The 57671-nt window shown below is 68.6% G+C and carries 47 protein-coding genes (2 of these 47 running past the window's edge); 35 read left to right on the top strand and 12 right to left on the bottom strand.

Going from position 1 to position 57671, the window contains the following annotated elements:
* The 6 genes from SB816_RS07600 to SB816_RS07625 all read left to right on the top strand — a co-directional run.
* Positions 1 to 341, top strand: the end of a protein-coding gene (locus SB816_RS07600; protein ID WP_054503050.1) for a GNVR domain-containing protein. 1921 nt of this gene lie to the left of the window's left edge; only the last 341 of its 2262 coding nucleotides appear in the window; its start codon lies off the left edge, out of view; its stop codon occupies positions 339 to 341.
* A gap of 18 nt (positions 342 to 359) precedes the next feature.
* Positions 360 to 1763, top strand: coding sequence for a phosphomannomutase/phosphoglucomutase (locus SB816_RS07605; protein ID WP_410546730.1), 1404 nt, complete (start codon positions 360 to 362; stop codon positions 1761 to 1763).
* A 13-nt stretch (positions 1764 to 1776) separates the two neighbouring features.
* Entirely contained in the window at positions 1777 to 3450 is a 1674-nt protein-coding gene (pgi, locus tag SB816_RS07610; protein WP_410546731.1) for a glucose-6-phosphate isomerase, read from the top strand.
* Positions 3451 to 3463: 13 nt separating this feature from the next.
* Entirely contained in the window at positions 3464 to 4516 is a 1053-nt protein-coding gene (gene galE / locus SB816_RS07615; protein ID WP_054503294.1) for a UDP-glucose 4-epimerase GalE, read from the top strand.
* 181 nt (positions 4517 to 4697) lie between these two features.
* The gene (epsC, locus tag SB816_RS07620; protein WP_054445629.1) at positions 4698 to 5645 is read left to right on the top strand and encodes a serine O-acetyltransferase EpsC; all 948 of its coding nucleotides are present in this window, start codon (positions 4698 to 4700) and stop codon (positions 5643 to 5645) included.
* 91 nt (positions 5646 to 5736) lie between these two features.
* Complete coding sequence (locus SB816_RS07625) at positions 5737 to 6564, top strand: NAD-dependent protein deacetylase (protein WP_054503047.1); 828 nt, start codon at positions 5737 to 5739, stop codon at positions 6562 to 6564.
* A gap of 192 nt (positions 6565 to 6756) precedes the next feature.
* Here SB816_RS07625 and SB816_RS07630 read toward each other — a convergent pair whose 3' ends face one another.
* From SB816_RS07630 to gabT, 3 genes are all read right to left on the bottom strand, one after another.
* Positions 6757 to 7611 carry an inositol monophosphatase family protein gene (locus tag SB816_RS07630; RefSeq protein ID WP_054503046.1) on the bottom strand — a complete coding sequence of 285 codons (855 nt, stop codon included), beginning with the start codon at positions 7609 to 7611 and terminating at the stop codon, positions 6757 to 6759.
* A gap of 194 nt (positions 7612 to 7805) precedes the next feature.
* Positions 7806 to 9278, bottom strand: coding sequence for an NAD-dependent succinate-semialdehyde dehydrogenase (locus tag SB816_RS07635; RefSeq protein ID WP_054503045.1), 1473 nt, complete (start codon positions 9276 to 9278; stop codon positions 7806 to 7808).
* 147 nt (positions 9279 to 9425) lie between these two features.
* Entirely contained in the window at positions 9426 to 10688 is a 1263-nt protein-coding gene (gene gabT / locus SB816_RS07640; protein WP_054503044.1) for a 4-aminobutyrate--2-oxoglutarate transaminase, read from the bottom strand.
* Between the two features lie 95 nt (positions 10689 to 10783).
* Between gabT and SB816_RS07645 the strand changes: the two genes are divergently transcribed.
* Complete coding sequence (locus SB816_RS07645) at positions 10784 to 12313, top strand: PLP-dependent aminotransferase family protein (RefSeq protein WP_410546732.1); 1530 nt, start codon at positions 10784 to 10786, stop codon at positions 12311 to 12313.
* Between the two features lie 97 nt (positions 12314 to 12410).
* Here SB816_RS07645 and SB816_RS07650 read toward each other — a convergent pair whose 3' ends face one another.
* The gene (locus tag SB816_RS07650) at positions 12411 to 13322 is read right to left on the bottom strand and encodes a DUF72 domain-containing protein (RefSeq protein ID WP_410546733.1); all 912 of its coding nucleotides are present in this window, start codon (positions 13320 to 13322) and stop codon (positions 12411 to 12413) included.
* A gap of 110 nt (positions 13323 to 13432) precedes the next feature.
* Here SB816_RS07650 and SB816_RS07655 point away from each other — a divergent pair, with 110 nt between their 5' ends.
* From SB816_RS07655 to SB816_RS07685, 7 genes are all read left to right on the top strand, one after another.
* Entirely contained in the window at positions 13433 to 15523 is a 2091-nt protein-coding gene (locus SB816_RS07655) for an ATP-dependent helicase (RefSeq protein ID WP_410546734.1), read from the top strand.
* 124 nt (positions 15524 to 15647) lie between these two features.
* Entirely contained in the window at positions 15648 to 16658 is a 1011-nt protein-coding gene (locus SB816_RS07660) for a magnesium and cobalt transport protein CorA (protein ID WP_054503041.1), read from the top strand.
* A gap of 102 nt (positions 16659 to 16760) precedes the next feature.
* Positions 16761 to 17429, top strand: a complete 669-nt coding sequence (locus tag SB816_RS07665) for a thermonuclease family protein (RefSeq protein ID WP_054503040.1) — start codon at positions 16761 to 16763, stop codon at positions 17427 to 17429.
* Positions 17430 to 17580: 151 nt separating this feature from the next.
* A complete protein-coding gene (locus SB816_RS07670) occupies positions 17581 to 19818 on the top strand; it encodes an ABC transporter substrate-binding protein (protein ID WP_144654727.1) in 2238 nt (745 codons plus the stop codon).
* Positions 19815 to 20792 carry an ABC transporter permease gene (locus SB816_RS07675; protein ID WP_054503038.1) on the top strand — a complete coding sequence of 326 codons (978 nt, stop codon included), beginning with the start codon at positions 19815 to 19817 and terminating at the stop codon, positions 20790 to 20792. The genes SB816_RS07670 and SB816_RS07675 overlap by 4 nt, the downstream gene beginning before the upstream one ends.
* 5 nt (positions 20793 to 20797) lie before the next feature.
* A complete protein-coding gene (locus tag SB816_RS07680; protein ID WP_144654728.1) occupies positions 20798 to 22306 on the top strand; it encodes an ABC transporter permease in 1509 nt (502 codons plus the stop codon).
* On the top strand, positions 22303 to 23997 hold the full coding sequence (locus tag SB816_RS07685; protein ID WP_410546735.1) for an ABC transporter ATP-binding protein: 1695 nt from the start codon (positions 22303 to 22305) through the stop codon (positions 23995 to 23997). The genes SB816_RS07680 and SB816_RS07685 overlap by 4 nt, the downstream gene beginning before the upstream one ends.
* Before the next feature lie 57 nt (positions 23998 to 24054).
* On the opposite strand, the gene SB816_RS07690 is transcribed toward SB816_RS07685, so the two are convergent.
* From SB816_RS07690 to SB816_RS07700, 3 genes are all read right to left on the bottom strand, one after another.
* The gene (locus tag SB816_RS07690) at positions 24055 to 24594 is read right to left on the bottom strand and encodes a MarR family winged helix-turn-helix transcriptional regulator (protein ID WP_054503036.1); all 540 of its coding nucleotides are present in this window, start codon (positions 24592 to 24594) and stop codon (positions 24055 to 24057) included.
* Between the two features lie 28 nt (positions 24595 to 24622).
* Complete coding sequence (locus tag SB816_RS07695) at positions 24623 to 26236, bottom strand: collagen-like triple helix repeat-containing protein (RefSeq protein WP_064524285.1); 1614 nt, start codon at positions 26234 to 26236, stop codon at positions 24623 to 24625.
* Between the two features lie 358 nt (positions 26237 to 26594).
* The gene (locus tag SB816_RS07700; protein WP_064524287.1) at positions 26595 to 28304 is read right to left on the bottom strand and encodes a ShlB/FhaC/HecB family hemolysin secretion/activation protein; all 1710 of its coding nucleotides are present in this window, start codon (positions 28302 to 28304) and stop codon (positions 26595 to 26597) included.
* Positions 28305 to 28797: 493 nt separating this feature from the next.
* On the opposite strand from SB816_RS07700, the gene SB816_RS07705 reads away from it, so the two are divergent.
* The 17 genes from SB816_RS07705 (at position 28798) to SB816_RS07785 (ending at position 45085) form a co-directional block, all read left to right on the top strand.
* A complete protein-coding gene (locus tag SB816_RS07705) occupies positions 28798 to 29628 on the top strand; it encodes an MHYT domain-containing protein (protein WP_054503033.1) in 831 nt (276 codons plus the stop codon).
* Between the two features lie 145 nt (positions 29629 to 29773).
* Positions 29774 to 29950, top strand: coding sequence for a Flp family type IVb pilin (locus SB816_RS07710; RefSeq protein ID WP_006390266.1), 177 nt, complete (start codon positions 29774 to 29776; stop codon positions 29948 to 29950).
* 233 nt (positions 29951 to 30183) lie between these two features.
* Positions 30184 to 30690, top strand: a complete 507-nt coding sequence (locus SB816_RS07715; protein ID WP_054503292.1) for a prepilin peptidase — start codon at positions 30184 to 30186, stop codon at positions 30688 to 30690.
* Positions 30657 to 31097, top strand: coding sequence for a TadE/TadG family type IV pilus assembly protein (locus SB816_RS07720; protein ID WP_054503032.1), 441 nt, complete (start codon positions 30657 to 30659; stop codon positions 31095 to 31097). Before SB816_RS07715 ends, SB816_RS07720 begins: the two co-directional genes overlap by 34 nt.
* Before the next feature lies 1 nt (position 31098).
* A complete protein-coding gene (locus tag SB816_RS07725) occupies positions 31099 to 31590 on the top strand; it encodes a TadE/TadG family type IV pilus assembly protein (RefSeq protein WP_064524292.1) in 492 nt (163 codons plus the stop codon).
* Positions 31587 to 32546, top strand: a complete 960-nt coding sequence (cpaB, locus tag SB816_RS07730; RefSeq protein WP_410546736.1) for a Flp pilus assembly protein CpaB — start codon at positions 31587 to 31589, stop codon at positions 32544 to 32546. The genes SB816_RS07725 and cpaB overlap by 4 nt, the downstream gene beginning before the upstream one ends.
* Before the next feature lie 67 nt (positions 32547 to 32613).
* Positions 32614 to 33996: a pilus assembly protein N-terminal domain-containing protein gene (locus SB816_RS07735; protein ID WP_144654730.1), complete on the top strand. Its 1383-nt coding sequence runs from the start codon at positions 32614 to 32616 to the stop codon at positions 33994 to 33996.
* Entirely contained in the window at positions 33993 to 35333 is a 1341-nt protein-coding gene (locus SB816_RS07740) for a MinD/ParA family protein (protein ID WP_054503028.1), read from the top strand. The genes SB816_RS07735 and SB816_RS07740 overlap by 4 nt, the downstream gene beginning before the upstream one ends.
* Positions 35334 to 35354: 21 nt before the next feature.
* Entirely contained in the window at positions 35355 to 36710 is a 1356-nt protein-coding gene (locus SB816_RS07745) for a CpaF family protein (RefSeq protein ID WP_175143233.1), read from the top strand.
* Positions 36710 to 37639: a type II secretion system F family protein gene (locus SB816_RS07750; RefSeq protein ID WP_144654731.1), complete on the top strand. Its 930-nt coding sequence runs from the start codon at positions 36710 to 36712 to the stop codon at positions 37637 to 37639. The genes SB816_RS07745 and SB816_RS07750 overlap by 1 nt, the downstream gene beginning before the upstream one ends.
* Positions 37640 to 37650: 11 nt before the next feature.
* A complete protein-coding gene (locus SB816_RS07755; protein WP_054503025.1) occupies positions 37651 to 38646 on the top strand; it encodes a type II secretion system F family protein in 996 nt (331 codons plus the stop codon).
* Positions 38647 to 38657: 11 nt separating this feature from the next.
* Positions 38658 to 39530 carry a hypothetical protein gene (locus SB816_RS07760; protein WP_410546737.1) on the top strand — a complete coding sequence of 291 codons (873 nt, stop codon included), beginning with the start codon at positions 38658 to 38660 and terminating at the stop codon, positions 39528 to 39530.
* Between the two features lie 14 nt (positions 39531 to 39544).
* On the top strand, positions 39545 to 39991 hold the full coding sequence (locus tag SB816_RS07765; protein WP_054503023.1) for a DUF3613 domain-containing protein: 447 nt from the start codon (positions 39545 to 39547) through the stop codon (positions 39989 to 39991).
* 59 nt (positions 39992 to 40050) lie between these two features.
* The gene (locus tag SB816_RS07770) at positions 40051 to 42162 is read left to right on the top strand and encodes a pilus assembly protein TadG-related protein (RefSeq protein WP_240806371.1); all 2112 of its coding nucleotides are present in this window, start codon (positions 40051 to 40053) and stop codon (positions 42160 to 42162) included.
* A 49-nt stretch (positions 42163 to 42211) separates the two neighbouring features.
* A complete protein-coding gene (locus tag SB816_RS07775; RefSeq protein WP_410546738.1) occupies positions 42212 to 43618 on the top strand; it encodes a sigma 54-interacting transcriptional regulator in 1407 nt (468 codons plus the stop codon).
* A gap of 114 nt (positions 43619 to 43732) precedes the next feature.
* A complete protein-coding gene (locus SB816_RS07780; protein WP_054503021.1) occupies positions 43733 to 44440 on the top strand; it encodes a DUF2968 domain-containing protein in 708 nt (235 codons plus the stop codon).
* Between the two features lie 186 nt (positions 44441 to 44626).
* Positions 44627 to 45085 (top strand): DUF1178 family protein, encoded by a 459-nt coding sequence (locus tag SB816_RS07785; protein WP_064524303.1) that lies wholly within the window; start codon positions 44627 to 44629, stop codon positions 45083 to 45085.
* 95 nt (positions 45086 to 45180) lie between these two features.
* On the opposite strand, the gene efp is transcribed toward SB816_RS07785, so the two are convergent.
* The 3 genes from efp to SB816_RS07800 form a co-directional block, all read right to left on the bottom strand.
* Positions 45181 to 45741 carry an elongation factor P gene (gene efp, locus SB816_RS07790; protein ID WP_006220534.1) on the bottom strand — a complete coding sequence of 187 codons (561 nt, stop codon included), beginning with the start codon at positions 45739 to 45741 and terminating at the stop codon, positions 45181 to 45183.
* Positions 45742 to 45959: 218 nt separating this feature from the next.
* Complete coding sequence (earP, locus tag SB816_RS07795) at positions 45960 to 47072, bottom strand: elongation factor P maturation arginine rhamnosyltransferase EarP (protein WP_064524305.1); 1113 nt, start codon at positions 47070 to 47072, stop codon at positions 45960 to 45962.
* 8 nt (positions 47073 to 47080) lie between these two features.
* On the bottom strand, positions 47081 to 48283 hold the full coding sequence (locus SB816_RS07800) for a DUF2863 family protein (protein WP_054503018.1): 1203 nt from the start codon (positions 48281 to 48283) through the stop codon (positions 47081 to 47083).
* 248 nt (positions 48284 to 48531) lie between these two features.
* On the opposite strand from SB816_RS07800, the gene SB816_RS07805 reads away from it, so the two are divergent.
* The gene (locus SB816_RS07805; protein WP_081330473.1) at positions 48532 to 49305 is read left to right on the top strand and encodes a DODA-type extradiol aromatic ring-opening family dioxygenase; all 774 of its coding nucleotides are present in this window, start codon (positions 48532 to 48534) and stop codon (positions 49303 to 49305) included.
* A gap of 168 nt (positions 49306 to 49473) precedes the next feature.
* Complete coding sequence (locus SB816_RS07810) at positions 49474 to 50424, top strand: OmpA family protein (protein WP_231132912.1); 951 nt, start codon at positions 49474 to 49476, stop codon at positions 50422 to 50424.
* A gap of 101 nt (positions 50425 to 50525) precedes the next feature.
* Here SB816_RS07810 and acnA read toward each other — a convergent pair whose 3' ends face one another.
* Positions 50526 to 53231 (bottom strand): aconitate hydratase AcnA, encoded by a 2706-nt coding sequence (gene acnA, locus SB816_RS07815; protein ID WP_063582602.1) that lies wholly within the window; start codon positions 53229 to 53231, stop codon positions 50526 to 50528.
* Positions 53232 to 53623: 392 nt separating this feature from the next.
* The gene (locus SB816_RS07820) at positions 53624 to 54532 is read right to left on the bottom strand and encodes a LysR substrate-binding domain-containing protein (RefSeq protein WP_410546739.1); all 909 of its coding nucleotides are present in this window, start codon (positions 54530 to 54532) and stop codon (positions 53624 to 53626) included.
* A gap of 118 nt (positions 54533 to 54650) precedes the next feature.
* Between SB816_RS07820 and SB816_RS07825 the strand changes: the two genes are divergently transcribed.
* Positions 54651 to 55622: a pirin family protein gene (locus tag SB816_RS07825; RefSeq protein WP_064524309.1), complete on the top strand. Its 972-nt coding sequence runs from the start codon at positions 54651 to 54653 to the stop codon at positions 55620 to 55622.
* Between the two features lie 289 nt (positions 55623 to 55911).
* Positions 55912 to 57671: the 5' portion of a TonB-dependent receptor gene (locus SB816_RS07830; protein WP_336235283.1), read on the top strand. Its footprint extends 439 nt past the window's final position; 1760 of the gene's 2199 nt are visible here — the first part of the coding sequence; it begins with the start codon at positions 55912 to 55914; the stop codon falls past the right edge of the window.

A 57671-nucleotide genomic window follows, 5' to 3' on the forward strand; every position in this document is an offset into this window, starting at 1 on the left:
TGCTGGCCTCGCCGATCTTCGGCCAGACGCTGCGCGAACTGGCCAGCCAGTACGACATGGTCATCCTGGACACGGCGCCGGTGCTGTCCTCGCCCGACGCCGCCGTGGTCGGCACGCATGCCGCGGCGGTCATGGTGGTGGTGCGGTCGGGCATGAACACCGTGGGCGAGATCCGCGAAACCGCCAAGCGCCTGATCCAGGCCGGCGCGCCGGTCGACGGGGTGCTGTTCAACGGACTCAAACTGATGCCCGAGCGCTTCGGGTTCCGCTCCAAGTATGGCGGATACCGCTATTCGCGAGCCGCTTATTACGGTGATTTCAAGCAGAACGGCCCCAAGTAACCTCCGCGGAGAACTGGCATGCACGGAACGTTTGGCTGGGAAACCCCGCAGATCCTGGATGCGGTCTTCAAGGCGTATGACATACGCGGCACGGTGCCCGATGAAATCGACGCGCGCTTCGCCCACAGCCTGGGCATGGCGGCCGGCGTGCGGGCGCTGGAGCTGGGCGCGCGCGCCATGGTGGTGGGGCGCGACGGGCGCCTGAGCAGCGTGGAACTGGCGGCGGCGCTGCAGGCCGGGCTGCGTTCGGCCGGCCTGCATGTGATCGACATCGGCATGGCGACCACGCCGATGGTCTATTTCGCGGCCCGCCTGATGGACACCGGCGCCGGCATCGCCGTCACCGGCAGCCACAATCCGCCGTCCCACAACGGCTTCAAGATCGTGCTGGACGGCGCTTCGCTGTATGGCGACGGCATCACCGCGCTGCGCGACGCCATGCGCCTGCCGATCGAGTCGGCCAGCGTGGCCGGCGGCCGCACGCAGATGCAGATCCAGCCCTGCTACGCGGCGCGGCTGGTGGGCGATATCCGCCTGGCGCGGCCGATAAAAATCGCCATCGACTGCGGCAACGGCGTGGCCGGCGCGGTGGCGCCGGCGCTGTTCCGCGCCCTGGGCTGCGAGGTCACCGAGCTGTTCTGCGAGGTGGACGGGGCTTTCCCCGGCCATCACCCGGACCCGGCCGATCCGCAGAACCTGCAGGACCTGATCTATTGCCTGCGCTACTCCGACTGCGAAGTCGGGCTGGCGTTCGACGGCGATGGCGACCGGCTCGGCGTGGTCACCAAGTCGGGCCAGATCATCTGGCCCGACCGCCAACTGATCCTGTTCGCCCGCGATGTGCTGGCGCGCAACCCGGGCGCCGAGATCCTTTACGACGTCAAGTGCAGCCGCCACGTGGCGCGCGCCATCACCGAGGCCGGCGGCAAGGCCACCATGTGGAAGACGGGCCATTCGCTGATCAAGGCCAAGATGCGCGAGACCGGGGCGCTGCTGGCCGGCGAGATGAGCGGCCACATTTTTTTCAAGGAGCGTTGGTACGGCTTCGACGACGGCATCTACGCCGCCGCCCGATTGCTGGAGATCCTGTCCGGCGCGCCCAATCCGTCGGCGCTGCTCGAGAGCCTGCCGCAGTCCTGCGCCACCCCCGAAATCAAGCTGGAAACCACCCAGGGCGAGCAGTTCGAGCTGGTCGAGGCGCTGCGCGCCGGCGGCCAGTTTCCGGGCGCGCTTTCCATCAATGACCTGGATGGCGTGCGGGTCGACTACGCCGACGGCTTCGGCCTGGCGCGGCCGTCCAACACCACGCCCACGGTGGTGTTGCGCTTCGAAGGAGACTCCGTGGCCGCCCTGGCCCGCATCGAGGAGGACTTCCGCAACGCGTTCCGGCGCGTTGCCCCCCATATCCGTTTACCGTTCTAAGGAGCATCACGCGATGGGTAATGCGAATTTTGCGAGAGAGGCCGAGGCCGCGGCCGAGGCCGACAGCCTCGCCGCCAGCCTGGAATGGCGCGCTTTCGCGCAGGCGGCGCACGGCGCCGCGCTGGACGCGGGCGCATTGAAGGTGATCGAGGCGGCTGGCCTGTGCGTGGACCTGACCATGCAGCGGCAATCGCCCGCGCTGGACGCCGCCGCGCTGGCGCTGTTGCGCGCCCGCGGCCTGGACGAGGCGCGGCAGGCGCTGTTCTCCGGCGGCCCGGTCAACTGGACCGAGGGCAAGCCGGCCTGGCACACCGCGCTGCGCGCCGGCCGCACCCGCGAACAGCCTGAAGGCCAGGACCGGGACTCGGTCTGCGAGTATTCGCGCATGGCCGATTTCGTGCGGCACGTCGACCAGAACGCCGACTTCGCCACCGTGCTGCACATCGGCATCGGTGGCAGTGACTGGGGACCGCGCCTGGCGATCCAGGCCTTTGGCGGCCCGGGCCAGCGGCGCCAGATCCGTTTCGTCTCCAACATCGACGGCCACGCCTTCCATGACGCGGTGGCCGGGCTGGACCCGCGCCGCTGCCTGGTGGTGGTGTCGTCCAAATCCTTCACCACCGTCGAGACTCTGCACAACGCCCGCGCCGCCATTGCCTGGCTGCGGCAGGGCGGGGTGGCCGATCCCTCCGCGCACCTGGCGGCGGTCACCGCCAACGCGCCGGCCGCGCGCGCCCTGGGGGTGCCGGCAAGCCAGGTGTTTCGCATGTGCGACTGGGTCGGCGGACGCTATTCGGTCTGGTCGGTGGCCGGGCTGTCGATCGCGCTCACCGTCGGCGCCGACGTGCTGATCGGCATGCGCGCCGGCGCCGAGGCCATGGACCAGCATTTCCAGCAGGCGCCGCTGGGCGCCAACGCGCCGGTGCAACTGGCGCTGGCCGGCCTGGTCAACTGCAGCGTGCTGGGCCACGGCTCGCTCAACATCGCCGCCTACAGCGCGCGGCTGCTGCACCTGGTGACCTACCTGCAGCAACTCGAAATGGAGTCGCTGGGCAAGCGCGTCGGCGGCGACGGCGCCGCGGTGGACGTGCCGACCGCCCCGATCATCTGGGGCATGCCGGGCACCGACGGCCAGCACACCTTCTTCCAATGGCTGCACCAGAGCGCGCATGGCGCGCCGGTCGATTTCATCGCCAGCCTGCAGGGCCACCCGGACAGCCCCGACGCCCACCGCATGCTGCTGGCCAATTGCCTGGCGCAGCGCCAGGCGCTGTTGCGCGGCAAGGATCTGGAGCAGGCGCTGCTGGACGTGGCCCATGTCGAGGACCCCGAGCAGGCGCTGACGCTGGCGCATCACATGGTGCACCCGGGCGGCCGGCCGTCCACGCTGATCGTGCTGCGCCAGTTGGAGCCGCGCGCGCTGGGCGCATTGCTGGCGCTGTATGAACACAAAGTGTTCGTGCAGAGCGTGGTGTGGGGCGTCAATCCCTTCGACCAGTGGGGCGTGGAACTGGGCAAGCGGCTGGCCACCGGCATCGAGCGCGAGCTGGCGGTGCCGGTGTCGGCCGGCGTGGTCGACTGGGGCCACGACGCGTCCACCTCGTACTGGATCGACCGCTATCGCGGCCACGCCCAGGCGCCGCAACCGCGCCATGCCCGCCTGCCCGGCGTGGCGGCGCATCTTTGACCGGGAGCCGGGCATGAGCGAGATGCGCGTGCTGGTCACGGGCGGCGCCGGCTACATCGGCGCCCACACCCTGGTGGCGATGCTGGCCGCCGGCCAGCGGCCGCTGGTGCTGGACAACTTCAGCAACGGCAGCCCGGAGGCGGTGCGGCGGGTCGAGCGCCTGTGCGGCGCGTCGATCCCGCTGGTCGAGGGCGACATCCGCCAGACCGGGCTGGTGCAGGCGCTGCTGGCGCGCGAGGCGCGGCGCGGCGACCCGGTGCAGGCGGTGCTGCACCTGGCCGGCTGTAAGGCGGTCGGCGAATCGGTGGCCGACCCGCTCAAGTACTACGACAACAACGTGTCGGGCTCGGTGGCATTGCTGCGCGCCATGCGCGACGAGGGCGTGACGCGCCTGGTGTTCAGCTCGTCGGCCACCGTCTATGGCGAGCCGCGCTCGCTGCCGTTCACCGAGGCGCATCCGCTGGCGCCGGCGAATCCGTACGGCCGCAGCAAGCTGATGGTCGAGCAGATGCTGCGCGACCTGTGCGCGGCCGAGCCGGCGTTCGGCGCGGTGACGCTGCGCTACTTCAATCCGATCGGCGCGCATCCCAGCGGCCAGATCGGCGAGAGTCCGCGCGACGTGCCCAACAACCTGTTCCCGTACATCACGCAGGTGGCGGTGGGGCGGCAGCCGTTCCTGAACGTGTTCGGCGACGACTACGCCACCGCGGACGGCACGGGCGTGCGCGACTACCTGCATGTCATGGACCTGGCGCAGGGCCATGTGCAGGCGCTGGCCTACGCCACCGGCCACCCCGGTTTCGTGGCGGTCAACCTGGGCACCGGGCGCGGCACCAGCGTGCTGGAACTGGTGCATGCGTTCGAGCGCGTCAGTCAGCGCCGCATCCCGCTGCGCACCGGGCCGCGCCGTCCCGGCGATATCGAGCGGATGTGGGCCGACCCGGCATTGGCCGCCTCGCTGCTGGGCTGGCACAGCACGCGCGGGGTCGATGCCATGTGCGCCGACGGCTGGCGCTGGCAGCAGGGCAACCCGCGCGGTTACGAGACGGATCCGCCGGCGGCATAACCCCAACGGCGTGTCGGATGGGTTCCGCGAAGCGGGCCGAGCGGTTACAGTTGACGGAAATATTGCGAAGCAGCATCCGCGCGGCCCCGCCGTCGCGCGCGATGCACCGTCACCGAGGCACTGTCATGCTCGATTCCCTTCCGTCCGCCGGCCCGGCCGGCACCCAGCCGGGGCTGTTCCAATGAGCGGCCCGGCCTACCTTCCCACCGCCCACTGGAACCTGGACAGCATCGTCTCCGGCCTGCGCCAGGCGCGGGTGGCCTGGCGCGGCCCGCGCGGCCGCCTGCGCGAAGACGCCGGCCTGCGCGAGTTTCCGTCGCAGGAAGCCCTGCGCCAGATCATCAAGGACCTCTGTGGCGCCCTGTTCCCGATGCGGCTGGGGCCCATCGACCTGCGCGAGGAGGTCGAGGACTTCTACGTCGGCCACACCATCGGCGCGGCGCTGGACGCGCTGCTGCACCAGGTCAACCTGGAACTGCAATACGTCGGTCGCGACGATCCGGCGCTGCTGGCCGCTTCGCAGCAGCGCGCCATCGACATCGTGCGCCAGTTCGGCGCCGAGCTGCCGCGCGTGCGCGCCGCGCTCGACCTGGACGTGACCGCCGCCTACCAGGGCGACCCGGCCGCGCACAGCGTCGACGAAGTGCTGCTGTGCTATCCCGGCGTGGCCGCCATGATCCACCATCGCCTGGCCAACGTGCTGTACCGCCTGGGCGTGCCGATGCTGGCCCGCATCGTGGCCGAGATCGCCCACGCCGACACCGGCATCGACATCCATCCCGGCGCCACCATCGGCCGCAGCTTCTTCATCGACCACGGCACCGGCGTGGTGATCGGCGAGACCGCCATCATCGGCGACCGCGTGCGCCTCTATCAGATGGTCACGCTGGGCGCCAAGCGCTTCCCGCCGGGCGAGAACGGCGAACTCAAGAAAGGCCTGGCGCGCCACCCGCTGATCGAAGATGATGTGGTGATCTACGCGGGCGCCACCATCCTGGGGCGCGTCACCATCGGCAAGGGCTCGACCATCGGCGGCAACGTCTGGCTCACGCGCAGCGTGCCGCCGGGCAGCAACGTCACCCAGGCCAGCCTGGTCAGCGACATGCCGGATTGCGGCCTGGGCGGCTGAGACGGCGTCCGCGTTTCGGCTGGGCGGCCCTGGCGCCGCCCGCCTCTCGCCCGGGCGGCGCTGACGCCCGGGATTCGATACGGGAGCCTGGATGGACACACGTGTTTCGGATCTGGCCGCGCTGCGCGGCTTCGTCGACCGCCACCCGCGGCTGTTCGTGCTGACCGGGGCGGGCGTCAGCACCGATTCCGGCATCCCCGACTACCGCGACACCGACGGCGAATGGAAACGTTCCCCGCCCATGACGCTGCAGACTTTCATGGGCGGCGAATACGCGCGCGCCCGCTACTGGGCCCGCAGCATGGTGGGCTGGCGCCGCTTCGGCCAGGTGCAACCCAACGTCTCGCATCGCGCGCTGGCGCAATTGCAGCAGCGCGGCCGGGTGTCGGTCCTGGTGACGCAGAACGTCGACGGCCTGCACGAAGCCGCTGGCAGCCGCGACGTGGTCGACCTGCATGGCCGGCTCGACCAGGTGCGCTGCATGAACTGCGACTGGCGCGGCCGCCGCGATGCCTGGCAGGACACGCTGCACCAATACAACCCCGGCTGGATCGCCTTCGAGGCCGATGACGCGCCCGACGGCGACGCCGACCTGGAGGGCGTGGACTTCGCTTCGTTCCAGGTGCCGCCCTGTCCGGTCTGCGGCGGCATCGTCAAGCCCGATGTGGTGTTCTTCGGCGAGACCGTGCCGCGCGAGCGGGTCGACCGCGCCAATGCCGGTCTGATGGCGGCCGACGCGGTGCTGGTGGTGGGCTCGTCGCTGATGGTCTATTCGGGCTACCGCTTCGTCACGGCGGCGTCCCGCAACGGCATGCCGATAGCGGCCATCAACCTGGGCCGCACGCGGGCCGACAACCTGTTGACGCTCAAGATCGAGCTGCCCAGCGCGGTGGCGCTGGAGGCGCTGACGGCGGCATAAAAGCGGGACGGACAGCGGCCGGTTTTTGACCGGTTTAACCAAGTGCCCGCCCTGTAAGGATTTTTTTGCGCCGTTACAGACCTTTCCAAAGGGTTGTCCACAGATACTGTGGATAATTCCTAGGGATTACCCCGATTTTGCGAGCATGTTAGGGGCATTTCCGACCGATCCATGGTGGTCTGGCCCCGGTATTCAGCCTTCGACGTCGGCAATGGCGTCGCCCAGCAGGGCCTTGCGCGCCGCGTGCCAGCTCCCTGCGTCCGGGGCGTAAAGCAGCCCGCCGCTGCGGTGGGTGGGCTTGTAGGGCGAGCCGTCGAAGCGCGCCGCGTAGCCGCCCGCCTCGCGGTGCAGCAGCCAGCCGGCCGCGTGGTCCCAGGCGGTCAACTGGTTGTACAGGGCGATGTGGCTGTGGCCGGCCGCCAGCATGCGGTATTCGTGGGCGGCGCAGCGCAGGCTGGCGGTGCTGCCCAGGCGCGACAGGTTGCCGTTGACGGTGGTGCGCAGCGGCTCGGGCAGGGCGCCGGTCGAGATCAGGCCGTCCATGTCCTCGGGCGGCGCGGGGCTGGCCACGGCCAGCGGCGCCTGCTTGCCGTTCTCGTACTCCATCCAGGCGCCTTCGCCACGCACGGCCAGCGCGCTGTCGCGGTTGACCGGGTCGTAGATCACGCCGGCGATCACGTCGCCGCGATGGCAGGCCGCGATCATCATGCCGAACAGCGGCAGGCCGGCGACGTAGTTGCGGGTGCCGTCGATCGGGTCGATCAGGAACGCCAGCTCGGCGTCCACCAGCATGTTCAGCAGGGCCGGGTTGCGGGTCGAGGCTTCCTCGCCGATCAGCACCGCGCCCGGATGCAGCCTGGCCAGGCGCGCGGCGATCAGGCGCTCGGCGGCTTCGTCTGCGTCGGTCACCAGGTCGCGCGGCGAACTTTTGTCGCGCACGCTGCCCTCGGGCAGGTTGCGAAAGCGCGGCATGACCTCCGCCTGCGCGGCTTCGGCCAGGATGCCGGCCAGCTTGCGGGTGTCGTCACGGGTGAAAGTTCTGCTCATGGTCGCTCGTCCTGGGGAACGCGCAAATCTATCACGCCTGGGCGGCATTTGATCGCGATTTATAACCGCATGAACTAAAAGGGAATTTTCCACCTGTGCAGGAGTTATCTGCCAGGTTGTCCACAATTCCTGGGGATAAACGGGACCGGAGCCCCGTTTATCCCCCGGGCGGGGCGCCCGGGGGGGTGGTGCGCTCAGGCGCCCAGGTCGACGCAGAGGTACTTGATCTCGAGGTATTCCTCGATGCCGTACTTCGAGCCTTCGCGGCCCAGGCCGGACTGCTTGACGCCGCCGAAGGGGCCGACTTCGTTGGAGATCAGGCCGGTATTGATGCCGACGATGCCGTATTCCAGCGCCTCCGATACGCGCCAGATGCGGGCGTAGTCGCGGGTGAAGAAGTAGGCGGCCAGGCCGAAGATGGTGTCGTTGGCCATGCCGATGACTTCTTCCTCGGACTCGAAGCGGAACAGCGGCGCCACCGGGCCGAAGGTTTCCTCGGTCGCGAAGCGCATCGACTGGGTCACGTCGCGCACCACGGTCGGCTCGAAGAACGTGCCGCCCAGCGCGTGCGGCTTGCCGCCGGCGATGACCTTGGCGCCGTGCGCGGTGGCGTCGGCGATGTGTTCCTGCACCTTCTCGATGGCGTTGGTATCGATCAGCGGACCTTGCGTCACGCCGTCCTCGAAGCCGTCGCCGACCTTCATGGCGTTGACCTTGGCCACCAGGCGCTTGGCGATTTCCTCGTACACGCCGGCCTGCACGTAGATGCGGTTGGCGCAGACGCAGGTCTGGCCGGCGTTGCGGTACTTGGAGGCCAGGATGCCGTCGACCGCGCGGTCCAGGTCGGCGTCGTCGAACACGATGAAGGGCGCGTTGCCGCCCAGTTCCAGCGACAGCTTCTTGATGGTGGGGGCGCATTGCTCCATCAGCGTGCGGCCGACTTCGGTCGAGCCGGTGAAGCTCAGCTTGCGCACCACCTCGCTTTCGCACAGCGCCGCGCCGATGTCGCGCGAGCTGCCGGTGATGACGTGGAACACGCCGGCCGGCACGCCGGCTTCCTCGGCCAGCACCGCCAGCGCCAGCGCGGTCAGCGGCGTCTGCTGGGCTGGCTTGACCACCATGGTGCAGCCGGCGGCCAGGGCCGGGCCGACCTTGCGGGTGATCATGGCGGCGGGGAAGTTCCACGGCGTGATGGCGGCGGTAACGCCGATCGGCTGCTTGAGCGCCAGCAGGCGCTGGCCGGCCTTGGGGCTTTGCAGCACGTCGCCGTCGATGCGCTTGGCTTCCTCGGCGAACCACTCCAGGAACGAGGCGGCGTAGGCGATTTCACCGGCGGCCTCGGTCACGGGCTTGCCCTGTTCCGAGGTCATGATGGCGGCCAGGTCCTGCTGGTTCTGCATCATCAACTGGGCCCACTTCAGCAGGATCGCGGCGCGTTCCTTGCCCGTCTTGGCGCTCCAGGCGGGCAGGGCGGCCTGGGCGCTGGCGATGGCCTGCTCGGTCTCCTTGCGGCCCAGCTTGGGCACCGACACGATGGTCTTGCCGGTGGAGGGGTTGTCCACGGGGATCGACGGGCCGTTGCCGGCGGATACCCACTTGCCGTCGATGTAGCAGGCGTCGCGCAGCAGTTCGGGGCGCGACAGGGGATGGGTCAAAGAAGAAGTCATTGCATTAGTCTCCTCAAAGGGAACGCGGCCGCCAAAGCGGACGCGGGCGCGGCGTGCATCCCCGGGCGGAATCCGCCCGGAATGCTCGCCACGCCCGCAATCGTCATGCCTGCCAGCCGAAAAACCGGATGATCGGGTTGCGCGGCCTCAGGCGGCCAGGGCTTCGGCCAGGATGGCCAGCGCGCGGTCGAACTGGGCGTCGGGAATGGTCAAGGGGTACAGGAAGCGCAGGACGTTGCCGTACACACCGCAGCTTAGCAAGATCAGGCCTTGCTCGATGGCGCGGGCCTGCACCTTCTTGACCGCCTCGGCGTCGGGCTTGCCGTTGGCGTCGTTCAGTTCCAGCGCCACCATCGAACCCAGGCCGCGCACGTCGGCGATGCCCGGCACCTTGGCGCGCAGGCCCTCGAGGTGGGCGCGCAGCTTGTCGCCCAGTTGCACCGCGCGTTCGCACAGCTTTTCCTCGGCGATCACGTCCAGCACGGCGTGGGCCGCGGCCACCGCCAGCGGGTTGCCGGCATAAGTGCCGCCCAGGCCGCCCGCCGCCGGGCCGTCCATGACGTCGGCGCGGCCGACCACGCCCGAGATCGGGAAGCCGCCGCCCAGGCTCTTGGCCATGGTGATCAGGTCGGCCTGCACCGAGTGGTGCTCCATGGCGAACAGCTTGCCGGTGCGGCCGAAGCCGGTCTGCACTTCGTCGGCGATCAGCAGGATGCCGTGCTCGTCGCAGAGCTTGCGCAGGGCCACCATCAGTTCGGGCGGGGTGATGTTGAAGCCGCCTTCGCCCTGCACCGGCTCGATGATGATCGCGGCGACGCGCTTGGGATCGATGTCGACCTTGAACAGCAGGTCCAGCGCCTTGAGCGAGTCGGCGACGGTGATGGATTGGGTGCCGTTGGGGAACGGCACGTGGTAGATGTCGCCCGGCATCGGGCCGAACGACAGCTTGTAGGGGGCGACCTTGCCGGTCAGCGCCATGCCCAGCATGGTGCGGCCGTGGAACGAGCCCGAGAAGGCGATGACGCCCGAGCGGCCGGTGGCCGAGCGCGCGATCTTGATGGCGTTTTCAACGGCTTCGACGCCGGTGGTGAAGAAGGCGGACTTCTTCAGGCCGTCGATCGGGGCCAGGCGGTTGATGCGCTCGGCCAGCGAGACGTAGCCTTCGTACGGCACGATCTGGTAGGCCGTGTGGGTGAAGTTGTCGAGCTGGGCGCTGACGGCGGCCTTGACCTTGGGATGCAGGTGGCCGGTGTTCAGCACCGCGATGCCGCCCGCGAAATCGATGTATTCCTTGCCGTTGGCGTCCCACAGCGTGGCGTTCTCGGCGCGCACGGCATAGAAGTCGCACATGACGCCGACGCCGCGCGGCGTGGCCAGGGAACGGCGGGTATTCAAATCCTGATTCTTCATCTCAGCCTCGGATGGCAAGTGGGCGGTAAACCCTTACTTTAATGCTACTATGGCCCCATTGGTGGGAACCACTTTTATAAATCAGGTAGAACCAATTGCGGTCCATCGTTGGAGACTTGCTGTTGCTGCGCCTGGCCGATGCCGCGGGCGGGCCGATGAACAAGCGGCTGTACCACGGTATCCGCGAGGCCATCCTGGATGGTTCCATTGCCGCCGACTCGCGCCTGCCGGCCTCGCGCGACCTGGCGGCCGAACTCGGCATCGCGCGCAACACCGTGGTGCACGTCTACGGCCAGTTGCTGGCCGAAGGCTATACCCGCAGCCTGCAGGGCAACGGCACCTTCGTCAATGCCTCGCAGCCCGACTCCTACCTGGCCAGTGGCCGCCAGTCGCGCCGCGCGCCGGCGCCGCAGCCGCGACCGGCACTGTCGGCGCGGGGCGCGGCCATCGTCGACGGCGTGTCGGCCTCGCCCTACCAATGGGGCGCCTTCATGCCGGGGGTGCCCGACCTGACCGAATTTCCGCACAAGAAGTTCGGGCGCATCTTTTCCGCGCTCTGGCGCAATCCCACCCCTGATCTGCTCACTTATGCCTACGGCGGCGGCCTGCCGGCGCTGCGCGAGGCGCTGGCCCAGCACCTGGCGCTGACGCGCTCGATCGACTGCGACCCCGACCAGATCCTCATCACCGAAGGCTCGCATCAGGCCATCGACCTGGCCACCCGCATCCTGGGCGAAGCGGGCGAGACCGCCTGGGTCGAGGACCCGGGCTACTGGGGCGCGCGCACGGTGCTGCAGGCCAATGGACTGCGCACGGTGCACCTGCCGGTCGACGAGGAAGGCATGCGGCTGCCGGATCCGGATGCCGCGCCCGCCGTGGCGCCGCCGCGCTTCATCTTCGTGACGCCGTCGCACCAGTATCCGCTGGGGCCGGTGATGTCGCTGGCGCGACGCCGCCAACTGCTGGCGGTGGCGCGCCAGCATGGCAGTTGGATCATCGAGGACGACTACGACAGCGAGTTCCGTTTCTCGGGCCGGCCGATCGCCTCGCTGCTGGGCCTGGAGCCGGACGCGCCGGTGATCTACATGGGCACCTTCAGCAAGACGCTGTATCCGGGCCTGCGGGTCGGCTACCTGGTGCTGCCCAAGACCTTGACCGCCGCCTTCCAGGCGGCCCATGCCGAGCTCTACCGCGAAGGCCATCTGATGACGCACGCGGCGCTGGCCACCTTCATCGCCGAGGGTCACTACGCCGCCCACATCCGCCGCATGCGCATGTTGTATGGCCGGCGCCGCGCCATGCTGGTCAACCTGATCGAACGGCGCCTGGGGCCGGACTGGCTGCACCGCGACGCCAGCCTGGCGGGCCTGCACCTGGTGCTGACATTGCCGCCCCACATGGATGACCTGCGCGTGGTCGAGGTGGCGCGCCGCAATGGGGTCCTGACGCGCCCGCTGTCGCGCTACTACGTCGGCGCCGAAGGGCGCCGGCCCGGCCTGCTGCTGGGTTATGCCTGTGTGCCCGAACACGACATCGCGCGCAAGTTCGAGGTGCTGCTGGAAAGCCTGGCCGAAGTGGCGCGCACGACGCCCGCCGCGGCGGCGATGGCGGCGCAGCCGGCCTGACTGCCGGCGTTGAAGGCCGTGCGGCACGGGCTTTAAAGTCCGTGGCGGGCTGCCGGCGCTTGCCGCCTGCGCGCCGCGATCATCCTGCTCGAGCGCCTCAACCCAGGCGGTTGGGTGCGCCGCCCAGCGCCGCCGCGAAGGCCGCGGCGTTGCGCATGCCCTGGTCCTCGAAGTTGGTGTTGAACACCGCGTGCGCCTGCCCGCTCTGGCGGGCCAGCTCCTGGAAGCGGCGCGCCAGTTCGGCCAGCTCGGCCTCGGAGTATTCATACTGGAAACGCCCGGACGAGGCGGCGCCGTTGGCGTTCCAGGTGGCCGCGTTGCGCCCGTGCAGGCGCAGCAGCGTCAGGTCGGGGTGGGTGCAGGCCCACACCGCCGGCACGCTGTTGTCGAAGCCCTGGGGCGCGTCCACCACCGTGTGGACCACGCCCAGTTCCCGTTCGAACGCCAGCGTGGCGTCCGTGGCGGCGGCTGATTCGAACCAGCCGCGGTGGCGGAATTCGACCGACAGCAGGTGTTCCGGCAGGCGTCGGACGCATTCGGCCACCAACGCCCGGCCGCGCGCGTCGCGCCGTATCCAGGGCGGGAACTGGAAGTGCACCGCGCCCAGCTTGCCGGCCATGCGCAGGGGTTCCAGCGCCAGCGTGTAGCGGCGCCAGAGCTCGTCGCGCAGGTCGTCGGGCATGGCGTGGTGGTAGATGACGGGCTCGGGCCAGTCGGCCAGCTCGCGGCGGATGTCGGCGGGCAGCGAGGCCAGTGGCGTCTGGTGGCCGGTGAAGAGGCGGTAGGCCTTGATGTTGAAGACGAAATCGTCGGGCGTGCGCTGCGCCCATAGATAGGCGTTCTCGGGGCTGGGCAGCGCGTAGTAGCTGGAATCGACCTCGGCCAGCCCGAAGCGGGTGGCGTAGAAGCGCAGCCGGGATTGGGCGTCGTGCGCCTCGCGCGGGTAGAAGCGGCCGCACGCCAGCAGCGTGGGATCGGTCCAGGAAGCGGTGCCGGCAAGCAGGCGCATGGGGAAAACGGCGGTAGCGGGAGCGGGGGGCGATGCGGTTATGATACCTGGATATATCCCCAGGTATCGGGCCGCGCCGACCGCGCCCGCCGCCGACCATTCCACGCCCCATGTCCGACCAGAATTCCGCCCACCCGTCCAGCCGTCCCGATCCCCTGGCCGACCTCAACCCCGCCCAGCGCGAGGCCGCCGAATTCGGCGTCGGCGGCGCGGGCGACGACGGCCCGCTGCTGGTGATCGCCGGCGCCGGCTCGGGCAAGACCAACACCCTGGCGCACCGCGTCGCCCATCTGATCTTGAACGGCGCCGATCCGCAGCGCATGCTGCTGCTGACCTTCTCGCGCCGCGCCGCCCAGGAAATGGAGCGCCGCGTCGGCAGCGTGCTGCAGCGGGTCATGAACCTGCGCGGCACCCAGCAGGCGCCGTCGCTGCCGTGGGCCGGCACCTTCCACGCCATCGGCGCGCGCCTGCTGCGCGACTGCGCCCAGCGCATCGGCCTGTCCGAAGCCTTCACCATCCATGACCGCGGCGACGCCGAGGACCTGATGGGCATAGTGCGGCACGAGCTCGGCCTGTCCGCCACCAAGTCGCGCTTTCCGCTCAAGGGCACCTGCCTGGCGATCTACTCGCGCGTGGTCAACAGCCAGACGCCGGTGGCCGACGTGCTGCACGCCACCTTCCCGTGGTGCGCGCAATGGGAGGACGAACTCAAGAACCTGTTCCGCGCCTACGTCGCGGCCAAGCAGGACCAGCAGGTGCTCGACTACGACGACCTGCTGCTGTACTGGGCCGAGATGATGGGCGACGCGGCCATCGCCGCCGACGTCGGCGCGCGCTTCGACCACGTGCTGGTGGACGAATACCAGGATACCAACCGGCTGCAGGCCGCCATCCTGCTGGCCATGAAGCCCGACGGCCGCGGCCTGACCGTGGTGGGCGACGACGCCCAGTCGATCTATTCGTTCCGCGCCGCCACGGTGCGCAACATCCTCGACTTTCCGGCGCAGTTCCCGCGGCCGGCGCGGGTCATCACGCTGGACCGCAACTACCGCTCGACCCAGCCCATCCTGAACGCCTCCAACGCCGTCATCGGCCTGGCGGCCGAGCGCTATGCCAAGGATCTCTGGAGCGACCGGCCATCGTCGCAGTTGCCCGAGCTGGTCACCGTCAGCGACGAGGCCGGCCAGGCCCGCTGGGTGGCCGACCAGGTGCTGGCGCAGCGCGAGGGCGGCGCCACGCTCAAGTCGCAGGCGGCGCTGTTCCGCACCTCCAGCCACAGCGCCGCGCTGGAACTGGAACTGACCCGGCGCAACATTCCTTTCGTCAAGTTCGGCGGCCTGCGCTTTCTGGAGGCGGCGCACGTCAAGGACCTGCTGTCGCTGCTGCGCTGGGCCGAGAACCCGCGCGGGCGCATGGCGGGGTTCCGCGTGGCGCAACTGCTGCCCGGCATCGGCCCGGCCACCGCCGGCAAGCTGATGGACGCCATGGCGCAATCGGCCGAGCCGCTGCGCGCGCTGCGCGAGTTCAAGCCGGGCGCGGCGGCGCAGGCGGAGTGGGGCGCGTTCGCCGACACCTACGCGGCCCTGGCCGACCCCAACCTGCGCTGGCCGGCCGACGTCGACCTGGCGCTGCGCTGGTACGCCGGCCAGCTCGAACGGCTGTACGACGATGCGCGCGTGCGCAAGACCGACCTGGACCAACTGGTGCGCATCGCCGCCGGCTACCCGTCGCGCGAGCGCTTCCTGACCGAACTGACGCTGGACCCGCCCGACGCCACCAGCGACGAATCCGGCGCGCCCTCGCGCGACGAGGACTACATGATCCTGTCCACCATCCACTCGGCCAAGGGCCAGGAATGGAAGGCGGTCTACGTGCTGAACGTGGTCGACGGCTGTATCCCGTCCGACATGAGCACCGGCACCGCCGAAGAGATCGAGGAAGAAAGGCGTCTGCTGTACGTGGCCATGACGCGCGCCAAGGAACGCCTGCAACTGATCGTGCCGCAGCGCTTCTACGTGCACCAGCAGACCGGCATGGGCGACCGGCACGTCTACGGCTCGCGCACCCGCTACATCACCAACGCCATGCTGCCGCTGTTCGACCACCTGCCCAAGCTGCCCGACCTGCCGGCGCGCGAGGCCAGGGCGCCGCAGGCGCCGAGCGTGGACGTGGCCAAGCGCGTGCGCAACCTGTTCGCGTAGGGCGCGTTCGCCGGGGCGCGCACCCCGCGCGGACGCCGCCGCGCGGCGGCGCCGGTGGGCTATCATCGGCCGATACGCTGGATATACGCTGCACCCGCAGGGCTCGCATCGCCAAAGGATGTCTATGTCTACCGAAGCAACCGCCGCCGTCGCCGCGCCGCCCCAGGGCGAAGTCGTGGCCTCCATCGCCTATGTGAATGGCCGGCGCGACCACGAGGTGCCCATCGAGGAGGTGGGCAAGCACGTCGATCCCAGGCACGGCATGGTGTGGATCGGCCTGCGCAATCCCAGCCCCGAACGGCTGGCCGACGTCGTCAACCAACTGGGCGCCTGCGACAAGAACCAGGAAGAGATGCTGGAGTCGCACCGCCGGCCCAAGATCATCGACTACGGCAATATGGTGCTGATCGTCGTCATCACCGTCGAGGTCGAGGCCGAGCGGCCCATCTTCGGCGAAACCCAGTTCCTGATCGGCGAGGGCTTTCTGGTCACGGTGCGGCGCGGCGCCACCGCCGGCCACAGCCCCTTGCGCGAACGGCTGGAGTCCTCGCCCGACCTGCTCAAGCGCGGCAGCGACTACGTCGCCTCCGAACTGCTGGACTGGCTGGTGGACCGCTACGTGGTGGCGGCCGGCAAGATCGAGTCGGTGGTCGAGGGCGCCGAGCAGAAGCTGCTGATCCGCGGCGCCAAGGACTCCGACATCCGCAGGCTGTACCGCCAGCGCCGCGACCTCCTGCGCATCCACACCGTGGTGTCGCCGCTGGCCGAGATCTGCCGCCGCCTGGCGCGGGTCGAGATGTCGGCGGTCGATGAACACGCGCGCCCATATTTCGGCGAGGTGGCCGACCGCGTGCTGCGGGTCGACGAACTGTTCAACTCACTGCGCGAGTCGCTGGCCTTCGCGTTCGAAGCCAGCCTGATGATCGGCCAGGCGGCGCAGAACGACACCACCCGCAAGCTGGCCTCCTGGGCCGCCATCCTGGCGGTGCCCACGGCCATTGCCGGCATCTATGGCATGAACTTCAAGTTCATGCCCGAGCTGGAATCGCCGTTCGGCTATCCGGTCACGCTGGGCGTGATCGCGTCGGTCTGTTCGTTCCTGTACTGGCGTTTCCGCAAGTCGGGCTGGCTGTAGCGCGACGCGCGCCGGGAGCGTGACGGCGGCGACGCACTTTGCCGCGCGGCGCGGGCGCGGCTGTGGCAAACTGCCTGCGTTTTCCCCCCTGGAGCCCGGCCCGTGCGCGGCAATTCTCCCTTTCGCGGCGGCAGCAAGCTGACCGCCCTCGTGGTCGCCTTGATCCTGGCGGCGGCGGGCGCCATCGTCAACTGGCTGCAACCGTCCCGCCACGGCGGCGAGCGTCCGGCCGAACGGCCCGGCGCCAGCGCGCCGGCGGCATCCGGCAAGTCCGGCGCGGCGTCGGCCGGCGGCGTCCCCGCTGGCAGCTACACCCTGACCGGCATGATCGTCAACGTGGCCGACGGCGATACCGTGACGTTGCGCGCGCCCGACGGCCAGCGCCGCATCCGCATGGACAGCATCGACGCGCCCGAGGAGGGCCACGGCGCCGACCAGCCCGGCCAGCCCTACGCCGAGGCCGCGCGCCAGCACCTGGCCAGCCTGGTGGCCGGCAAGACCCTGACCGCCCAGTGCTACCTGAAGGACCAATATGGCCGCGACGTCTGCGCGCTGATCCTGGAAGACGGCCGCTCGGCCAACCGGCTGCAGGTCGAGGCCGGCTACGCCTGGGCCTACACCGCGCGCCAGGGCGAGTACCTGAACGACAAGGCCATGCCCGACCTGCAGCGCCAGGCCAAGGCCGCCGGCCGCGGCCTGTGGGCCGGCAAGGAGCCGATGCAGCCCTGGAAGTGGCGCTACGACTGCTGGCGCCAGCGCCAGTGCGGGTGATTGCCGCGGGCCGGCGCTGCCCGCCGGCGGGGTAATCCGTCCTGGTGTGTGCGTGAAGGCATGTCCGCAAGTTCCCTAGGGGGATGCCAGGGTACTGGGGCGGATGCACCTTTGCTATCCTCTGTCGCACTGAATAGAAGGAAAGGTTTCCATGCGTGCTTTGATGCGGCTCTGGGCGGCGGCCATGATGCTGTTGCTGGCGTTGGCGGGCTGCTCCCGGGAAGGCAGTCCCATCAACAGCCCCTATCCGGCCGGCGCCGAGGGCCAGAACACGCTGTATTCCGCCTTCGTCAAGCGCTCGCCCAAGTACCTCGACCCGGCCAGCTCTTATTCCACCGACGAAACCCCATATACCTACAACATCTATGAGACGCTGTACGGCTATCACTACCTCAAGCGGCCGTATGAACTGATCCCGCGCGCCGCGGCCTCGATCGATCCGCCGGTCTATCTCGACGCGCAAGGCCGCGAACTGCCGGCCGACGCGCCGGGCGAGCAGATCGCCCAGAGCATCTACGACATCAAGATCAAGCCCGGCATGCGTTTCGCGCCGCATCCGGCCTTCGCCCGCAAGACCGACGGCAGCTACGATTACTTCCCGATCGCGCCCGAGGAACTGGCCGACAAATACGCCATTCCCGATTTCCCGCGCACCGGCACCCGCGAACTCACCGCCGACGATTACGTATACGCCTTCCGCCGCCTGGCCAGCCCGCGCGTGGTGTCGCCGATCTATTCGCTGATGGCCGAATACGTCAGCGGCCTCAAGGAATATGGCGACCGCCTGCGCGAGCGCGACAAGGCGCTGCGCCGCGACCTGCCGGGCGGCGCCGGCGCCTCGTGGCTGGACCTGCGCGAGGCCGACGGCTTCACCGGCGTGCAGGCGCTCGACCCGCACACGCTGCGCATCCGCGTCAACGGCAAGTACCCGCAGTTCAAGTACTGGCTGGCCATGACCTTCACCGCGCCCGTGCCCTGGGAGGCAGACCGTTTCTACAACCAGCCCGGCATGGCCGAGCACGACCTGTCGCTCAACACCTGGCCGGTCGGCACCGGTCCCTACATGCTGGCCGAGTCGCAGCAGAACCGCCGCCACGTGCTGGCGCGCAATCCCAACTTCCACGGCGAGCCCTATCCCTGCGAGGGCGAGCCGGGCGATCGCGCCGCCGGCCTGCTGGCCGATTGCGGCAAGCCCACGCCGTTCATCGACCGCGCCGTCTTCAGCGTCGAGAAGGAAGCCATTCCGCTGACCGGCAAATTCATGCAGGGCTACTACGACCTGCCGCAGATCGAGCGCGGCGAATACGGCGTGGCCATGCTGGTGGCCGCCGGAGACAGCCAGGACAAGGCGCGCAAGTACGCCGAACACGGCATCCGCCTGCCCACCACGGTCGAGACCGCCAACTGGTACATGGGCTTCAACTGGCTCGATCCGGTGGTGGGCAAGGGCGACACGCCCGAGCAGGCCGAGAAGAACCGCAAGCTGCGCCAGGCCATCAGCATCGCCTTCGACTGGGAAGAATACGTGGCGGTGTTCGAGAACAGCCAGGCCTCGGTGGCCTACGGCCCGGTGCCGCCCGGCGTGCTGGGCTACCGCGAACCGCCCGAGGGCGTGAATCCGGTGGTCTACGACCTGGTCGATGGCAAGCCGGTGCGCAAGCCGATCGAGGTGGCGCGCAAGCTGCTGGCCGAGGCCGGCTACCCAGACGGCCGCAATGCCGTCACCGGCGCGCCGCTGGTGCTCTACTACGACTCCATGACGGGCGGCGGTTCCAACCCGCAGTTCGACTGGATGCGGCGGCAGATGGCCAAGCTCGGCGTGCAGATGGACGTGCGCTCGACCGACTACAACCGCTTCCAGGACAAGATGCGGCGCGGGTCGGCGCAGATCTTCCTGTGGGGCTGGAACGCCGACTATCCCGACGCCGAGAACTTCCTGTTCCTGCTGTACGGCCCCAACGCCAAGGCCAAGGGCGGCGGCGAGAACGCCGCCAACTACGATAGCCCCGAATACGACAAGCTGTTCGAGCAGATGAAATTCCTGGACGACGGCCCCGAAAAGGAAGCCCTGATCCAGCGCATGGTCGCCATCGTGCAGCGCGACGCGCCGTGGATGTTCGGCTACTTCCCGATGTCGGGCGGCGCCTACCAGCAGTGGGTCGGCAACGCCAAGCCCACCCAGATGGTGCGCAACACGCTGCAGTACATGAAGATCGACCCGGTCCTGCGCGAACGCAAGATCGACGAGTGGAATTCCCCCATCTGGTGGCCGGTGGGCCTGTTCGCGCTGCTGATCGCGCTGGCGATCTGGCCGTCCTACGTGGCGCTCAAGCGGCGCGAGCGGCAGACCGCCTTCGCCCAGGCTTCCCGCAAGGAGCATCAATCATGATCGGCTACGTCATCCGCCGGCTGCTGTACGGCGTGCTGATTCTGATCGGCGTGAACCTCTTCACCTTCATCCTGTTCTTCGCCGTCAACACGCCCGACGACATGGCGCGCCTGGCCATCGGCGGGCAGCGCATCAGCCAGGACGCCGTCGAGAAATGGAAGGTCGAGCACGGCTACGACAAGCCGCTGTTCTACAACGCCGGGGCCAAGGGCGCGGCGCAACTGACCGACACGGTGTTCTACCAGCGCTCGGTGCCGCTCCTGGCGATGGACTTCGGCGCGTCAGACGGCGGCCGCGACATCGGCCGCGAGATCCAGACCCGCATGGGCCCGAGCCTGGCGCTGGCGGTGCCGACCTTCTTCCTGGGGCTGTTCGCCAGCATCGTGTTTTCATTGACGCTGGTGTATTTCCGCGCCACCCGGCTGGATTTCTGGGGCGTGGTGCTGTGCGTGATATTGCTGTCGATCTCCAGCCTGTTCTACATCATCGCCGGCCAGTGGATGTTCGCCAAGCTGCTGCGGCTGGTGCCGTTCTCCGGCTTCGAGGGCGGGCTGGACATGGTCAAGTTCCTGGCCCTGCCGGTGCTGGTGGCGATCGTCTCGCGCCTGGGGCCCGAGGCGCGCTTCTACCGCACCCTGTTCCTGGAGGAGATCGGCAAGGACTACGTGCGCACCGCCCGCGCCAAGGGGTTGGCCGAGCGCGTGGTGCTGCTGCGCCACGTGCTGCGCAATGCCATGCTGCCGATCCTGACCAGCACCGTCGCCGCCTTGCCGCTGCTGTTCATGGGCAGCCTGATCGCCGAGTCGTTCTTCGGCATCCCGGGCCTGGGCAGCTACACCATCGACGCCATCAACGCGCAGGATTTCTCCATCGTGCGCGCCATGGTGTTCCTGGGGGCGTCGCTGTACATCGTGGGGCTGATCCTGGCCGACATTTCCTACACGCTGGCTGACCCCCGCGTCCGTTTCGAGTAGCCGCCATGCCCAAGTTCGTATTCCTCTGGACCGACATTGCGCTGTGGCTCATGGTGCTGGGCGCGCTGGCCTATGCCTGGCACGTGCGGCGCAGCCCGAACCTGCGCGCGACCTGGGCGCGGGTGGCGCGCGACACGCCGGCGATGTGCTCGGCCGTGGTGCTGGCGGCCTTCGCGCTGGTCGGCCTGCTCGATTCCATCCACTACCGGCCGCAGTTGCCGCCCGCGCCGGGCGCGGCGGCCGACGCCGCCCCGGTCTACGCGCCGGCGGTCAAGTCGGCGCTGGACGGCCTGCTGGGCGGCAGCGTGCTGACCCAGCCCGAGAAGACCTATTCCAGCCCGCTGGCGGTGCGCCAGTTCACCAAGGAGACCCTGCTGGTCGACGACAAGCCGGTGCGCGACTTCCCGCGGCTGCGGGCGGCCGGCACGCATCTGGCCGATCCTGATCGTGACCACCTGGGCGACGTCTCTTACCGCCTCGGCCTGGGGCTCGCGGCGGGGCTGGCCGTGTCGTTGGTCGGCGCCGGCCTGCTGTTCGCCTGCCTGGCGCGGCGCGGCGGCGCATCGGCCGCGGCAGAGGCTCTTCTGGGCGGGCGCGCCGAGGTGCCGTGGCGCGCCATGGCCATCACCTTCACCCTGCTGTGCCTGGTGGCGGGGGCGCTGGCCGGGCTGTCCAGCGGCTACCACGCCCTGGGCACCGACCGCATCGGCAACGACGTGCTGTGGCAGGCGCTCAAGAGCATCCGCACCGCGCTCGTCATCGGCAGCCTGACCACGCTCGCCATGCTGCCGCCGGCCATCATCTTCGGCATCGCGGCCGGCTATTTCAAGGGCAGGGTGGACGACGCCATCCAGTATCTCTACACCACCATCACCTCGATCCCGGGCGTGCTGCTGGTGGCCGCCTGCGCCTTGATGATGCAGGTCTATATCGACAACCACGCCGACCTGTTCGACACCTCGGCGGCGCGCGCCGACCTGCGCCTGTTCCTGTTGTGCATGATCCTCGGCTTCACCGGCTGGGCCGGCCTGTGCCGCCTGCTGCGCGCCGAGACCCTCAAGCTGCGCGAGCTGGAATACGTGCAGGCCGCGCGCGCCTTCGGCGTATCGCACTGGCGCATCATGACGCGCCACCTGCTGCCCAACGTCGCACACCTGGTGCTGATCACCGTGGTGCTGGAATTCTCCGGGCTGGTGCTGTACGAGGCGGTGCTGTCGTACCTGGGCATCGGCGTCGATCCCAGCATGAATTCGTTCGGCTCGATGATCGATGGCGCCCGCCTCGAAATGTCGCGCGATCCCATGATCTGGTGGAACCTGATGACCGCGTTTCTCTTCATGCTGGCGCTGGTGCTGGCCGCCAACCTGTTCGCCGATGCCGTGCGCGACGCCTTCGATCCGCGCACCCGCCGCTACAAGCCGGGCCGCGTGCCCGGCATGGGCTGGTTCGGCCGCCGTCCGGGCGCCGCGCTGGCGGCCGATGCCCGCGCGGCCAAGCCGGGAGACACGCCATGAGCCAGGACATCCGCCAGGACTCGCCCCTGCTGGCCGTGCAGGGCCTGGACGTGGACATTGCCGGCGACAGCGGCATCACGCACGCGGTCAAGCGCCTGCAACTGGCGATTTCGCAGCGCGAGACCTTCGCCCTGGTGGGCGAGTCCGGCTGCGGCAAGAGCATGACCGCGCTGGCGCTGCTGCGCCTGCTGCCGGATGCCGGGCGCATCGTCGGCGGCCAGATCGACCTGGATGGCGAAGACCTCAACCGCCTGCCCGAAAGCGCCATGCGCGGCGTGCGCGGCGGCCGCATCGGCATCATCTTCCAGGAACCGTCCACCAGCCTGAACCCGGTCATGCGGGTCGGCGACCAGATCATCGAGACGCTGGTGGCGCACACGCCGCTGCGCGGCGCCGCGGCCCGCGCCCGCGCCATCGACTGGCTGCGGCGGGTCGGCATTCCCGAACCCGAGCGGCGTGTGGACGATTACCCGTTCCAGTTCTCCGGCGGCCAGAAGCAGCGCGTCATGATCGCCATCGCGCTGGCGGCGGAACCCTTGCTGCTGATCGCCGACGAACCCACCACCGCGCTCGACGTCACGGTGCAGGCGCAGGTGCTGGACCTGCTGGCCGACATCCAGCGCGAGATCGGCATGGCGGTGCTGCTCATCACCCATGACCTGGCGGTGGTGCGCAACGTCGCCCACCACGTGGCCCTGATGCGCGGCGGCGAGATCGTCGAAAGCGCCAGCGCCGAGGAATTCTTCCGCGCGCCCAAGCACCCGTACGCGCGTCAGTTGTTCGACGCCATTCCCACTTTCGAGAAGCGCGGCGCGCCGCTGAGCGAGGCCGGCCGCGCCGCCCAGGGCGCGGAAGGCGCCAGGCGCGGGCCGCGCGAGCCCGGCGTGGTGCTGGACGTGCAGGACCTGAAGGTGCACTACCCGGTGCGCAAGGGCCCCCTGCGGCGGGTGGCCGCGTGGGTCAAGGCCGTCGACGGCGTGACCTTCAGCCTGCGCGCGGGCGAAACCCTGGCGCTGTTGGGCGAATCCGGTTGCGGCAAGACCACCACCGGCAAGGCGCTGCTGCGCCTGATCGACGGGGCCCGCATTTCGGGGCGCGCGATGCTGCAGGGACAGGATCTGCTGACCGCCGACCGGGCCCGGCTGCAGCGCCTGCGGCAGGACATCCAGATCGTGTTCCAGGATCCGTACGCCTCGCTCGACCCGCGCATGCGGGTCGGCGACATTCTCGACGAGGGCCTGGAATCGCTGCGCCGCGGCATGGGCGCGCAGGAGCGCCGCGACCGCGCCGTCCGGCTGGTCGAGCGCGTCGGCCTGCCGGCCAACACGCTGGCGCGCTATCCGCACGAGTTCTCGGGCGGCCAGCGCCAGCGCATCGCCATTGCGCGCGCGTTGGCGGTCGAGCCCAAGGTGCTGATCTGCGACGAGCCGACCTCGGCGCTGGACGTATCGGTGCAGGCGCAGATCCTGGACCTGCTGCGCGAGTTGCAGGACGAGCTCGGCATCGCCTACCTGTTCATCACGCACAACTTCGGCGTGGTCGAGTACCTGGCGGATCGCATCGCGGTGATGGACGGCGGCCGCATCGTCGAACTGGGCGAGGCCGACGCGGTGCTGCACGCGCCGCGCCAGGACATGACGCGCCGGCTGCTCGACGCGGTGCCGCGGCTGCAATTCGGCGCGCCCCAATGAAAACCGCGCCCCGATCCTGTGGCGGATCGGGGCGCGGCATGCGCGGGTCAAAGCGCCTCAGTCGTGGGCGTTGCGGGTCTCGAGCCAGACCAGGGTGTCGTGCCTCAGGGCGCGCACGCATTGCGCCAGGAAAGCATGCACCACTTCCAGTTCGCCGGCGTTGTAGCGCCGGGCCATCAACACCACCGCCTCGGCCACCCACTGGCGTTCCTGGGCCAGTTGCTGGCACTGCTCCTCCACCGGCCGGATCACGATCATGCGGCGATCCAGCGGATGGCGGCCCCGCTGGACATAGCCTGCCGCTTCCAGGCGGTTGATCAGGGCGGTGGCGCCGCCGGAGCTGATGCCCATCAACTGGGCCAGTTGGCCGGTGGGCAGGGCATCGAACTCCATCACCAGCTCCAGCGCTTTCAGATCCGCCAGGGGGATACCCATTTTCTCCGCCAGGGCCGATTGGCAGGCCGCGTTGTACACGGCGAACTGTCGGCCCAGCATCAGGGCGATGTCGTCAAGCATTCCGGGACGCAGATCGTTGTTGCGGGATTCAGGCATCACGGTCACATGCTCGTGGTGAACGAAGGTTTCTTGTTGCAGCATGGCGTCGCTCCCTCACGGATCCGGTTGATCACTTCTTGGCCGTCAGGCCGCCGAGCAGCCCGCCCAGCAGACCGCCGTTGTTGCCGCCGGTGCTCGCGCTGCCGCTGACGCCGGCCGTCACCCCGCCCAGCAAGCCGCCCAGCAGACCGCCGTTGTTGGCCGAACCCGAGGCGCCCGCGCCCGCTCCGGCACTGGCGCCGGCCGAGGCGCTGCCGCCGGTCAGGCCGCCGAGCAAGCCGCCCAGCAGGCCGCCGTTGGCGCCCGCGGCGCCGCCAGCCGTGCCGCCCGCGCCAGCGGTCACCCCGCCGGTCACGCCGCCGAGCAGCCCGCCCAGCAAGCCGCCGTTGGCCGCGCCGCCCGTGGCGCCGCCCAGGTTGCCCGTCACGCCGCCCAGCAGGCCGGTCACCGGGGCCAGCAGGCCGCCGTTGCCGCCAGCCGCGCCGCCGGTCACACCGCCCAGGATCCCGGTGATCGGGCTGAGCAGGCCGCCGTTGTTGCCGCCGACCGCGCCGCCCAGGCCCAGGCCGCCGGTCAGGGAGGCGACCGCGCCGGTGGCATTGGCCAGCGTGTTGCCGAGCGGGTTGGTGTTGCCCGGCGTGGCGTTCAACAGTCCGCCCGCGCTGCTGACGGCGCCGCCCAGGCCTTGCAGCACGCCGTTCAGGCCGGCCACGTTGCCGCCAGGCAGTTGCGTGCCCAGATTGCTGACCGTGCCGCCCAGCGTGTTGAGCAGGCCGGCGACCGGCGCGCCCAGGTTGGTGGTGGCGCCGACTTGCTGCGTCAGGCCGACCACCGTGCCCGCCAGGGGGCTGGCCGTCGGGTCGAGCGCCTTGCCGATGCCGCCGAGGGCCGGCTGCAGGCCGAGCGGCAGCACGTTGTCGACGGTCTTGCCGACATTACCCAGCGCGGGTTCGAGCAGCGGTTTGGAGGGACCGCCCAGCACGCCGCCGGTAACGCCGCCGACCAATTGGTTGACGGGGTTCAGCAGGCCGCCGGAGCCGGACAGGCCCGCGGTCAGCGCGCCCACCGCGTTGGTGGCATTGCCCAGCACCGTGGTCAACGGCTGCGGATTCTTGGGATCGGCATTGAGCAGGCCGCCCGTGCTGGCGACTGTCTTGCCCAGGCCTTCCACCAGGCCGCCGACGCCGGCGCTCAGGCCTCCCGGCAGGCCGGTGCCCTTGACCGTGGTGCCCAGGCCTTCGACCAGGCCGCCCACTTGTTTGACGGTGCCGTCGACAGGCTTTCCCAGGCCGGTGGCGGCGCCAACCTCTTGGGTCAGGCCGACGACCGTGTCGGCGACCGGCTTGATGGTGGGGTCGAGCGCCTGGCCGACACCGCCCAGGGTGGTGCCCAGATTCAAGGGCAGGGTATTGTCAACCGCATTGCCGGTATTACCCAGCGTGGTTTGCAGCAAACCGGTGGTGACCGGGTTGTTGGGATTATTGGGTTCGTTCGGACCGCCGGGATTGCCGGGATTGCCCGGACCGCCAGGGTTGCTGGGATTATCCGTGCCAGGCAGGCTGGCAGAACTCTTGTGGCTACCACCACCGCCGCCGCAAGCGGCCAGCGCGCTCATCAGAGCGGCCGCCATAACGGTGGAGGTCAGAATACGATGTACGCGCTGCGTGTCAATCTTGGCATTCATGGCGAGCTCCTGTGGGGGAAGTGTCAGGCGTCGAAACTGCCCGATACATCCCTACATGCATAAACCATGCCAATATTTTTCAAACACGCTTCCGGTATGCGTTCAGGTCGTTTTTAGCTTGTTAAAAATCCTTTTAAATCAATAACTTATATTTAAAATAGAGGGTTTGTACCAATATTGGGAATCCCCCATATTTACGATCACGCGCCACCTGCGAATGTTACGTCCGGGGCCTGCCTGGGCCGTTACGTTACGGGCCGCGTTACGTAACGTGGTGTATGGAACAGGCAAAAAAAGCGCCTGTCGAAACAGGCGCGGCGCCTTGGCGGACTCGCGGCGCGGCCGCCGGCAGGCCGTGCTAGAACGCGTCGTAATACAACGAGTAGTTGGCGTTGAAACGCACGTCGCGGCCATTGTTTATGGTGGCCGAGCCGATTGGCTTGGCCACGTTGAAATCAAACAGGTAGTACTTGTCATCGGTAAAGCGCAGCCCCAGCGCCACCGACGACAGGTGCCGCTGGTTGAGCTGTTGCAGGCTCGAATTGTTGTACCAGGTGCGGGCATAGTCGATCAGCGCATAAGGCTGCACGTTGGACAGGTACTGCCAGCCGATGCCGAATTGGCGATTAACTTCGGCGGAAACACCCACGCCCTTGTCGCCGCTTTGCTCGCCTTGCGGATAACCCATCGCATACCGCCAACTGCCGTAAGACACCTGTTCCGACGAGGGCAGGATATTGCTCGAGTACTGGGCGGCGCCCGACAGGGTCAGGCCGAATCGCGCCGGCAGCGCGAAGGTCTGCTTGGCATTGAGGTTGTAGCGGGTGAAGTCCAGGTCCAGGATCGGCACCGCCGAATAGCCGTAGTTGGTGTTGATCTCTTTCTTCGCCCCGGCGCCGGTGAAGCCCCTGGCCACGGCCAGCGTCACGTCGGTGGTCTTGGATTCGGACACCTGGATATAGCGCATCTCGAGGTTGGCGGCCCGCACCTGGGCGTCCTGCTGCAGCCAGCGGTCGGAGTTCTTGGCCTCGTAGCGGTCCTTCGAGTTGGCCGCGTAGACGCCGAGCGTGCCGGTCAGCGAGCGCGTATTGTTCAGCAGGAACGGATAGCTGACGCCGATGCCGATGCGGTCGTTCTTGACCCGGCGGTTGAAGCCCAGGTATTCGATCGCCTCGTCCTTGGGACGCGCGTCGTAGTGGTAGCCGTCGATCTTGACCGCCAGCCCGTCGTTGCCCAACGGCACGCGGACCTCGCCGGAAATGTATTTGACGTCGTCGGTGTTGAACGGCACCGACGCCGTCAGCTTGACCTGTTCGCCCAGCGGCGTGAGGCTGTTGGTGGCCATGTTCACCAGCGGCTGCATGCCGGTGCCCAGGTCCGCCACCCCGCCTGTCAGGCTGACCGGCTGGCGCGAGGCCGCCAGCACCAGTTCGGTGGCGCCGTCGGCGCGTCGTGGCAGGTCGAGCGACGGCGTGAACTTCACCCCCGGCACCGTGCGCATCAGGTTCAGCACGCGTTCCAGCGTGGCCTGCCTGAGCGGCTTCTCCTCCTTCAGCGGCTCGGCCAGCGATTCCAGGCGGTCCTGGGCATTGCCGATATCGCCCTCGATGCGCACCGTGCCGATATAGCCTTCGACCACGGTCACCACCACCAGCCCGTTGGCGAAGGTCTGGTTCTGCACCAGCGCGAACGACAGCGGATAGCCGCGGTCGCGGTACAACTGGGTGATCTTGTCGACCTGCTGCACCAGTTCGCCCAGGCTGATCTCCTTGCCGGACAGCGGCGCCAGCAGGGCGGAGACTTCCTCGAACGGCATGGCGTGCACGCCGGTGACGTCGAAATGCCGGGGCACGATGCGCTGCGCGAGCCTGGCCTGCAGGGCCAGTTGTTCGGGAGTGGGGGCCTGGACCACCGGCGGCGGCTGGGTGGCGCTGGGCGGGCGTTCGATCTGCGGCAGCGCGTCCACGGGGTTGCCGCGTAGCGGGCCGTCGGCGCGTGCCGTGCCGACGGTGGCGAGGGTGCAGATAAGGGCGAGGGAAAGCGGACCTGCGGGAAGCGTGCGTCTCATGCCTGGTTGTCTCTCTTTGCCGCTGGCACCGTTTAAACAGAACATCCGTATTAAGGGTCCGGATAAAGGCTTGAATATATGGGGCCGCTATATAAGTAAAACCGGTGGCGCGCCGCTCAGGCGGTATGTTGCCAGCGCGCCGGGGCAATGACAAATTATTTCATTGTGACTGGCCGGAAACGTGGATATAACAACAGGACGACATACAAGGCAATCTTTCCATGGCCCGATTCCGGGTTTTCCGGGATATTTGAAAATGACCGTGGCTAATTTCCGGGTATTCGTTACAAGTAAGCTGCCATACCGCGACGAATACTGGTATAAACCCTGATGTGTATTAATTGTTAATAGATAAGACTATATAAACGTATCAAAACACATCGGGTTTACCGGCTCTCGGGAGTCCACAGATGGACCAGGATGACCCCAACAAAATCGTCGCAAGTCGGCCCGCCACGAGCGTCTGCCGACCGTCGGCTCACAGGGGCCGCGCATGAACCCGGGCGATATCGTTCCCCTCTCATTCAATAGCGGCCTGGTGGCGCTGTCGTTCCTGATCGCGGCGCTCGGCTCCTATGTGGCGCTGCTGGCGGCGGTGGGCATCCGCGCCGAAATGCAGGACGGCGAGATCCGCATCGGTTACATCATCATCGGCGCCCTGGCGATGGGCGGAGTGGGCATCTGGAGCATGCATTTCATCGGTATGCAGGCACAGGACCTGCCATTCGCGGTGGGCTACCAGATCGGTTTGACCGTGCTCAGTTTCCTGGTGGCGGCGGGTTTTTCCGGCTGGGCCTTCTGGTATGTGGGCCGCGACCGCTTCACATTTATGCGCTGCGTGGTGGGTGGCCTGGCCGCCGGCCTCGGCGTCGCTGCCATGCATTATGTGGGCATCAGCGCCATGCGCATGCCCGCGGTGTTTATCTGGAATCTGCCGATGGTTGTTTTATCGGTGCTCATAGCGGTAATCGCCGCGTCAGCCGCGTTGTGGCTCGCTTTCAATACGCAGAATGAGTTCCAACGCATCGGAGCGGCCATTTTGATGGCGATTGCGGTGTGCGGCATGCATTACACGGGAGCGGCGGCCGGCACGGTGGTCTGCACCGCCCCGCGCGATTTTTCCAGCATGCAGATTGGCGGGGTGATGCTGCCGTACGTCGCGTTCGCGCTGTCGTTCGTCATGTTGCTGGTGATGCGTTGGCATTTGCAACGCGCTTCGCGCCGTTTCCGCGCGCGACTGGCGCAACGCATCGACTCGATCATTGAATCGGCCCCCGTGGTCGATCCGGGCAGGACTCCCGGCTCGACATTGGGACCGGGTTGAGGGCCCGTCGGTAGCGACGGACCTGGCGGTACCCCGGAGACGCGAAGGTGTGGAACACGCCAGCGCGCCGACAGCACCGGGCTTAGGGGGCCACGCCGTCCCTGCGGCATGGCTCGATTATCAAGCGAGACCTGAGGAGCTCGACATGAAAGCGAAACTTGCGCAGTTCTGGAACGATGAAGAAGGTATTACCGCCCTGGAATACGGGCTGATCGCGGGCACCATCGCGGTGGCGCTGGTAGCCGCCTTGGCGACATTCACGGGCGCGCTCAGCGGCCTGTTCACGTCGCTGCAGGCCAAGCTCGCCAACGCGTCCAAGTGAGGCCGAAGACCCCGGTCGTCCCAGTGAGCCTGGCCAGGGCCAGGCGGCGCCGGACGGCCGGGTCTGACGCCCCGCCGGGCATGGAGCTGATGTTGACGACACTTCCCGCGCAGCGAATTCGGGCGGTTGCGGATTGACGGCGTTGCGCGCATCGGCTCCCACGTACTGCGCGCCCATGCATTGCCAGATTGAACCCGAAACCGTCAGAAGGTCCTGCCTTGTATCCAGGGGAAGTGCTGTGGTGGCTGTTGTTCGCATGCTGGAATCTGGTGTTGATATACACCGATCTGCGCTATCGCCGCGTACCCAACACGCTTATCGTCGCGGGCTTCGCGGGGCAGGCGCTGTGGCTGCTCGCGGCTTGGCTCGCGCCAGCCTGGGGCTATCCACCGCGTTGGGCCGGCTGGCCCATGGCATTGGCCGGATTCGCGCTGGCCTTGCCATTCTTCCCGCTCTGGCTCAAGCGTCTGATGGGCGCGGGCGACGTCAAGGCGATCGCCGTGCTGGGGCTGCTGACGGGCTTCGCGCCGCTCGTCATGACGCTGGTGGTCGCGAGCCTGCTGGCCGGGCTGCACGCCTTGCTCTACCTGTTTCTTTCCCGAAGCTGGGCCTTGCCGCTTCGGGCTCGCCAGATCCCCTACGGGACGTACCTGGGCGCGGCCGCGCTCAGCGTGGTGTTTATTCCCTTGAATTCGGACTGGTATTCGTGGTGTTTTTCCTGGTGTTCTACGCGATCCTGACGTACGCCCTGGTGTTCACCGCGCAGCACTCGGTCACCCTGGCGGCGCAGGACGGCGCCCGCAAGGTCCTGCAATGGCAGCCGGGCGCCACCTCGCTGACCGTGCGCGCCAATGCCGGCCGCGACACGGCGCTGGACCGTTCGAGCTGGATCACCACCATGTCCTCGGCCGCGGTGGCGGTGGCGGTGTGCGGCGCCAGCGGCACGCTCAGCAGCACCGCCGGGGGCGCCTGCAGCGGCCAGCCGCTCAGCGCCGACCAGATCGAGGTGACGGTCAGCTATCCGTACGGCGCCAATCCGCTGATTCCGAATTTCCCCTTCCTGGCGCAGGCGTTGATGCCGCCGTCGAGCGTGCTGTCGGCCCGCGCCACGGTCCACCTGGGCAACGGCCTGGATGGGAGCAACTGACATGGACGCGCGCCGTGCCCCGGGCCATTGTCGCGGTCGCAAGCGCGGCCAGCGGGGTATCGCCGCGCTCGAGTTTTCGCTGATGGTGACGATGCTGCTGATGTTCGTCTGCGCCGTCGTTGGCTATGGCGTGCTGTTCTGGATGCAGCAGCAGTTGGCCTCGGCCGCCTCGGAAGGCGCGCGCGCGGCCGTCCACGCGCGCTTTGCCGGCCAGGCGGACGTGCCCGGCGCCGCCTGCGCCGCGGCGATGAGCGTGTTCGGCACGGGTTCGGCGGTGGCTTGCGCGACGACCAGCGCGCCATGCGCGTGGAGCGGTTCAGGCGGCCAGACGGCCCAGTGCAGCACGGTCGCCATGACCTTCAACGTGCAGGCCTGGCCGGTGTTGTCGACCTTCCAGGCATTCATCGCCATGTTGCCCGGGACGGACAAGAACTGGATACCGACCCGGCTGTCGTCGAAGGCCATCGTGCAAATCTCCCAAGGGACACCATGAGCAGTCTGAGCAAAATCATCGCGGGTGTGTTGCTGGCGGCGGGCCTGGTGCTGGCGTTCGTGGCGTGGCGCCTGGCCTCGGCGCCGTCGGCCCCGGCGCCGGCGCCGGCCGGTCCCGTGGCGACGGCGCCGGCCGCGCCGGCCGAACCGCCGGTCAAGCGCTATCCGGTGGTGGTGGCGGCAACGCCGATACCGGCCGGCACGCGCATCGACGGCGACAAGATGCTCAAGGTGGACCAATGGCAGGTGGCGCTGTCCGGCAGCTACAGCTCGCCCGCGCCGTTGCAGGGCGCCTATGTGCGAGTGGACGTCGCGGCCGGCGATCCGCTGTTGCCCAGCATGCTGGCGCAGGGCCTGGCGCGCCAGCTCAAGCCAGGCGAGCGGGCGTTGGCGATCGCGGTCGATGAGGTGGTGGGCGGCGGCAACCGCATTGCGCCGGGAGACTTGGTGGACGTGTTCTTCGTGCTGGAGAAGGGCGTCGAGATCCCGGGCGGACAGGCCCGGTTGCTGCAATCGCAGGTGCGAGTGCTGGCGTATGGCGCGGCTTCGCTGGACGGTCCCGAGGAAAAGTCCGCGCTGCCCGGCCCGCCCGGACAGCCGGCGCGGACCGCCGTGCTGGCCGTGCCGGTCGACCAGGTCAACGAGCTGGTGCTGGCCAGCCGCTCCGGCCGCCTGCAGTTGGCGCTGCGTCCGGTCGGCGACGATGGCAAGCCCGATACCCAGTTGTTCGCCCAGCGCAGCGCCGTGCTGCCGGCGCGCGCCGACCTGACCCCCGAACAACGCGAGCAATTGCTCAGCGGCCCGAACCGCGCCTATGCCGGCGACAGCCTGGCGCAGTTGGATGCCCCGACACCGGCGGCCAGGCCGGCCCCGGCCCGCGCCGCTGGCGCTGGCGGCGGGGGCGGGCGCACCGTCGAAATCCTGCGAGGAGACAAATCCGAGCGCGTGCGCTATTGAAACGTGGCTGCGCGTGGCCTGGTGCCGCCCGCGGCTGGACCTTACCTGCCAAACCAGATCCAGCACAATGAAGAGATTCCAGCGCACCACCCTGATTTGCCTTCTGTCGGCCGCAGCGGTAATGACCTACGGCGTGGCCGGCATGGCGCAGACCGCCATCCAGTCCGACCCGGGCGCTGGCGCGCCCGCCCGCGACATCGCGGTCGCCGTGAGGGGCCAGCAGACGCTCATGCTGGAGGGCGCGCCCGCCCGCATCGCCATCGGCGATCCCGAGGTGGCCGACGTCAAGGTGCTGGCGGCCTCCGGCAAGCGGCAGGCCTCGCTGCTGCTGTACGGCAAGAAACCGGGCACCACGCAATTGCAGGTCTGGACCGGCAACAACGCGGCCCCGCAACTGTGGACGGTGCGGGTGGCGGGCAACGTGCAGCAGGTCATGGCCGGACGCGGCATGGCGGGCGGCGCCAACGTCGACGTGGCCGGCGACCGCGCGGTGGTGTCGGGCCAGGCCGACTCGCCCCTGTCGCACCAGGCCTCGGTGGCCGCGGCCGGCGCGGTGGTGGGTGACAAGAACGTGGTGGACGTGTCGACCGCCGGCACTGGCGGCGTGGTGCAGGTCGAGGTCAAGGTGGTCGAGGTGTCGCGCTCGGTCATGAAGCAGGCCGGCATCAGCTTCGCCGGCCGCAGCGGCCCGTGGGGCGGCACCAACTCGATCACGCCCGACGGCTTCCCGGCGCCGCTGGGCTTCAGCAAGAGCGCGGCCCTGGCCTCGGGCTTCTCGCTGTTCTACGACTCCAACGATTTCAGCGCGCGCCTGCGCCTGCTGCAGAACAACGGCATGGCGCGCGTGCTGGCCGAGCCGACGCTGGTGGCCCTGACCGGGCAGAGCGCCAGCTTCCTGGCCGGCGGCGAACTGCCGATCCCCGAGGCCGGCGGCCTGGGGACGACCACGGTGACGTTCAAGCCATTCGGCATCGGCCTGACGGTGACGCCGACCGTGCTGTCGCGCGAGCGCATCGCGCTGAAGGTGGCGCCCGAGGCCAGCGAGCTGGACTACAGCAATGCCATCGCGGTTTCCAGCGGCACGAATACCACCACGCTGATCCCGGCCCTGCGCACGCGCCGGGCCGACACCACGGTCGAGCTGGGCGACGGCGAGAGTTTTGTCGTCAGCGGACTGGTGTCGCGCCAGACCAAGGCGCTGGTCAACAAGGTGCCGATGCTGGGCGATCTGCCCATCATCGGGTCGTTTTTCCGTAGTGTCGATTACACCCAGGAGGATACCGAGCTGGTGATCGTGGTGACGCCGCGCCTGGTGCGGCCCATAGCACGCGGCGTGACCTTGCCGCTGCCGGGGGCCAGGCAGGAGGCGACCGACACCGCGTTCAACGCTTGGGGCTATTACCTGATGGGTCCTGCGGGTGGGCAGCAAATGCCGGGTTTTTCACGGTGAGCGATATGAAGACACATGCCAGGGAGTGGGTTGGCTTGCAGAATAGCAACCGGTTTTTATTTTGTTCCAAGGGTGACGGCGTGGCCGCGCAGCTCGGACAGGCGCTGGGCGACATGGGCCTGCTGACCCAGGAAGTCCCGGGCGTCGAGGAACTGGGGCGGCGCCTGGCCGAAATCGAGCCGCAGGTGGTGTTCCTGGATTTCACGCTGAGCGAGGACGAACCCGGCAAGCTGTTCAAGTCCGCCGAGCTGGCGCGCCTGCTGGCGCGCATCGCGCCGGCGATTCCGCGCGTCGCGGTGGGACTGCTGAGCCAGCCGGAAGGCGCCATCGCCGCGTTGCGAGCGGGCGTCAGCGATTTCGTCGATCCGACCGTGGCGCCGCAGGAAGTGAAGGACGTGGTGCAGAGGCTGCTGGACCTGCCGGCCGGCGGCGGCCGCATGGACGGCTCGCGCCGCAGCGTGCTGCTGCTGGGCGCGCGTCCGGGCGTGGGCACCAGCACGCTGGCCGTGCACCTGGCCGGCATGGTGCAGGACCGCCTCAAGCAGCAGCATGGCTCGCGCGCCGCGGCCGCGGGCGCCAAGGGCGCCAAGCCGGCGGCCGACAACGGCAGCCAGTTGCCCCTGGGCAGCCGGGTGGCGCTGATGGACCTGGGTTGGCCGGTGGGCGATTGCCAGCTTTACCTGAACATCGGCGGCGATTTCGATTTCGCCGAAGCGGCGCGCAACCTGCGGCGGCTGGACTCGACCCTGCTCAGTTCGGCCATGTCGCATACCGCCAATGGCTTGAGCGTGCTGGCGCTGCCGCGCGACCTGGGCCAGATGCGCGATGTATCGCAATCCGATTCGCTGCTGGTGTTCGAGCGCATGCGCCAGCACTTTGGCGTGGTGGTGGCCGACTCTGGCGGCTTCTCCAACCCCGAGTTCGTGGCCGGCCTGGCGCGCGCCTCGGAGCAGAACTGGATCGTCACCGACCAGAGCGTGGGCGCGCTGGTGTCGCTGGCCGGGCTGCTGCAGGAGCTGGAGCAACTGCACGTGGACCGCCGCAGCCTGGGCCTGATCGTCAACCGCTACGACGAGCGCTACGGCATGACGGCCCAGCAGATCGCCGAGCGCTTCCAACTGGAGCTGGTCGGCACGCTGCCTGACCGCACGCTGGCGCTGATGGTGTGCACCAACCAGGGCCACCTGCTGCACGAGGAGGCCGAGCGCGACGTCTACGTGCGCGCGGTGCAGGCGCTGGCCGAGAAGCTGAGCGCCGAGGAAAACACCCCGGGCGGCCGGGCGAGCTGGCTGGCCACCTGGCTGCCCGGCGTGCACCGCCGCATGGTGGTCGAGTAACGGACGGCGGCGGAATCCCACATGATCATGACAGCGACCATAGAATTCGGCGGCGATGGCGACAAGGGGTTCGCCTCATCCAACCGCTTCCAGGAAGTGAAGACGGCGGCCTACGAGCATCTGCTTTCCCGCATCGAGGAGCTGGGCGCGGAGTTCGGCAGGTGGGCGCGATCGGCGATCCAGGAGTTCGTCGACATCGAGGTGGCCAGCTTCGTGCGCCTGCGGCGGGTGCCGATCAACGAAGGCGAGATGCGCCAGATCGCCGAGGCCCTGACCAAGGAGCTGGCCGGCCTGGGGCCGTTGGAGGATCTGCTGGCCGACCCGGCGGTCGAGGACATCCTGATCAACGGCTACGACAACGTGTTCGTGTCGCGCCGCGGCGTGCTGGCGCGCGAGACGCTGCGCTTCACCGACAACCAGCACGTCCTGCGCATCGTGCGCCGCATCCTGGCGCCGATCGGCCGCCGGCTGGACGAGTCCAGCCCCATGGTCGACGCGCGCCTGCCCGATGGCGGCCGCCTGAACGTGGTGATCGAGCCGCTGGCGGTCGATGGCCCGATGGTGTCGATCCGCAAGTTCCGCCAGGATCCGCTCAAGCCGGCCGACCTGCTGACACTGGGCACCTTCGACGAGGAGATCTACCGGCTGCTGCATGAAGCGGTGAAGAACCGCTGCAACATCCTGGTGTCCGGCGGCACCAGCTCGGGCAAGACTTCGCTCTTGAACGCGCTGGCCTTCTTCATCCCCGAGACCGAGCGCGTGGTGACCGTGGAGGACACGGCCGAGCTGTCGCTCAACCACCCGCATGTGGTGCGGCTGGAATCGCGCCAGGGTGGCTTCGACGGCAGCGGCGCGGTCAGCATCCGCGAGCTGATCCGCAACAGCCTGCGCATGCGTCCCGACCGCGTGGTGGTGGGCGAAGTGCGGGGCGCCGAGGTCATGGACATGCTGCAGGCCATGAACACCGGCCACGAAGGCTCGATGGCCACGATCCACGCCAACTCGCCGCGCGAATGCCTGTACCGGATCGAGATGCTGGCGGGCTTCGCCGGCTTCCAGGGCAGCGAGGACAGTCTGCGGCGCCAGATCGCCAGCGCGCTCGACTTCATCGTGCAGATCGGCCGCCTGTCCAACGGCAAGCGGCGGGTGCTGTCGGTGACCGAGGTCACCGGCATGGGCGACAACGTCATCTCGACCCAGGAACTCTACCGGCACGAGACCTTCGCCACGCCGGAGGGCGAGGAAAAGGATCGCTGGAACTGGCTCGGCATCCATCCGCACACCCCCAAGCTGGCCAAGATGCGCAGCGAGCAGCGGCCGACCGACAACGCGCCGCCCGAGTCCGACGGCGGCGGCTTCTGGAGCAGGAGGCGCTGATGCTGCAGGCCGGAGTGATCGCGGGTCTGGCGCTGGTGCTGGCGCTGGCGGCGGTGCTGCTGTGGCGCCACGCCAACAGCGGCCAGCGGCGCGCCGCCAGTTCCGCCTTTCTCGAAGACCAGTTGCGGCGCGGCCGCGGCGCGCCGGTCAGCGGCAAGATGCCGTTCGCGCACGGCGCCCGCGCGCTGCGCAGCGGTTTCTCGCGTTGGGACATGCTGCTGCTGCAGGGCGGCGTGCGCCAGAGTCCCGGCTTCTACGCCAAGCTGACGCTGCCGATCGTGCTGGCGGCGCTGCTGGCCTGGGCCTTCCTGGGCTGGCTGTCGGGCCTGGTGACGCTGGTGCTGCTGACCGTGTTCGCCTATTTCCTGCTGTGGCTGCGCGCCGACCGGCGCCAGCGCCGCAGGGTGGCGCAACTGCCGGCGTTTCTGGACAACATCGTGCGCCTGGTCACTATCGGCAACAGCATGGCGTCGGCCTTCCAGACCGCCGCGGCCACCACCGACGAGCCGCTGCGCGAAGTGGTCGAGACCGCCGCCGCCCTGAGCCGCTCGGCCAAGGAACTGGACGCGGCGCTGGTGCAGGTTTCGCGCCAGTACGACATGAAGGAGCTCTACATGGTGGCGGCCGTGGTGTCGGTGGCCTTGCGCTTCGGCGGCCGCAGCGACCAGGTGCTCGAGCGCATGGCCGCGTTCATGCGCGACATCGGCCAGGCGCGCGCCGAGCTATCGGCCAGTTCGGCGGAAATCCGCCTGTCGGCCTGGATCCTGGCGCTGCTGCCGCTGGGCATCGCCGGCTTCATCATGGTGGCCAACAACGACCTGTTCATGGGTCTGTGGGTGGACCCGCTGGGCTTCAAGATGCTGATGACGGCGGTCTGCCTGCAACTGGGCGGCTCCTACATCCTGTATCGCATGGCCAAGGCCATCTGAGGACGACGCGGATGCAAGCGATCGAATCCTGGAATGTCTCAACGGTGCTGGCGGTGGCGCTGATGCTGGTGGCGGCCGCCATGCTGATCCTGGGCCTGAGCATGACGCGGCGCCTGCGCGGCCAGGATCGCAGCCGGCAGGTGGTGGAGCAGGCCCTGGCGACGCGCGAGGGCCGCGTCAAGGCGGCCGCCGCGCCGGCGGCCGAGGGCGCGCAGGGCCGGCTGGCCGCCGCCACGCGCGCGGCCGACTCGTTCGGCAAGCGCCTGAGCGAAGGACGCTTCGCCGAAGCGCTGCTGGCCGGCGAGGACCGCAAGCTGGTGGATATGGCGGGCTACGAGAACCCGGCCACGGCGCGGCTGCGCTTCATCGTCGCGCGCTTCACCCTGGCGCTGCTGCTGCCGGCGGCGGCCGTGGCGCTGGATCTGGGGCGCAGCATCGGCTCGTCGCTGGGCCTGTTCGTGGCGGCGTTCTTCGGTTTCGCCATCGGCTACATGCTGCCCAAGTGGTTCGTGCGCCGGCGCCTGTCGCGCCGTCGCAAGCAGGCCGCCAACGAACTGCCGCTGCTGATCGACCTGCTGCGGCTGCTGCAGGGCGTGGGCCTGTCGATCGACCAGAGCCTGCAGGTGCTGACCAAGGAATTCGACCAGGTGCTGCCGGTGCTGGCGTACGAGTTGCGGCTGGCGTCCGAACTGTATGTGCGCGGCCGCACCCGCGAACAATCGCTGGCGCGGCTGGCGGCGGGTTTCGACAACGACGACCTGTCCGCCATCTGCCGCCTCATCGCCCAGGTCGACCAGCACGGCGGCGCGGTGCAGGAGCCGCTGAACCGGTTTGGCGAGCGCCTGCGCGAGAAGCGGCGCCTGGAGCTGAAGGAAAAAGTGGGCAAGACCACCGTCAAGATGACGGCGGTGATGATCGTGACCCTGTTGCCGGCGCTGCTGATCGTGACCGGCGGGGCGGGGTTTGTGGCGGTATTGCGCGGTTTGTCGCGCATGGGGGGGATGTAATGGCGGGCGGTATGGAAAGCGCGCGGCGCGCATGGCGTTGGACCCTGGCGGCGGCGGCGGTTGCCGGCGCCGGGACGTTGGCGGGTTGCCAGAGCAACAATGCCGAGACCGCCTGGCAGTTGATCCAGCAACAGCAGCAGGAACAGGCGCTGGCGCGCCAGCGCGAGGACGAGGCGGAGAACCGCCGCAAGCCGGCCGAGCCGGAGATGATGCTGTCGATGATCGCCGAGTCGCAACGCCAGGAGCGCTATTTCGCCTCGCTGGCCTACATCGAGGCGTTCCAGCAGAAGTTCGGCAACGATCAACGCATCGCGGTGCTGCGCGCCGAGGCGCTGCGCCAGACCGGCCAGACGGCCTCCAGCGAACAGGCCTACCGCGCCCTGATCGGCACCGCGCAGGCGGCAGACGGCTGGCACGGGTTGGGCCTGATCGCCGGTTCGCGCGGCCAGTTCGAGCAGGCCGCCGACGACTTCGCGCGCGCCGCCAAGCTGGCGCCCATGGACCCGCGCATCCTGGGCGACCTGGGTTACGCGCGGCTGCGGGCCGGCGATCCGGCCGGCGCCCGCGTGCCGCTGGGCCAGGCGGCCGAGCTGGCGCCCGAGAGCGGCAAGGTGCTGGCCAACCTGGCCTTGCTGCTGCTGGTCGAGGGCGAGCCGGTGCGCGCCCAGAACGTGATGGACCGCGCCAAGCTCGGCGACGAGGCGCGCAGCCAGGTCCTGCGCCTGGCCGCCGAGATCCGCAGTCAGACCGCCGCGCCGAGCGGTGTGGTGCCGGCCGCCGGGGCCGACACGGCGGCGACGCGGGTGTCCCGTGGCGAAGGCATCGTCATGCCGGTCATGAGCCCCTTGATGGACCGACTGGGCAACGGCCCGATCGTGCGCTAACCAGGAATCCCGATATGTCCCGAACCGTACGCTTCGTTCCTTTTTCCCTGGCGCTGCTTGCCGCCGCGGCCACGCCCTGGGCGAGCCAGGCGCAGTCGAACGCGCCGCTGACGGGCGGCGCCATGAGCGGCGTGGCGCAGGCTTCTCCCGTGCCGCCGGCCGCGCCCGCCGCCGCGCCCGCGGCGCAGATGCCGGCGCGGCCGGTGGTGCAGCAGGTGCAGACGCCGATGCCGCAGGCGGCCGCGCAGCCGGCGCCGCAACCCGCGGCCGAGGCGCCGGAAGCGTTCGGCGACATCACCCGCGGCCTGCTGGCCGCGCAGGCCGACGGCCGCCGCGCCGGCGCCGCGCTGCCGGTGCTGGGCGCCGCGTCCACCGCCGCCTGGAACCGCTACGTCGACAGCTTCACCCGGCCGATTCCCGAGTGGTTCACCAAGCGGGTGCAGACCAACAACACGAACTAGCGCCTGTTCACACGACAAGGAGCCTCGGGCCTGTCTCGCCGAGCCACGGAGCCACGATCATGCCAGCCACTCATTCTCGTTCTGCGTTCTGCCCGCGGCAGCGCGGCAGCATGACGGTGGCCATCGTTTTCGTGGTCATCGTCGGTCTGGTGCTGCTGGGCGTGGCCCAACTGGGCTATGCCTATTACATGAAGCGCGAAATGCAGAAGGCCTCGGACCTGGCGGCGCTGTCGGCGGTGCAGGTGCTGGGCATGGGTGCGCCCGCGGACTGCGCCCGGGCGCAGGCGGCGGGGCGGGCCGCGGTGCTGGCCAACGTGCCCAACATCTTCGACAGCTTCTCGGCGGCCGACGTCACCGTCGAATGCAAGGTGTGGGACACCAGCCGCGCCGACGCCAGCGGCATGTACGTGTTCGACCCCGCCAGCGGCCAGGCGCCGAACGCGCTGCGCATCACCGTCAACAAGACCCTCACCAGCCTGATCCCCAGCTTCTCCGGCAGCACGGCGGGCGGCGCGCAGGTCCAGGTGATCTCGGTGGCCACCAGCACCCAGCCGGTGGCCGTGTTCACCGTCGGCTCGCGCCTGCTGCGCCTGCAGAAGGGCGGCCTGCTGTCGCAGTTGCTGGCCACCGTGGGCGCCACGCCGGCGCAGCTCGACATCCTGGACGCGGCCGGCCTGGCCACCGTCAACATCACGCCGTCGGGCCTGCTGGAGGCGCTGGGCCTGCCGGTGTCGGTGGCCACCGGCGTGGGCACGCCGGCGCAACTGGCCGCGCTCAACAACCTGACGCTGGGCCAGTTGCTGCAGGCCACGCTGACCGTGATGAACAAGGCCGGCGATACCGCCGGCGCCAGCCTCGGGCTGCTGTCCAACGCCATCAACGTGGTGCTGAACGTGATGCCGGTGAACCTGCCGGTCAAGCTGTTCGGCGACGGCGGCGTCCTGGACCTGAACGTGGTGGGCGGCGACATCAACTCGGCGCTGCAGGCCAACATCAACGCGCTCAATGTGCTGGAGACCGCGCTGGTCATCGCCAACGGCCAGAACCTGGTCAACCTGGGCCTGAACGTGCCGCTGCTCGGCGTGCAGTCGCAGGTGCGCATCGTCGAGCCGCCCACCATCGGCGTGGGCGGGGTGGGCACGCAGGCCACCAGCGCCGGCATCCGCGTCTACCTGCGCGCCAACACCAGCAACATCCCGCTGGTGGGCCCGCTGCTGGCCAACACGCTCGGCACCAAGATCGACCTGCCTGTCATCATCGACGTGGCGCAATCGACCGGCACGGTCTCCAAGCTGTGCCAGGCGCCGCTCACCGAGTCGCAGGCCACCATCGACGTGACCTCGTCGGTCGCCAATATCTGCCTGGGGCGCTTTCCGGGCATGTCGTCGGCCGTCGACAACGTGCAGGCCAATTTCCTGTCCATCACCAATAGCTGCCAGCCCAGCTCGTTCGCATCGATCCAGCGCTACCAGGTCCTGAACGTGCTGGGCATCCTGCCGCTGACCAGCAAGGTCACGCTGCCGATCTTCAACTCGACCGCGCCCGTGTCGGTCACGCTGACCGAGCCGCCGTCGCCTAATTCCACCGCCACCGTCAATGCCACCTCGGTCAATCTTGGCGCGCTGGCCTCGAACCTGGCCGACGCCGTGGTCGGCGGCATCCTGGGCGACCTGGTCGGCACCGGCACGCCGCTGACGCCGGAACAGCGCTTGTCGCTGGCCACCACGCTGGTGGGCGGCGGCGGCAGCAATCCGGGCAAATCGATTTCGCAGGTGGTCAACGACATGCAGTGGTCCTCCACCGCGCTCAACCAGCTCGGCCAGCGCATGACCAGCGGCGGCCTGACCGGGGTGCTGGGCGGCACGCTGCAGTTGGTGGGCAACCTCCTCAATTCCTTGCTGCTGGCGCCGCTGAGCGACGTGACCTGCCTGCTGGCGATCACGCCGGACGGGATCCGCCAGTGCCGCGTCAACGCGGTCTCCTCGCTGGCGCTGAGCGGCGGCAACCAGGTGGGCGGCGTGCTGTCCATCGTGGTGACGCTGCTGCAGCCGCTGCTCGGCATGCTGTCGACCCTGCTGCAGCAATTGCTGGACATGCTTGGCCTGAGTGTCGGCCAGACCGATGTATCGCTGCTGTCGGTGGACTGCGGCAAGCCCCGCCTGGTGTATTGATGATGAAGCCCATGATTTCCGCCCCTTCGTGGCCGGCCCGGTGGTCGCCATGACCCAGAAATTCTCGCGCGAAGAGTTCGACGTCTACGTCTGGGAGGGCACGTCCGACATCGCCAGCCGGGCCGAGCGCTGCCTGGCCGGCATGGATGTGTCGCTGGTGCGCGCCGACGCCGGCACCGCGTTTCCGCCGCCGCGCGACCCGTCGCGGCCCGCGGTGGCGCTGGTGTCGGTCTCGGTCATGGGCGACAACCGCTTCAGCGGCTATGACTGGTTGTCGGTGCAGGCCATGCCGGTCATCTGGGTGGCGTCCGAGGCCCGTGGCCGCGATCCGCGTTATTACCCGCCGGAATACTCCTATACGCTGCCGCTGGCCTTCACCACCGCGGATCTGCGCAAGTTGCTGTTCGAACTGCTGGGCACCCTCGACCAGTTCAATCGCGCCGCGCCGCGGCGCGAGCAGCCGCTGATCGCCGTGTCGGAGCCGATGCGGGCGCTGCTGGCCGAGGCCGACATGTTCGCCGACTGCCGCAGCAATGTGCTGATCCACGGCGAGACCGGCGTCGGCAAGGAGCGCATCGCGCGCCTGCTGCACGACCACGCCGCCTGGTCGGACGGGCCGTTCGTCGCGGTCAACTGCGGCGCCATCCCCGAAGGGCTGTTCGAGGCGCACTTCTTTGGCCACGCCAAGGGCGCCTTCACCGGCGCGGTGGGCGCGCACAAGGGCTATTTCGAGCAGGCCAGCGGCGGCACGTTGTTCCTGGATGAAATCGGCGACCTGCCGCTGTACCAGCAGGTCAAGCTGCTGCGCGTGCTGGAGCAGAGCGCCGTGACGCGGCTGGGCTCCACCGTGGAGGTGCCGGTCGATTTCCGGCTGGTGGCCGCGACCAACAAGGACCTGCGTGTGCTGGTGGGCCAGGACGAGTTCCGCGCCGACCTGTATTACCGGCTGGCGGTGATCGAGCTGCGCATTCCCAACCTGGAGCAGCGCGGCCCCGAGGAAAAGGTGGCGATCTTCCGCGCCTTGCTCGAACGGCTGGGCGCCGAGGGCGAGCCGCCCGCCTGGCTGCTGGAACGCGTGGCGCGCGCGCGATACGCCGGCAATGTGCGCGAGCTTTCCAACGTGGCCGAGCGCGTGGCGATCGTGCGGCGTCAGTTCCAGTCCTGGGACCAGGCCCGCATCGAGCGCATTTTCGATCAGTTGGCCGAGCCGCTGGGCGGGCCGGCGGCCTTGGCGACGGCGGGCGCCAATACCCAGTGCGAGCCGCCGGTATTCACCGACGCCGAACGCGCCGAGCGCGCCCGCATCCTGGCCGCGCTGGACGTCAACGGCTGGCGCCGCCAGGACACCGCCAATACCTTGGGTATCAGCCGCAAGGTGCTGTGGGAGAAGATGCGCAAGCTGCATCTGGGCGGCGGCCAGGGCGAAACCGCCGATGGCATTGTCGAGGCGTCGTGAGCGCAATAGGGAATGTCCCTGGGCGCGCGACACTATCGCCGCGTGTTATTCACGCGCGTCAGCTTCAACCGGAATAAATTGCTATAGTTCCGCAACGATTTTTTTGGGGAAGGCATGAACGTCCACTTTATCCGTGCCGCCGCTCGCATGGCGCTGTTGGGTACGGCCCTGTCCGGTCTGGCCGCGTGCGCCAGCGCGCAATCCGAGCCCCCGCGCCCGACGGTGCAGCAGGTCGAGGACAAGCAAGCCGCCTCCACCCCGGTCACCCCGCCCGCGCCAGCGCCCGCCGCGCGCCCGTCCTCGACGGTGGCCGAGCTGCAGGCATTGATCCAGAACCGCCAGGTTTCCGAACTGCGTACGACCTACAACGGCACCTACGGCGCCAGCCTGCTGTTCAAGCCGGACGATCTGACTTACTACGTGGCCCTGTTCCAGCAGAAGGACTTCTGGCGCGTGCTCAAGACCAAGTCGGACAAGCAGGCCGAGGCCACTTACCGCGCCTTCGCGGCCCAGTCGGCCGACCTGGCCGAAGTGGATATCAAGCGCATCAAGCTGCAGGCCGAATATACCCACGCCGAAAAGCTGCTGGCCAGCCGCAGCGCCGAGCTGAGCACGCTGCAGGCCGATCGCACCCTGCGCATGCAGCAGGAAGAGCAGGTCGCCGCGCGCCAGGAACAGTCGCGCCAGGAAGCCACCGCGCTGGCCGACCAGCAGAAGGACGTGCGCCAGCAACTGCGCGACCTGCAACGCCAGATCGACGCCTTGCAGGCGCAGCAGGCGCAGATCGGCCAGGCGCCCGCCACGCCCAGGCGCGGCAAGTAAGCGCCTCGCACGCCAGCAAGCGGGCCCCCGGGCCCGCTTTTCATTGGGCGGGGCCGCCGCTGCCGGTGTGTGGCGCAAATGCCGCCAAACCGCCCGGAATCGGCCGAAAACCCCGTTCGCGGTCCGGTATCCAGGAGTGCGCGCGTGCTTTCTTGTATTCTGGATGCCAGCCCCCATATTTCCATCATGGCTCTCAAAGTTTTCGACCTCCAGTGCGAGCACGGCCACATCTTCGAAGGCTGGTTCGGTTCGCACGAAGACTACGACGCGCAGCAGGCGCGTGGACTGGTGTCGTGCCCGGTCTGCGGCTCGGCCAGCATCACCAAGCGCCTGTCGGCGCCGCGCCTGAACGTGGCGCACCTGCACGCGCCCGCGGCGCAGCCGGCGCCGCCGGCCGGCGCCACCGACGCCGAGAAGATGTCGGCGCTGCAGGCGGTGGTGATGCGCCAGGTGCGCGCGCTGCTGCGCAATACCGAAAACGTCGGCGCGCGCTTCGCCGAGGAAGCGCGCCGTATCCACGAGGGCGACGCGGACGAGCGCCCCATCCGCGGCACCGCCACGCGCGAAGAGCGCGAGGCCCTGGCCGAGGATGGCATCGACGTCATGGCCGTGCCTGACTTCCTCGACGACGAACGCCTGCAATAGCCGCGTTCGCCGCCGCGGCGGCTTTCACGGCCGCGCAAGGCAAAAAAAAGCGCCAGACCCCGGAGGGCTGGCGCTTTTTCTTGCCTGTCGCCGGATCAGTTGTTGACGCGGCTGCGGTATTCGTTGGTGCGCGTGTCGATTTCGATCTTGTCGCCGATGGCGCAGAACAGCGGCACGTTCAGTTCGTAGCCGGTGTTGATCTTGGCGGGCTTGGTCACCTTGCCCGACGTGTCGCCACGGACGGCCGGTTCGGTGTAGGTGATTTCGCGCACGATGGTCGTGGGCAGTTCCACCGAGATGGCGCGGCCGTCGTAGAAGACCACTTCCACGGGCATCGCTTCTTCCAGGTAGTTCAGGGCGTCGCCCATGCTTTCGGCTTCGATTTCGTACTGGTTGTACTCTTCGTCCATGAAGACGTACATCGGGTCGCCGAAGTAGGAGTACGTGCACTCCTTGCGATCCAGTTGGACGACTTCGAACTTTTCGTCGGCCTTGTAGACCGATTCGCTGGCCGAGGCGGTCAAGAGGTTCTTGAACTTCAGCTTGACGACGGCGGCGTTACGGCCGGACTTGTTGTATTCGGCCTTCTGGACCACGAGGGGATCCTTGCCGACCATGACCACGTTGCCGACTCGCAATTCCTGAGCGGTTTTCATCGATAAAACTCCGGGGGGAAAGGGTGCACTCGCCGTGCTTGCAGAAAGCCGCGGCGGGTGAGGGCGCCAGGCAACGGGCCAGGCCCGCCATCTTGATCTCAACGCCATCTCAAGCCCGCGGGCCCGAAAAGGCCCGCTCGCTCGACTTTCATGCACACCCCGGGAGGCGTCATAGTTGAGGCGCCGAAAAACCCGGGCGACTCAGAAAACTCTCTATTCTAGCGTTTCTTGGCCAACTCTGCGCAAAAATCGGCCAGATTTTCCGCCAGGTCGGGGCGCGCGGCCTGCGCCGCGTCCCAGTCGCGCGCCGCCTGCGTCCAGGCCCGCCAGGCGGCCGGCGCCAGGGCGGCGCCGATCGCATCCGCCGCCGCGCCGGCCTCGGGCAGGTTCCAGGCGCGGATGGCGGCGGCCGCGGTTTCCGGGGCCGGATAGCGCGCGAGCCAGGCATCCAGCTTTTCCAGGTGCACGTTCTCTTCCTGGGGGTAGATCTGCCAGACCAGCGGACGCGCCGCCCAGGCCGCGCGCACGAACGAATCCTCGCCGCGCACCAGATTCAGGTCGGCGCACCACAGCACGCGGTCGAAGTCGGGTTGCGCCACGAACGGCAGGCGCGCCACCGCCGGGCCGCCGGGCCGCGCGCAGGCCGCTTCCAGCCCGGGAGCGACGCCTTCCGGCGCCAGCAGCAGGGCGGGGCGGGCATCGGCCGCCAGCGCCTGCGCCAGGCCGTCGATCGGCGCGCTGGGGTAGCAAAACAGGGACACGGTGCGGGCGCCGTCGCGCCGTTGCGACACGAGAGGCTCGGCCACGCCCAGTCCCCGCAGGAACGCCGCCTGGGCTTCGGCATCGGCCTGGAAGGCGTCGCGCTCGGCCGTCAGGCCCGGTTCGCGCAGCAGGCCGCCGGTGGCCGGCGTGAATCCCGGGAAGAAGAAATGCTTGACCAGCCCGTCGGGGCGCTGCGACGGCAGGCCGTGGCAGCTTTCCACCCAGGCCTCGGCGCTCAGGTATTCCAGGTTGATCCAGGCGGGATGACGCTGGCGCATGCTGGCCAGGAAGGCCTCGGGAGGATCGCAGGCGAAGGCCTCGATCACCACGTCGCGGGCGGCCAGCGCCGGATCCGGCGTGTCGGTCCAGCGCACGATATCGATGTCCTGGAACGCCTGGCGCGCGGCAGTGGCATCGATGCCGGGCTGGATGCGCGCGAAGCTGGCCAGGTCGTCCACCCACAGGCGCACCTCCCAGCCGCGGCCATGCGCCAGTCGCCGCGCCAGGCGCCAGCAGACGCCGATGTCGCCGTAGTTGTCGACCACGCGGCAGAAGATGTCCGCTTGCATCGACGCGCTCAGTGGAACTTGGCGGGCGCCGCCTCGGCATCTTCGGGCAATTCGGCGTGCACCAGTTCGCCCAGGGGATTGGGGAAGTAGGGCGCGCCGCAGTCCTCGCAATATTCCGGCGGCAGCACGCCGGGAATGCGGCGCACGTCGCTCACGCCGTATTCCTTGAGCAGCGCCGCGATCTCGTCGACCACGTCGGGCTGGCCCTCGTCGGCCGGCAGGTCTTCCTCGCGGCCGTACAGCGGCCAGACGCAGCCGTAGTAGACGTCGTTGCTGTTGCGCGCGGTGAAGCTGACGCGGTATTCGTCGACCCGGTTTTCGCCGCAGCCGGCCACCACGGCGCGCAGTTGCGAGGCCTCGAGATTGACCGCGCCCTCGAGCCAACTGATGGCGGCGCGCAGCGACAGCGGGCGCACGCGGCGGTCGGCCTCGCGGTTGCTGACGTAGTAGGCGTCGGGCAGCAGGGCTTCGAAACCGCAGCCCGGCAGCAGGCCGGCCAGCGTCGGCTGGGCCTGCGCGGCCCATTGCGCCAGGCAGGCGTCGCGGCTGGCCTCGGCCTCGCCGATCTGCTCCTGCCAGCGGAACACGGGCGCGAACTCGGGCACCGCCACGGCCGCCACGATGTAGCGCGTGTCGGCCAGCATGTTGGCGGTTTCGGCCTCGGCATTGAGCGCGGGCTTGGTGGTCTCGGCGCCGAGCGCCTGCGAGCCCAGCCGTTGCAGCCATTGCCAGGTCTCGGAGAAGGTGCGTGGCATCTGGTCCACGCTTACCAGCACCGGCATCAGCGCGCTGCGGGCCTGGCTCGACAGCACGTGGCCATGCAGTTGCGCCAGCAGGGCCTGCTGGGCGCTGGCCGGCACGGGGCCGGTGGGGATGGCGTAGCGGGTCCAGGCCACGATGGGCGCGACGATCAGCAGGATGTCGTAGCGCACGCCGTTCTTCTCGATCTTCATCGACTCGGACAGCGTTTCGGCCTGCTCGATCAGGACCTCATAGGCGCCCACGTCGCCCTGGGCGAGGTGGTCCAGCGCGGCTTCCAGCGGGGCATCCTGGCCTGCCTTGAGCAGCTTTGGAATCGCTTCGCCAAGCTGATTCTCCCAGTACACGTCTTCGACGCGGCTGCCCGAGCGGTTGAGCGACTGGGCAAGCGTGATGAGGCGGGTGGCGTCACGGGTCAAGCGGGGAGCGGATTGGCTGCGGGATCGGGCCATAACTTCGGAGGACGTCCAGTAAGTGTGTAACGACGTAGTTTAACGCCCGCCACGGCGGTGGTCGCGGCGACGCCCGGGCGCCCGCGAATCGGGCAGCACAAGGGCGCCGACGGTCACCGGACTGGACCCGGCCTTCCGCCGGGGATTGGTGCGGGTCTGGCAACAGATCGTGCCTGTTTAGGGGATTTATTGCTGATTGGAATCGACCGACAATGGACCCATCATCAAGCTTTCCTGGAGTCATCGCCATGCGCTGGCCTACGCTTTTCGTTTCCCACGGTTCCCCCATGCTGGCCGTCGAACCCGGTTCGACCGGCCCCGCGCTGGCCGCCTGGAGCCAGTCCCTGGGCCGCAAGCCGCGCGCCATTTTGGTGGTGTCGCCGCACTGGATGGGCCACGGCCTGGCCCTGTCCACCCGCGACCAGCAGGTGGCCTGGCACGATTTCGGCGGCTTTCCGCCCGAACTCTACACGCTGCAATACGCCGCGCCCGGCTCGCCCGAGCTGGCGGCGCGCACGCAGGCCCTGCTGGCCGAGGCCGGCATCGCCGCCGACCGCGATCCGCGCCGGCCGCTGGACCATGGCGCCTGGGTGCCGCTGCGCTACCTCTATCCCGAGGTCGACGTGCCGGTGGTGCAACTGTCGCTGGACATGGGCCGCGACGCCGCCGGCCAGTTGGAACTGGGCCGCGCCCTGGCGCCGCTGCGCGACGAGGACGTGCTGATCATCGGCTCGGGGTCGCTGACGCACAACCTGCGCGACGTGCGCATGCCGCAGGACGCGCCGCCGGCGCCTTACGTGCCGGCGTTCCAGGCGTGGTATGCCGAACACCTGGCCGCCAACGACGTGCCGGCGCTGCTCGACTGGCAGGCGCGCGCGCCCGGCGCGGCGCAGGCCCATCCGCACGACGACCACCTGATGCCGCTCTACGTGGCGCTGGGCGCGGGCGGCGGCCAGGCCACACGCCTGACGGACGAGATCTCGTACGGCGCGCTGGCGATGGACGCCTATGCATTCAACTGAGGCCTGTTGACGCCGCTTACCGCCGTCAATGTTTGGTTACCCCATGCGGTTCCAACCGCCGCTGCGTCTATGCATAATGGCTGCCGCCCGCATCGCGGGCGTTTCCTTGTTCTGGACGCATGCCGGAGCCATCCGGCCGGGAGTGTAGAGATCGTGAATGCGCATATCGTGAAAGCCGCGAGTCTGGCCATCGTTGCCGCCACGCTGACGGCGGCTTCGTCCGCCTGGGCCGAGGACGTCGAGGGCTCCCGCGACCATCCCGCCCTGACGCGTTTCGAGGGCGCCGAGATCCGTGCCTACGAATTCAAGGACTACGACGAAGCCGTGATGCCCAACCAGCCCATCACCCGCGAAAGCGAGGCCAGGGGCCTGACGCTGGAAGGCAAGCTGACGCGCATCGCCTATCGCATCGACGGCAAGAAGTCGGCGCTGGAGGTCTATCGCAACTATCAAGGCGCGCTGCAGGCCGGCGGCTTCAAGACCTTGTTCGAATGCAAGGGCGACGAGCAGTGCGGCGGCGACTTCCAGTCGTTCGTCCTGAACAGCGGCAAGGTCAGCCAGCCCGGCCAGGGCGACGCGGCGTTCGGCGGCAAGTACTACGCGGTGCTGGCCAAGAAAGAGGCGCCCACCGGCGACATCTACGTGTTCCTGGATGTGATGGACGACACCTCCAACAACATCACGCCGGTGTTCCAGCAGGTGATCGAAACCAAGCCCATGCAGACCGGGCAGGTCAAGGTGCTGGACATGGCCGCCATGCAGAAGTCGCTGGCCGAATCGGGCCGCGTCGCGGTCTACGGCGTCTACTTCGATACCGACAAGGCCGAGGTCAAGCCCGAGTCCAAGGCCGCGCTCGACGAGATGGGCAAGCTGCTCAACGCCAACCCGAAGCTGAAGGTCTACGTGGTCGGCCACACCGACAACCAGGGCACGCTGGCCGGCAACCTGGACCTGTCGCAAAAGCGCGCCGACGCCGTGGTCAAGGCGCTGGAAGCGGGCTACAAGATCCCGGCCGCGCGCCTGTCGGCGCGGGGCGTGGCCTCGCTGGCGCCGGTGGCGGCCAACGACGCCGAGGCCGGCCGCGCCAAGAACCGCCGGGTCGAACTGGTCGCGCAATGATGGGGTGAGCCTGCCACGCGTCGCGATGGCAGGCGGCGCGCGGCCATGAAAAAAGCCCCTGGAACCTCGGTTCCAGGGGCTTTGCCTTTGCGGCCCGCGCGTTACGCGGCCAGCAACTGGCGCAGCACGAAGGGCAGGATGCCGCCGTGCTGGTAGTAGTCGACCTCGATCGGGGTGTCGATGCGCAGCAGCAGCGTCACGTCCTGCTTCGAACCATCCTTGCGGGTGATCGTCAGCGTCACGTCCTGCATCGGCTTGATGCCGTTCTCCAGGCCCGAGATGTCGTAGGTTTCCTCGCCGGTGATGCCCAGCGACTGCACGCTGTCGTTGCCCTTGAACTGCAGCGGCAGCACGCCCATGCCCACCAGGTTGCTGCGGTGGATGCGCTCGAAGCTGCGCGTGATGACGGCCTTGACGCCCAGCAACTGGGTGCCCTTGGCGGCCCAGTCGCGCGACGAGCCGGTGCCGTACTCTTCGCCGCCGAACACCACGGTGGGCGTGCCGGCCGCCACGTACTTCATGGCCGCGTCGTAGATCGACATCTGTTCGCCGGTGGGCTGGAACAGGGTTTCGCCGCCTTCGAAGCGGCTGCCGTCCGGGCGCGCCGGGATCATCAGGTTCTTGATGCGCACGTTGGCGAAGGTGCCGCGCATCATGATTTCATGGTTGCCGCGGCGCGAGCCGTAGCTGTTGAAATCGGCCTTCATCACGCCGTGTTCCTTGAGCCACTTGCCCGCGGGCGAGGTTTCCTTGATGGAGCCGGCCGGCGAGATGTGGTCGGTGGTGACCGAGTCGCCGAACACGCCCAGCGCGCGGGCGTTCTTGACGGTCGGCATCGCGCCCGGCGTCATGCCGAAGCCTTCGAAGAACGGCGGCTCGGCGATGTAGGTGGAATCGGGCCAGTTGTAGGTCTCGCCCGTGACGCCCTTGATGTTCTCCCACAGCTTGCCGGGGTTGCTCTTGACCTGGCCGTAGTTGGCCTCGAACGCCTTGGGGTCCAGCGCGTACTTGAGCAGCGCCTCGACTTCCTCGGTGGTCGGCCAGATGTCGCCCAGCCAGATATCGCCGTTCTTGCCGCGGCCGACCGGTTCGGTCATCAGGTCGCGCGTCACGGTGCCGGCCAGGGCGTAGGCCACCACCAGCGGCGGCGAGGCCAGGAAGTTGGCCTTGATGTTCGGGTGGATGCGCGCCTCGAAGTTGCGGTTGCCGGACAGCACCGCCGAGCACACCAGGTCATTGCTGGTGATGACCTCGTTCAGGTCGGGCGTCAGGTCGCCGGCGTTGCCGATGCAGGTGGTGCAGCCGTAGGCGGCCACGTCGAAGCCCAGCTTCTCCAGGTAGGGCAGCAGGCCGGTCTTGGTCAGGTATTCGGTGACCACGCGCGATCCGGGGGCCAGCGAGGTCTTGATGTGCTTGGGCACCTTCAGGCCGGCTTCGACGGCCTTCTTGGCCAGCAGGCCCGCCGCCAGCAGCACGCTGGGGTTGGAGGTGTTGGTGCAGGAAGTGATGGCGGCGATCAGGATGTCGCCGTTCTTGACCTTGGTGCCGGTGCTGGTGGTGAAGGTCTGCTGCAGCTTCTCGGCCGGCTGGTTGAAGCCGTTCTCGGCGACCGGCTTGGAGAACAGGTCGATGAAGGTGCTCTTGACGTTGCCGATCTCGATGCGGTCCTGGGGGCGCTTGGGGCCGGCCAGCGACGGCGCCACGGTGGACAGGTCCAGCGTCAACAGCTTGGTGTAGTTGATGTCCTGGGCGGCGGGCACGCCGAACATGTCCTGGGCCTTGAAGTAGGCCTCGAACGCGGCGATTTCGTCTTCGGTGCGGCCGGTGCCGCGGAAGTAATCGATGGTGCGGCCGTCGACCGGGAAGAAGCCCATGGTGGCGCCATACTCGGGCGCCATGTTGCCGATGGTGGCGCGTTCGGCCACGGACAGGCTGGCCGTGCCCTCGCCACAGAACTCGACGAACTTGCCGACCACTTTTTCACGGCGCAGCATTTCGGTGATGGTCAGCACCAGGTCGGTGGCGGTGACGCCGCCGCGCAGCTTGCCCTTGAGTTCCACGCCGACCACGTCGGGCGTCAGGAAGTACACCGGCTGACCCAGCATGCCGGCCTCGGCCTCGATGCCGCCCACGCCCCAGCCGACCACGCCGATGCCGTTGATCATGGTGGTGTGGCTGTCGGTGCCCACCAGCGAATCGGGGTAGTAGATATTGTTCTTCTTGTCCTGGTGCACGCCGCGCGCCAGGTATTCCAGGTTGACCTGGTGGACGATGCCGAAGCCCGGGGGCACCACGCCGAAGGTGTCGAAGGCCTGCATGCCCCACTTCATGAACTGGTAGCGCTCCTGGTTGCGCTTGAATTCCAGCTTCATGTTCAGGTCCAGCGCATTCTTGGTGCCGAAGTAGTCGATCATGACCGAGTGGTCCACCACCAGGTCCACCGGCACCAGCGGCTCGATGCTCTTGGGGCTCTTGCCCATCTTGTCGGCCACCGAGCGCATGGCGGCGATGTCCGCCAGCAGCGGCACGCCGGTGAAGTCCTGCAGCACCACGCGCGCCACCACGAACGGGATTTCATCCTCGCGCTTGGCGTTGGCCTGCCAGTTGGCGAGCTGGCGCACGTGTTCCTCGGTCACCTTCTTGCCATCGCAATTGCGCAGCACGGATTCCAGCACGATGCGGATGGAGACCGGCAGCCGCTGCACGTCCACGCCCAGCGCCTTGCCCAGCGCCGGCAGCGAATAGTACTGACAGGACTTGTTGCCGATCTTGAAATTCTTGAGTGTGTCGAGGGTGTTGTGCGGCATGATGGACTCCGTGGTTTTGCCCGCGTAAAGCCGGCATTTTCAGGCGTTTCGACGCGTTTGTCATTCCGGGCGACAGCGGCGCGGGTTCGGTCTGTGTCTTATATCTTATATAAGACTTAAAGGGCGCGTCAAAGTTCCCGCCCGCGCCGGCCTGCTGGTTGCGCGGCGGTCGCGCAAACCCCTACTGTGCGGCAGCCGCGTCGTCCCTGCAAGTCCCCTTTTTTTAACAAAGAAGTCCTACAAGCGCATGGCGGCGGGAGGCGGGGTCGTGCCGCGCGGCACGCCGCTGGTCGAGGTGGACAGGCTGCGCGAGGCCGTGGCACGGGTGATGCGCCAGGCAGATTTCCGCGACCGCTTCCAGGTGCAAGGGCTGGTGATCCAGGCGCCGCGCCTCAGGCCAGCAAGGCCGGCATTTCCGCCGCGGCGAAATCCAGGAAACGCCGCAGGGCCAGCGGCGCGCCGCGGCGGGCGGGCATGACCGCATAGATGCGCGCCGGGGCGGCGCGCCAGGCGGGCAGCAGTTGCGCCAGGTCGCCCCTGGCCAGGGAGCCGGCGCAGAGATAGTGGGGCAGCAGCGCCACGCCCAGGCCGGCGCGCGCCATCTCGCGCAGCGCCGCCAGGTTGGTGCTGAGGCAGCGGGGGCGGAATTCGATCGACTCGGCTTCACCCGCGGGGCCGGTGAAATGCCAGCTTTGCGGGCTGTCCTGGGTGGCGTGGGCCAGCAGCGGCAACGCGCTCAGTTCGCGCGGATGGCGCGGCGCGGCCCGGGCCATCTCCGGAGCCGCCACCAGGATCAGCGGCACCGGCGCCAGTTCGCGCGCCACCAGCCTCGAATCCGTGAGCGAGGCGCCCTGGGCGCGGAAGGCCAGGTCATAGCCTTCGCCCACCAGGTCGATGATCTGGTCGCGGGTGTCCAGCAATACCCGCACGCCGGGGTGCTTCAGGCAGAAGCGCGACACCAATTCGCCCAGCAGGGACACGGCCAGGGCGGAGGGGGCGGTCATACGCAACAGGCCGCTGGGCGTGTCGCCCATCGCCGCCGCCAGGTCGAAGGCGCTGCGGGCCTCGCGCGCCATCGCCAGCGCATGCACGTAGATCTGCTCGCCCATGGGCGTGAGCGAGACGCGGCGGGTGTTGCGTTGCAGCAACCGCAGGCCCAGCCGCGTCTCCAGCTCGGCCACGCGCCGGCTGAGTTTGGAACGCTGCATATTGAGCACGCGGGCGGCGGCGGAGAAACCGCCTTTTTCCACTACCTCGGTGAAAAGCAGCAGGTCGTCGAGATGATGGATATAGGAATGCATGGGCCAGGGTGGGGAATTGTCCTGTAACGCAGGACAATTATTCCTGAAATTAGCGTCTACTGTGCCGGACGCGGAACCCATAAGCTCTGCGCCACCCAAAAATCCAGGCAGCAGCTCCTTGACCATCCGCCTCAGTCCGCCCGTGGCCAAGCCGTTCGAGCCCGCGGGCGACGCCTGTTCGTTCCGGCAATTCCGCCAACCCGATTTTCCGCGCGGCATGTCGCCGCTGGTGCTGGCGGAGCATTTCGTCATGACCGGCCCCAGCTTCGCGCCGCACCCCCACGCCGGCATGTCGGCCGTGACGCTATTGCTGGAAGACAGCCGCGGCGCCCTGCGCAGCCGAGACAGCATGGACAACGACCATGAGATCCGGGCCGGCGACCTGCATTGGACCGTGGCCGGACGCGGCGTGATCCACGATCAGCAGCCCGTGGGAGAGTCGCGCCTGAACGGCGTGCGGTTGTACGTCAACCTGCCGCAGCGGCTCAAGTCGCTGCCGCCCGAAGCCTCGTTGCTGCGCGCCTGGGAGATGCCGGTCCTGCAGGGCGACGCCGGCCGCGTGCGGGTGGTGTCGGGCCGCTACGATGGCTGGGAAGCGCCGCTGGCCACCCCCGAGCCGTTGTTGATCCTGGATGGCTGGCTGCGCCCGGGGGCGTCGCGGCTGGTGACGCTGCCGGCCGGCTGGAACGCCTGGCTATACGCGGTCCACGGCGAACTCGGGGTGCGGGCCCGCCACCAGATCACGGCGCCGGCGCGCCCGCCGGCGGATCTCGGGACGCGCCCGATGGCGCCGTTCCGGCCGCGCGGCCGGGGGGCGGTGGCGGACAGGCGCACCCCCGATCCCGACTTCGCCATCCTGCCGCCGGGGGCGGCGCTGACGGCCACGGCGGATCGCGATGGGCTGCTGCAACTGCTGGCGGCCGGAGCGCCGGTTCATTTCCTCCTGGTGGCGGGGCGGGCCATCGACGAGCCCGTGATCCAGCGCGGGCCGTTCGTCATGGCGGACGCGCGGGCCCTGGGACAGACCATGGCGGCCTACGAAGCCGGGGAATTCGGCCGACTGCGCGACCCGGCGGACCTGCCGGGTTGACGAGCCCCGCGGGCCGGGCGCAAGCCCGCGTCGCGGACAACCATCGGAAACTAATCGTTGTAAACGAGCAACAAAGTTGTCGTCCATATTAAGGGACGCAATGAGAATGATTTCGTTTTATATAGAATCGACCCCGCACGATCTCAATCTCCCTTGGTGAACGGGCTCCACAAGACCGGCATGGCCGGCTTTGCGGCAGTTCGAATGGCAAGCCGTTACCCCGCGTGACCCTCATCGGGATTGTTGCGATCCCTGCTTCCTGCGAAGCGCCCGCCTACCGATTCCCGATATGAAAATACGAACTCTTGCGTGCGTGGTTGCGGCCCTGCCGTACACCGCCCTCCATGCCCAATCCGCCGCGCCCGCCGCCGACGGCTCCGTCGTCTCCATGGAGGCAATCAAGGTCGAGGCCAGCGCCGACGCTTCGGCCGGCGGCCTGGCCCAGCCCTACGCGGGCGGCCAGGTGGCCCGCGGCGGCCGCGTCGGCGTGCTGGGCACGCAGGACATCATGAGCACGCCGTTCAGCATCACCAGCTACACCAACGAGCTGATCCAGGACAAGCAGGCGCGCAGCGTCGGCGACGTGCTGCAGAACGATCCGGGCGTGCGCGTGGCGCGCGGTTTCGGCAATTTCCAGGAGTCGTACTTCATCCGCGGCTTCATCCTCAGTTCGGATGACGTGGCCTACAACGGCCTGTACAGCCTGCTGCCGCGCCAGTACATCGCCACCGAACTGTTCGAGCGCGTCGAAGTGCTGCGCGGCGCGTCGACCTTCCTGACGGGCGCCTCGCCCGGCGGCGACGGCATTGGCGGCACGGTCAATCTGGTGCCCAAGCGCGCCCCGAACGATCCGCTCACGCGTTTCACCACCGGCATCTCCAGCGGCGGCCAGTTCTCGGTCTCCACCGACATCGCGCGCCGCTTCGGCCCCGGCGACAGCACCGGCATCCGCCTGAACGTGGCCAACCGCAGCGGCGACACCGCCATCGACGACGAGCACTCGCGCACCAGCCTGGTGTCGCTGGGCCTGGACTGGCGCTCGGCCGACACGCGGTTGTCCGCGGACATCGGCTGGCAGGAGAACAAGCTCAAGCGCGCGCGTCCGAACGTGACGCTGCGCGGCGTCACCAGCGTGCCGGACGCGCCGGACGCCAGCTCCAACTATGCCCAGCCCTGGTCATACTCGAACGAGCGCGACGTATTCGGCACCGTGCGCGCCGAGCATGACTTCAGCGACAAGCTGACCGGCTGGGCCGCCTTCGGCATGCGCCGCAGCGACGAAGCCAACTCGCTTGCCAACGTCACCGTCACCAACGGCAGCACCGGCGATGGCAACTTCTACCGCTTCGACAATACCCGCAAGGACAGTGTCAACACCGGCGAACTGGGCCTGCGCGCCAAGGTGCGCACCGGTCCGGTCGGCCACGAGTTCGTCGCGTCCGCGTCCTTCTTCGATCTCAAGAAGAAGAACGCGTATGTCATGGACTACCTGAACACGTTCTCCACGAATATCTACGATCCGGTCAGCTACGACCGCCCGGCCTACAGTTCCAAGGCGCTGTTCGGCAACGACCTGGACGATCCGGCGCTGCAGGGCCGCACCCGCATGAGCAGCTATGCGCTGGGCGACACGATGTCGTTCCTGGACGACAAGGTGCTGCTGACGCTGGGCATCCGCCACCAGCGCCTGTCCTCGCGCAGCTACGCCTACAACACCGGCACGGAAAACGGCGCCTATGACGCCAGCCGCAATTCGCCCGCCGCCGGCATCGTCTTCAAGGTGACGCCGAGCGTGTCGCTGTACGCCAACTACATCGAAGCCCTGGTGGCCGGCGATACGGCGCCGCAGACGGCCAACGGCAAGCCCGTGCCCAACGGCGGCGAGAGCCTGCAGCCTTACGTTTCCAAGCAGAAGGAAATCGGCGTCAAGTACGACGGCGGCGGCCTGGGCGCGGGCCTGGCGCTGTTCTCCACCGACAAGCCGCGCGCGGCCTATGACGCGTCCAATCGGTTCACCGCCTCCGGCAAGGACCGCCACCAGGGCATCGA

This window comes from Achromobacter sp. SIMBA_011 (genome assembly GCF_046535435.1).
Classification (GTDB): domain Bacteria; phylum Pseudomonadota; class Gammaproteobacteria; order Burkholderiales; family Burkholderiaceae_B; genus Achromobacter; species Achromobacter dolens.

Bases quoted from the DNA above. Each gene is read 5' to 3' on its own strand.
- SB816_RS07750 (WP_144654731.1), top strand. From the start codon at position 36,710: ATGCTGCAGGCCGGAGTGATCGCGGGTCTGGCGCTGGTGCTGGCGCTG.
- SB816_RS07675 (WP_054503038.1), top strand. From the start codon at position 19,815: ATGATCGGCTACGTCATCCGCCGGCTGCTGTACGGCGTGCTGATTCTG.
- SB816_RS07710 (WP_006390266.1), top strand. From the start codon at position 29,774: ATGAAAGCGAAACTTGCGCAGTTCTGGAACGATGAAGAAGGTATTACC.
- SB816_RS07650 (WP_410546733.1), bottom strand. From the start codon at position 13,322: ATGCGCCTGCTTGCCGGCACCGCTTCCTGGACCGATCCCACGCTGCTG.
- SB816_RS07760 (WP_410546737.1), top strand. From the start codon at position 38,658: ATGGAAAGCGCGCGGCGCGCATGGCGTTGGACCCTGGCGGCGGCGGCG.
- efp (WP_006220534.1), bottom strand. From the start codon at position 45,741: ATGAAAACCGCTCAGGAATTGCGAGTCGGCAACGTGGTCATGGTCGGC.
- SB816_RS07685 (WP_410546735.1), top strand. From the start codon at position 22,303: ATGAGCCAGGACATCCGCCAGGACTCGCCCCTGCTGGCCGTGCAGGGC.
- SB816_RS07630 (WP_054503046.1), bottom strand. From the start codon at position 7,611: ATGAGCAGAACTTTCACCCGTGACGACACCCGCAAGCTGGCCGGCATC.
- gabT (WP_054503044.1), bottom strand. From the start codon at position 10,688: ATGAAGAATCAGGATTTGAATACCCGCCGTTCCCTGGCCACGCCGCGC.
- SB816_RS07635 (WP_054503045.1), bottom strand. From the start codon at position 9,278: ATGACTTCTTCTTTGACCCATCCCCTGTCGCGCCCCGAACTGCTGCGC.
- earP (WP_064524305.1), bottom strand. From the start codon at position 47,072: ATGCAAGCGGACATCTTCTGCCGCGTGGTCGACAACTACGGCGACATC.
- SB816_RS07670 (WP_144654727.1), top strand. From the start codon at position 17,581: ATGCGTGCTTTGATGCGGCTCTGGGCGGCGGCCATGATGCTGTTGCTG.
- SB816_RS07725 (WP_064524292.1), top strand. From the start codon at position 31,099: ATGGACGCGCGCCGTGCCCCGGGCCATTGTCGCGGTCGCAAGCGCGGC.
- SB816_RS07625 (WP_054503047.1), top strand. From the start codon at position 5,737: ATGGACACACGTGTTTCGGATCTGGCCGCGCTGCGCGGCTTCGTCGAC.
- SB816_RS07690 (WP_054503036.1), bottom strand. From the start codon at position 24,594: ATGCTGCAACAAGAAACCTTCGTTCACCACGAGCATGTGACCGTGATG.
- SB816_RS07800 (WP_054503018.1), bottom strand. From the start codon at position 48,283: ATGGCCCGATCCCGCAGCCAATCCGCTCCCCGCTTGACCCGTGACGCC.
- SB816_RS07660 (WP_054503041.1), top strand. From the start codon at position 15,648: ATGTCTACCGAAGCAACCGCCGCCGTCGCCGCGCCGCCCCAGGGCGAA.
- SB816_RS07770 (WP_240806371.1), top strand. From the start codon at position 40,051: ATGCCAGCCACTCATTCTCGTTCTGCGTTCTGCCCGCGGCAGCGCGGC.
- galE (WP_054503294.1), top strand. From the start codon at position 3,464: ATGAGCGAGATGCGCGTGCTGGTCACGGGCGGCGCCGGCTACATCGGC.
- cpaB (WP_410546736.1), top strand. From the start codon at position 31,587: ATGAGCAGTCTGAGCAAAATCATCGCGGGTGTGTTGCTGGCGGCGGGC.
- SB816_RS07780 (WP_054503021.1), top strand. From the start codon at position 43,733: ATGAACGTCCACTTTATCCGTGCCGCCGCTCGCATGGCGCTGTTGGGT.
- epsC (WP_054445629.1), top strand. From the start codon at position 4,698: ATGAGCGGCCCGGCCTACCTTCCCACCGCCCACTGGAACCTGGACAGC.
- pgi (WP_410546731.1), top strand. From the start codon at position 1,777: ATGGGTAATGCGAATTTTGCGAGAGAGGCCGAGGCCGCGGCCGAGGCC.
- SB816_RS07785 (WP_064524303.1), top strand. From the start codon at position 44,627: ATGGCTCTCAAAGTTTTCGACCTCCAGTGCGAGCACGGCCACATCTTC.
- SB816_RS07765 (WP_054503023.1), top strand. From the start codon at position 39,545: ATGTCCCGAACCGTACGCTTCGTTCCTTTTTCCCTGGCGCTGCTTGCC.
- SB816_RS07605 (WP_410546730.1), top strand. From the start codon at position 360: ATGCACGGAACGTTTGGCTGGGAAACCCCGCAGATCCTGGATGCGGTC.
- SB816_RS07705 (WP_054503033.1), top strand. From the start codon at position 28,798: ATGAACCCGGGCGATATCGTTCCCCTCTCATTCAATAGCGGCCTGGTG.
- SB816_RS07695 (WP_064524285.1), bottom strand. From the start codon at position 26,236: ATGAATGCCAAGATTGACACGCAGCGCGTACATCGTATTCTGACCTCC.
- SB816_RS07735 (WP_144654730.1), top strand. From the start codon at position 32,614: ATGAAGAGATTCCAGCGCACCACCCTGATTTGCCTTCTGTCGGCCGCA.
- SB816_RS07820 (WP_410546739.1), bottom strand. From the start codon at position 54,532: ATGCATTCCTATATCCATCATCTCGACGACCTGCTGCTTTTCACCGAG.
- acnA (WP_063582602.1), bottom strand. From the start codon at position 53,231: ATGCCGCACAACACCCTCGACACACTCAAGAATTTCAAGATCGGCAAC.
- SB816_RS07700 (WP_064524287.1), bottom strand. From the start codon at position 28,304: ATGAGACGCACGCTTCCCGCAGGTCCGCTTTCCCTCGCCCTTATCTGC.
- SB816_RS07775 (WP_410546738.1), top strand. From the start codon at position 42,212: ATGACCCAGAAATTCTCGCGCGAAGAGTTCGACGTCTACGTCTGGGAG.
- SB816_RS07680 (WP_144654728.1), top strand. From the start codon at position 20,798: ATGCCCAAGTTCGTATTCCTCTGGACCGACATTGCGCTGTGGCTCATG.
- SB816_RS07745 (WP_175143233.1), top strand. From the start codon at position 35,355: ATGATCATGACAGCGACCATAGAATTCGGCGGCGATGGCGACAAGGGG.
- SB816_RS07805 (WP_081330473.1), top strand. From the start codon at position 48,532: ATGCGCTGGCCTACGCTTTTCGTTTCCCACGGTTCCCCCATGCTGGCC.
- SB816_RS07755 (WP_054503025.1), top strand. From the start codon at position 37,651: ATGCAAGCGATCGAATCCTGGAATGTCTCAACGGTGCTGGCGGTGGCG.
- SB816_RS07655 (WP_410546734.1), top strand. From the start codon at position 13,433: ATGTCCGACCAGAATTCCGCCCACCCGTCCAGCCGTCCCGATCCCCTG.